This window comes from Nostoc sp. (genome assembly GCF_036919495.1).
Classification (GTDB): domain Bacteria; phylum Cyanobacteriota; class Cyanobacteriia; order Cyanobacteriales; family Nostocaceae; genus Nostoc.
Window position 1 is genome coordinate 57672 of sequence record NZ_JBALBZ010000067.1, and the last position, 57671, is coordinate 115342.

A 57671-nucleotide genomic window follows, 5' to 3' on the forward strand; every position below is an offset into this window, starting at 1 on the left:
TCAAACTTCGCAAGGATTTACAACTGACAACACCAATTGCCGAAACTCCAACTCATATCATCACAATGGGCTTTGCTCAAACCTTAGATGAAGCTTTAGAACTGGCTTTAAAAAATATGATTGATTTTCTGGAACGCTTTGTAAATTTGTCGCCAGAAGATGCTTATGTATTGTGTAGTTTAGCTGTGAATTTTCATATCACTCAAGTTGTCAACAGTCCCCACAAAGGTGTGCATGGAATGCTACCAAAATCAATTTTGTCTAAGAATATTAATTTATAATTTGTGAGAATTGAAATGCCCAGATTTCCGATTGATTTAATAAGTCGGAAATCTTGTTGATCGGGAAGCTTGTAAAGACGTAAGATCCTGATATAGAAACTGCTACTATCACTAGGTCGAGGTTGAAGGTAACAGGAGGTAGTAGTCACGCTTTCATACCCCAAAATCTGTATTTAATGATAGGTGTTCGCTATTTACTGAACACCTGAAAAATTTAGTTGAGCTTCAGCAATATCTTTGTTAAACCAGCGCCTAACTGCTGAACAGATTCTTGCTGTTTAGCATCTTTTAATGTGCCATCACCATTAAAAGCTTCGTAAGCTTTGGTTACTGCTATTTGGTCGGGAAGTACCAAAACTTTGATGTTTCCCAAAATAGAGCGCAAGTGAACCAAACCCCGCAAACCACCAAGAGCGCCTGGAGAAGCGCTCATAATAGTAGCAACCTTACCTGCAAAAGCAGCCAACGGCGCTTCATTTGGGGCTGGACGGGATGCCCAGTCAATGGCATTCTTCAAAACTGCTGTAAGTGAACTGTTATATTCCGGCGAAGCAATCAGCAATCCTTGATGAGAAATCAGCAAATCTTTGAAAGTGCGGGCGTTGGCTGGTAGTCCTTCTTGAGCTTCCAAATCTTCATCATACAGAGGTAGAGGCAAATCGCGGAGGTCTATATAAGTTACTTCTGCGCCTGCTGCTTGAGCGCCAGCCGCCGCGATTTTTACCAATTTTTTGTTGTAAGACTCAATCCGGGTACTGCCTGCAAAGGCAAGGATTTTAGGTGTAGATGCCATAATTGTAGGTTGAATGGGAATAATTAACCTGTTCAGCTGCATTATCCTGTTTTCAGGCGATCGCTATTTGCTACCTTTAGATTTTCTTTACAAACTTTCTCGTTATGGCGAATTGGTCAGATTCTTATCTCGGTAAGTTACGACAACTTGTAGGCGATCGCCTACTTCTATTATTTAGCGTATACGTGATTATCGAGGATAATTTGGGGCGCGTTCTGTTGCAAAAACGAAGTGATTTTAAACTTTGGGGGCTACCTGGTGGCTATCCAGAAGTAGGTGAATCTGCCGAAGAATGTTCAGCACGAGAGGTTTTTGAAGAAACTGGTTTAACGGTTAAGCATTTTATAGCTGTGGGGTTTTCTTCTAACCCAGCCTTTGAAACTGTAACTTATCCTAACGGCGATCGCGTCCAAACCTTCAATTTGATTTTGCGAGCTGTTGAATGGGAAGGCAGTCTTGCTTGCCTAGATGGAGAATCGTTAGCACTGGAATTTTTCGATTTGGCAGATTTACCTGCGTTAACGTCAAACGATCGCCCTGTTTTAGAAAAGTTTCAAGAATACAAAAAAAGCGGCGAATTTCAGTTGTTTTAAAGCATTTTCTCCAAAAACTGCTTGGCGCGATCGCACTGAGGATTTTGAAAAAACTCGTCAGGAGTAGCATCTTCTGCTAAAATGCCCTGGTCGAGGAACATAATCCGATTGGCAACTTCTCTGGCAAACCCCATTTCATGAGTAACGATCGCCATTGTCATTCCAGATAGCGCTAAAGCTTTCATCACTTCCAGCACATCCTTAACCATTTCTGGATCTAATGCAGAGGTGGGTTCATCAAACAAAATCATCTCTGGTTCCATTGCTAATGCCCGAGCGATCGCTACTCGCTGTTTTTGTCCCCCCGATAGTTTAGATGGGTACACAGACACTTTTGACTCTAAACCTACCTTAGCAAGCAATTCTAAGCCATGTTCTTGTGCTTTTTGCTTGTTAATTCCTTTCACTTTTATGGGTGCATAGGTGACATTTTGCAGCACATTCATGTGGGGAAACAAATTAAAATGCTGAAATACCATCACCAACTGCTGGCGCACCTTAGCAATGTTTGTTTTAGGCTTGGTAATTTCTTGCTCGTGAAAGTAGATTCTGCCTCTGGTGGGTTGTTCTAGTAAGTTTATGCATCGCAGAAAGGTAGACTTACCTGAACCAGAAGGGCCTAATATAGCAACTACTTCGCCCTGATAAAACTCAGTAGAAATATCTTTAAGTACGTCGAGTTTACCAAAGGATTTACATAAGAATTCTGTGCGTATTACTACATTATTCACTTTCCCGTAACCTCCTTTCTAAAGCAGATGCACCCAAGGTCATACCCATTACTAAAACATAGTAGATTAACCCTGCAAATAGCAGTGGTTCAAAATAAATATACTTATTTGCACCAACGATTTGGGCGCTGCGTAATATTTCCACTACCCCAATTGTTGACACTAGTGCGGAATCTTTGAGCAATCCGATAGTTTCATTTACCAATGCGGGGAGGATATTCTTCAATGCTTGCGGTAAAATCACATCCCACATCATCAACCAATAGGGAACACCCATAGACATCGCCGCTTCACTTTGCCCTTTATCCACCGCCTGAATTCCACCCCTGATGGTTTCCGACATATAAGCGCCAGAATTCAGGGTAAAAGTTAGCACCCCTGCCTGCAATGCAGAAATGTCATAGCCTGTAAGTTGGGGTGTTGCATAGTAAACCAATGCCAACTGTAATAACAAAGGTGTGCCTCGAAAAACAGAGGTGTAGGCGTTAGCAACCCAGGTAAGCGGCTTGATGCCGATAATTTTTAATAGAGACAGGATTGTTCCCCAAATTAACCCCAAGGATACAGATAATAGGGTAAACAACAAAGTTAAAGGGATTCCCCGAAGAATAAAGGGAATGTCTGGAATAATTCTGGTAAAGTCGAGATTTAATCCGCCTTTGGCAGGAGTTGAAGATTCAGAATTAGCGGTGATGTTTTGTGAAAACCACTTGGCGACAAGTTTATTCAATGTGCCATCGTCCTTCATTTGTTGAAGAACTTTGTTAAACGGTTCTACAAAAGAAGAACCCTTGGGAAAAGCGATCGCCGATCCACTTGCCTGCTCTGAAGGAATAGTATTAAATTCTAAATCTGGGTTAGCTTGGGCAAATCCCTTAGCAACAGTATCCTCAACAATTGCTGCATCAATTCGTCCAGATTTGATTTCCTGAACTACTTCCGGCACTCTGTTGAGTTGCTTTAGCTGAATACCCACAACTTTTTGAGCAATTTTCTGGGCATTTTGTTCTTGTATCGTTCCTAGTTGTACCCCAACCTTTTTTCCTGATAAATCTTGGGGCTGCTTCAGGTTGCTACCTTTAGGAGCGACAATAGTATCTTTGGCTTTGTAATAAATAATTGAAAAGCCAATATTTTTCTGACGTTCTGGAGTCGGAGTCATCCCAGCCATTACAAAGTCAGCCCGATTTGCTTGGAGTGCAGGAATTAATCCATTAAAATCGGATTCCATTATTTGAAGTTTAAACCCTAGTTTTTCAGCAAGGGTCTTGGCAATATCTATATCAAAGCCAACGATTTGGCGATCGCCTCCTTTCGTATCATAAAACTCATAAGGAGGATAATCTGGGGAAGTAATCATTGTCAGCGTGTCTTTCCCTAAAGATGAAGCAGCTTTTAGAGAATTACTATGTCCGATAATGCTGATTACTACTGCTACAACTAGTATCGTTGATAGCCATAATTTCTTTTTCTTCATAATTGATAATTATATAATTTAAATTCTGCACCTTAAACGCGTAAAATCGTGGGGAATTGAGGGTTGAAATTTAAACGCAAAGGGGCGCGGAGGTAGGCGCAGAGGTACGCAGAGAATAATTAAATGTTGTAATTAGCGACTGTTAAATTCTTACTTTGGTCGCCTCCAACAACTTGACGCTGGCATAAATAGCATCAATATAAGGTGTGGGAATTTGAGTAAGTTTTCCCAATTCTGCGACTGCACAAACAATAGCATCTATCTCGGTGGGGCGTCCGGCTTCAATATCTTGTAGCATTGAGGTTTTATGGGCACCGACATTTTCTGCTCCATTAATTCGCTGTTCTAAAGTGATGCCAAACTTTATACCTAAATTTTCTGCGATCGCTTGAGTTTCTGTCATCATTTGCCGCGCTAGTTCACGGGTGAGGGGATAGCGGCAAATATCCTCTAGAGTAGCACCAGTTAAGGCACTGATTGGATTAAATGCCACATTTCCCCACAACTTGATCCAAATTTCCGTGCGAATTTGATTGCGGATTGGTGCTTTGAATCCTGCCTGTTTTAAAGTCTGTGCTAATAATTGAATGCGTTCTGTTTTAGTGCCGTCGATTTCACCAAGAGTAAAGCGATCGCCTTCAATATGTTTAATCACACCTGGTTCAATTATCTCAGTTGCCGGGTAAACAACACAACCGATAGCGCGGTCAGCACCAATACTAGCTTCAATAATCCCATCTGGATCAACAGATTGAATTCGCGTACCTTCATACTCACCACCATACTTGCGAAAGTACCACCAAGGAACGCCATTTTGGGCTGTGACCACCATTGTATCAGGGTTGTAGAGTGCAGGGAGAAAAGGTGCGATCGCGGGTACACTGTGAGCCTTCACAGTTAAAATTACTACATCTTGTGGCCCCGCTTCTTGAATATCACTAGTTGCCAAAGCCGGAGTAGCAATTTGGCCAGAACCATCTGCCATAAGCAACTTCAGCCCATTTTTTTTAATTGCCTCCAAATGAGAACCACGAGCGATTAGCGTCACCTCTTCACCTGCTAGTGCCAATTTCGCCCCTAAATATCCACCAATCGCACCCGCGCCAACAATACAGATTTTCATTTTGTCAAATTACTCATTATTTCTTACTCAGCACTTTTGAAGCTTTGCATCGCTTTCAGTAAGTCTTGATGAACAGATTTTGAGGCAGCTATTATCAATCCAGGCATACTATAGTTTTCACAAGTATGCAATGGTGGTAAAGTCGAACCATCCAGAGTAGTTACAATCCAGTCAGCCTCTTTCGCAATAAAAGCGAGTCCAGCACTATCAAGAAATTTACCCGATTTGATGACTGCTCCACTTAAATCGCCACTGAGAATACCATTGAGACTGGGAATTTCAATATCACTAGAGTAATCAGTCGCTATATCGATGACTTTATATCGATCTTTTAGTAAATCTGCGATCGCATTCATTCCCCATCCCAACAAAATAGCAGGTTTGGCGGATGTTATGTGTAACGGCGCACAGGCTTCTAAACTCATCTCTAGCGTCCCTTTAAAAGCACCTTCACCTCGGAGAGCATAAAAATAAACATTTTGGGCAGGGGAAATAGCAATTACTGCTTCAAAGTCATCCGAATTTAGAATACTGAGAATAATTTGGTAATTAGAATGTCCATCCATGTAAAACTTCGTACCATCGATTGGGTCGAGTGTGACTAAATAATCACCTTCTGAACCGAGGTCGTTAGCGCGAAAATACTTAGTGTTGTTAGAACTTTCATACTCTTCACCATAAAAGCGAATATCTGGAAAAGTGCCCAGTAGTACTACTTCTACCAGATTTTGAATAGCCACATCTGCATCAGTAAGTGCAGCACTAAAAAAGTTATTTCCTTGTTCTTTGGCGGGAAGTGCAGCAATTTTTGGTTGCAGAAAACGGGCATAGGCTGCTGCTACTTTCAGATGGGGGAGTAAAGTCTCTAAAATCAGTCGAGTAGTAGGTGTTGTGGACATTGCAGCAAACTCCTTTCAGAAATCATCTACCGTTGACAGGGCGATAGAATTCTATATCTAGACAAAATTACGGTATCATTTTGATGTAATGATACCACCGTTGCTATATTACTCTAATCTGTGTGTCTGGTTAACTGCACAATCCTTAAAGGTTTAGTTTTCAGATTGAAAGACTTTGGCTGTTGTTGATTTCGGGTTAGCGATCGCCTAAAAAAGCGTAACCGTTCAGCAATACATAACCAAAAGTACTTATACGTACATTGAACGGTGAATAATGTGAAGAATATGCAAAGATGTGCCTTTAAGTAAAGATATTTAAATAAATTCGGTAGTATAGGACTATGATTTGATTTCTGAAAAAATCTAAGTAGTAAGTAGGGTGTGTTATGGCGTAGCCTAACGCACCTAACCTTTGGGCGGTGCGTTAGCCTTTGGCGTAACGCACCCTACGTATATTTCAATAATCAAATATGAGTCCTATATATAGTTAGTACAAAGTGATTTAGATGTTCTCTATTTTCAGGCTAGATAGTCACGGGCAATAGCCCACAACGAGGGTATAAAATTATTTTTGCCTATCAAGAGTGAACTCTTCCCTATTTTCACAGTAGTAGTAATTACCCATTGACAAAAAACAAATTGTAAAGTGTGAATTTTAGACATCCATCTTGGTTTTTCGAGATTTTTTCAGCTTTCATGGTTGATTAAATATGAGTGAAAAAAGTCTGAAACTATGTGTTTAACTAAATGCACGCGCTCATGAATTTGTATAGCGATTAAAAGTGTTGTTGTCCTTTGATAGTTAGATAAATGCGACCGAAAAGCCTTTTCATAAGGTGAGTCTTTGAGGAATATTACTATATTACTGTTCCTCACTCTTGAAATATAAAATATGCCGAAAACGTCAAATTTCGGCGAATTTTTATGCCCGAAAACAGCACTAGGCTCAAGATTGACAACTGAAGTTACTGAAAAAATTGATTCAAGTAGTAAAAGATTATGGCAAATATCATTGGAACCAAGGGTAATGACACGCTCATTGGCGGTGCTGGAGATAACTCCCTGGTTGGTGGTGCTGGGGATGATAATTTGAATGTTAACAATTCACAAGGCGATAACCTACTTTGTGGTGGCGATGGAAACGATTTTCTACTTGCTTTTGGTGACTACAGCGTTTACCGAGGCTCAATTTCATTTGGTAATCCAATCATAGGCAATAACACCCTCAACGGTGGCGCTGGTAATGATAACTTGAATGCTAGTTATTCAACAGGCAATAACAGACTCATTGGTGATGCTGGTGATGATAACTTGTCTGTTGGATTTTCAACAGGAAATAATTTCCTCTCTGGTGGCGCTGGTAACGATGGACTCTCCGTTTCTGGGTTATTCGATTACAGTGGAAGTTTTGACAGATATTATGGCTCTGGCAATAACACGCTCAACGGTGGCGCTGGTAATGATGGATTGGATGCTAGTTATACAATAGGCAATAACACTCTCAACGGTGGTACTGGTGATGATCGCTTGTATGTTAACAATGCAGAAGGCAATAATCTGCTCTCTGGGGGCGATGGCAATGACTCTTTCTATCTAGGCAACAACTATGAATATGTTGCCCCCTCTTCTTTAGTGACTCAAACAGTAGATGGAGGTATTGGTGATGATTTGTTGTCTGGCGATTACATCTCTGCTAACGGAGGAATCACAACAACATTCAATCCTACTACTAACATTGGATCAATTACCAGGGCTACGAATCGAGTTATTTACAAGAATATCGAACGATTAAATATCTCAGGTACAAACTACGATGACTTGATTGTGGGGAGCAATGGCAACGATACGCTCTCCACAGGCAGTGGTGGCAACGATACGATAGATGGGGGTAAGGGTGACGATTTCTTGTCCGTCGATTACAGCTATGCTACCAAAGGAATCACTTCGACATTCAATGCCACTACTAACATTGGCTCAATTACGGCCGGCACCAGTGGAGTTAGTTACAAGAATATCGAACGATTAAATATCTCAGGTACAGAATACGATGACTTCATTGTGGGAAGCAATGGCAATGATACGCTCTCCCCAGGGGAGTTCCATGATAGCCGTGGCAACGATACCATAGATGGGGGTAAGGGTGACGATTTCTTGTCCGTCGATTACAGGAATGCTACCAAAGGAATCACTTCGACATTCAACGCCACTAGTAACATTGGCTCAATTACGAGCGGCACGGATGGAGCTAGTTACAAGAATATCGAACGATTAAATATCTTTGGTACACAATACGATGACTTGATTGTGGGCAGCAATGGCAATGATACGCTCTCCCCAGGTGTTGGCAATGATACGATAGATGGGGGTAAGGGTGACGATTTGTTATTACTCTATGCAAATTCCAGTAGTACCAAAGGAATCACTTCGACATTCAATGCCACTACTAACATTGGCTCAATTACGGCGGACACGAATGGAGTTAGTTACAAGAATATCGAACGATTAAATATCTTTGGTACACAATACGATGACTTGATTGTAGGCAGCAATGGCAACGATACCTTGAACGGCGGCAATGGTGGCAATGATACGATAAATGGGGGTAAAGGTGACGATGTGTTATCCGTCAGTTACACGGATTATACCGAAGGAGTCACAACGACATTCAATGCCACTACTAACATTGGATCAATTACGAGCGGTACGAATCGAGTTAGTTACAAGAATATCGAACGATTAGATATCTCAGGTACATTTTACGATGACTTGATTGTAGGGAACAATGGTAACGATACATTGAACGGTGGCAGTGGTGGCAATAATACGATTATTGGCGGTGCGGGGAACGATACCTTGATTGCTAGCTTTTCAGGTAATAGCATCCTTTACGGTGGCGAAGGTAATGATAGCCTCAGCGTCAGCGTCTATGGAGGATCTGGTACTACTACCTGTGCTTTCAATAGTTTCAATGAAGGTGTTGATAGTATTAATGGCTTGTACCTCAACGCACCTAATGAATTTATTCAGGTATCGGCTGCTGGCTTTGGTGGCGGGTTATCATCAGGTTCACTTAAAGCAAATCAGTTTACCATCGGAACATCTGCAACCACTAACACTCAGCGATTTATCTACAACAGTGCTACAGGTGGATTGTTCTTTGACCAAGATGGTAGTGCCTCTGGGTTTACTCAGGTAAAATTTGCACAATTATCTGCTGGATTGTCAGTAAGCAAAAACAATTTTGTGGTTGTTTAATCTTTATTAGCGCTTTGATATCCAAGCGGTACGGTTTGCGAGGTGTTATTTTTAGCATCTCGCATTCGATTACTCAATGCAAGTAATTTTGGCGAGCGATCGCAATTCTTGTAGAGATCAGGTTTGATGGAACAACTAAGCTGTTACACATTTAAATTGCATAAGCTGGGCGGGCTTTTCGACCCACCCCACAAGAGTTATGTTTAATTACGCCTACCTACTTATTTTTTGGATCTTACTTAGCGATTAACAGTACTCATATCAGGATAGCGATCGCCTGCGGTAATCCCCTTTACTGCTATTGTTTCAATCCGACTGAGGTCATCTGTAGTTAGAACAATCTCAGTTGCTGCAATGTTTTCTTCTAAATAAGTGCGCCGCTTTGTACCAGGAATCGGTACAATATCTTCACCTTGAGCCAGTAGCCATGCCAAAGCAAGTTGGCTAGGTGTAACTTGCTTTTCATCAGCGATTTCCTTGACTTTTGCAACTAATTGCAGGTTTTTATCGAAATTATCGCCCTGAAACCGGGGATGATTTCTCCGGAAATCATCTGCTGCAAGGTCTTCAGGACGGGTGATGGCTCCCGATAAAAACCCACGACCAAGAGGGCTGTAAGCAACAAAACCAATTCCTAGTTCTCGTACAGTAGGTAAAATTTCATCTTCTGGATCGCGGCTCCACAAGGAATACTCTGTTTGTAGCGCGGTAATTGGATGAACTGCCGCAGCCCGTCGAATTGTCGCCGGGGCAGCTTCCGACAGCCCTAAATAGCGCACTTTACCAGCCTGTACTAACTGAGCCATTGCCCCTACAGTATCTTCGATTGGCACGTTTGGATCAACTCGATGTTGATAGTACAGGTCAATAACCTCTACTCCCAAACGTTTAAGTGAAGCATCACAAGCTGTCTGGACATATTCAGGGCTGCCATTAACTCCTTTCCAACCACCTTCTTCAGTACGAACATTGCCAAACTTGGTTGCTAATACTACTTGCTCTCGACGATCCTTAATTGCTCTACCGACTAATTGCTCATTAGTGAAGGGCCCATACATATCAGCAGTATCGAGAAAATTCACTCCCAGATCCAAAGCCCGATGGATAGTGGCGATCGCTTCAGATTCATCACGACCACTGTAAAACTCTGACATTCCCATGCAACCAAGTCCCAGTTGTGAAACTTCCAGTCCTTGTTTGCCTAACTTTCTAGTTTTCATTGAAAATCTCCCAGCTATTAAGTCTTATATGAACATCAGTATTAAAACAAATAACGACATGTTACCTAAATTACAGGAATTTGTCTTAGCTCTTTAGTAGGATTTTGACCAATTTAGTTATTTTTGGTTTTCTTTATAATTTCATTTGTATCTAAAAATGCAGTACTTCTTCACAGAGATTCAAACCATTAGATAGAAATAATTGCATAAAGACTATTTCTTTTTTAGTACGCAGAAACCAGGTTTTTAAGATTGAATCAAATTAAGTAAATTGAGGAAAGCAAAATGCCTTTAATTCGTTGGCAACCCTTTAGAGAAGCAGAAATTATGCAGCGCCAAATAAATCGATTATTCGATCAAATGCTGTCACCTCAAGAGAGCGATCGCGTACTGAACTAGAACAACGAGGTGGAGAGGTTCTGGCTGTACCTTATGATGTGACTGACAAAACTCAGATCGAGCAGATGATACAACAGGTAGGCGATCGCTTTTGTGAAAGCGATTAGGCTTGTTGAGCAGTTCAAACTTAGACAGACTTTAGTATTTTCAGAAATACTATTTTTGATTAATGACTAATGACTTTGCGAAGCGGTTTGATTTTCACTTGAAGCATTAGCCCTTAAAAGCTTTTCACCCAAATTAAATTACTGATTTCGGTACAATACCATCTGTCTGTAGAATGAAGCACATCATCAAGAATACAGCTTATCCTCTAGTGTAATTAAATAAAAACCTATCTGCTTACAAACAAAACTACTCAGTAGAATTTAGGTTTAACTTTTTACCAATTCAATCAAGAGGTACAAAATGGACGTATCACAAATTAAAGAACATTTGCCAGTTTATGCAGAAGGCCCTGGCGGTTTATCAGGGGCATCTGACACACATATTGGGAATATCGACTCCGTGGAGGGAGGCAAGTACATCAAATTGATAAAGAATAATGCTCCTGATAGACAACACCACTGGTTTCCTATTGACTGGGTAAGGGCAGTAGATGAACGAGCCGTTTATCTGAAAAAGACGGTGGATGAAGTGATACAAGAATTGCTCAATGAGCAGCCTGCTGGGGTTTAAAATTGTTAGTTGTTGAGTGGATAGCGCTGCACATCTTTTACCAAGGCAGCGCTTGCATATCTAGCATCCAGAATCAGTATCTTCTGTCCCCTATTTCACCAGCGAAACCAAATGGCTAATAAAGAGCTAGAAACGCTCAAAAAACTAGCTTTTAAACAATCTGAGCGCAGTTCAGAACAGCCCTTGTCACCACTAGACTCCAACGCTAGCTTACCCAAAGAAAAGCCTAAGCGAAATATGAACTGGTGGTTTCTAAAAATAGCATCTATCACAGGATTATTGTATTTACTCTTTATCGTACTTACTCCTACTCCGCCTCCTCAAGAAAACCGTAGAATTGGAAATACGGAAGTTATTATATTTAGTTTGATTTTGCTGTTTAACTCAGGTTTGCTAGATAATATAGATGATATCTCAATTTCAGGTACGGGAATTGCGCTAAGGAGACTCAAGCAAGAAGTTAGGGATGATATTAATAAGTTGCAAGATGAGCAAATCGCCGAACTGAATGAACAACAAAAGCGGATTGACTTGCTTCAGGAGCAACAATCAGCAACATTGCAATTTTTAGTTAGATATCTGATTGATGGCAATGAACTTAAGCATCTAATTAAGCTTAATTCTCAAGAAGAATTTAACTTTAAATTTGATAATGATTTAGCAATGGAACTGAAGCATCTTCGAGCTATGGGATTTATTAATAATTTTGTGGGCAAAGGAATTGAAAAAGTTCAACAAGATGGAGAAGGCGATTTAAAAAACTATTTTCACATTACGGAAGAAGGTAAATCGTATTTAGCTTTGAGAAAAACCTTAGGTATCAACGAAATTCCCGGACTGGGTGAAGACGGACGATGGCATCGAGACATTAGGGATTCAGCAAAAATATTGAACTAGAGAACTTTTAAAAAATAGCAAATAAAATATAACGCTTCTCGTTTATGTGAGGTATATCGGTAAGGATACCGCAGTGTCGTGCCTCTACACCTGGCGATATGTTGTATGAGAACCGCTATATCTGCCTTAAAATGGCGTTGTTGCATGAATGTGGAAAAATGGGTAGGGTGAGGAGGAAGTAATTGAACAGTAGCGCTTCATAATTACCAATTACAAGAACCAACTAAGCTAGCCACTATCTCAATTAGTTCTTCAGGATCAATGGGTTTAGATACATGAGTATTAAAGCCACCTTCCAAGGCACGGATACGATCCTCACTATCAGCAAAGGCTGTTAAAGCAATAGCCGGAACTCGTCCACCATTCATTGGTTTGAGCGCACGGATTTTGCGGATAAGAGTGTAGCCATCCTCCCCAGGTAAACCAATATCAGAAATTAAAACATCGGGTTGCAATTCAGATAAAACTTTGCGTGCCGCATCTGCTGATATCACTGCTATAACTTTTGCTCCATCCATTTCCAACACAGTAGTGATGAAGAAGCGAGTATCATCATCATCCTCAACTACCAGAATATCTAAACCAGCAAGAGTTCCAGAAGGTTCCATAAATGTCATTTTATTATAACTTTCTGTGACTTTTACCTGCTAATGATAAAATCAGCGCTTGAGAAACTCTCAAAATGACCTTTTTCAGATGCGGTGAAAAGTCAGAAGTATATAATCAACGGTAAAAAAAGGCAAGGGAGTAGGGGGAAAAACTGAATATGGTTGAATTAGTAAAAGATTTATTAAGTATATAAATTAAAGCTTTCCTTTGTAAAGCATTCTCTATCTATGGATTACTTGCCAAAGAAAAAATTTAAATAAAATTCGTTTTATAATTGCTGATAAAACTATTAGTGATGATTTGAATATAGTACTTCCCATTCATATCTTCTACAACATTATATCACGAGGTGTAGAGTGTACCTCACGTCAACGAGAACTGTTATAAATGCGATCGCAGTGCTTTGCGATCTACAAGTTCATAAACGCACGGCTTTCGATATTCTTGAGAGGTTCGATGGTTGGGCCATTGACTACGGAATTGGGCAAGAGGGCGCGATCACTCTCTAACTTCAAAACGCAAATAATGCTTCATTCTCGAAGAAATCTGCAAGTCCTATGTAGTTTTTATGTCATTTCTAGCCAGTTGTAGAGCGGGAACTGAACTCTTTTGAGTACTGTATCACTAATGTAGAGGCGTTCAACAGCACTCACACAACAACAGGCATAGAGCGGGAGAAGTGATGCAGGGTTAAAGCTGTGTTTCAAACCACAACTTCTTCACTGTCTAACGCTGTTGATATCTCTATTGAAGCTCCAACAGCACAACATCAGTTGCCAATTTGCCGAAATCTGTGACTTTTATAGACAATGGAGCCAGGAGCAATAAGCAGGGTGAAAAGGGGAAACTTTCTCCTCAGCAAAACGCAACTTGCCCCAATTCCTCTTTTCCTTCCCCCTGGAATAACTACCTCTTGCTGACAAGTCTTGTCTAGCATCAAGCTCATTGAAACTTTTATTCCTTCTCTTGGTTAGCTTTCCTTTTCTTTAAGGTTTTTTACTCTTCATTTTCAGTTAAAAGAGAGCGAATTAATTCCCGAATTACATCGGTTGCTGGTCTGCCAGTGTTTGAGCAATATTTTTCCAACTTCTCAGCCTCACCTGATGTAAGATTTATTGTAAGTCGTTTAACAGCCCATTTCTTATTCATAATCTTAGACAAGTTCGATTTCTCAACTACTTCTCTAATATCAATCACTTAATCTGTTACTACATGGGTATTATCAAGGAATTTTAATTCAAGAAATGATGAAGCAAACGAATATGTTTTTCCAAATAATAATCAAGATGTAAAGTCTATTTTAGAATATAAAGTTTAACTCCCTTAAAAGTAGCAAATATAAAGTCAGTACCAAGATAGTATAAAAATAATATAAAGAATAAGTAAATTGCTGAAAGATACGCTAGTTCACATCAGAAGCCCAATCTACAGTACTACATTGGAGATTATTAGGGCAATTGAGGCAGCGATGCCTACGGCGGGCTGCGCCTACGCAGTTAAACTAGACAACTGCATTTTGGCTCATTTACTCACCCTTTTGTCCTTGAGTAAAGAACAGTAGCATTGTCATAACGGGTTATTTGCTGTAGCGTGACGTTCTTTTAAAAAACTTTCTGGTAATGACAGACGTAAACACAGATATACTGATGACCCAAATAAGGTAAAAAGAGCAACTACCCAAAAAACACGTATATCCTTGACCCTTCGGCGTGCCATATCATCATCAAATAATGAACTAATCGGAAATATCAAGCACATCAGACAGAAATCGAGACTAATGAGGTGAATAAAAGGTTTATAGAATAAACTGCTGAATATAATCTTCCCAATTTCCAGCAATTACTGCATAAGCCAACAAATATTTTGGCAGATATAGTGTGAGTATGCCTCTTAACATAGTCAGATAGGAATATACTTTACCGCTCTAATCTCAGCAATTAGATAGTTTAAAAGACCGTTTTAAATGATTTAATATCATTACTGGATTTGCATTTAATTGCAAATCTATTCTCACGAGGGTACTTAGTCGTTTTTGTAAGTCTAACCAGTAATTAATTAAAAATGATGCAAAATACATTGGTTGATAAAACTTTCCGCGACAACGAAGGTAACATTGTTATAGCTCAGATGCCAAATCTACCGCTTATTGTTTGGATAGTAACTAGTTTACTAACTCTAGTTTTTACAAGCGGCAAAATCAATACGTTGTTAGACCTAGTAGCTTATGGCTCTTTATTTACTTGGGCGTGGCTGGAATTATTTCAAGGCGTTAATTATTTTCGGAGAGCGCTAGGTCTTGTGGTACTTGTTGGTCTTATCGTTTTCAAACTTCAGTATTAATTAAGACTAAATAATTTCGCTTAATTATTTAGACATTTTTGAGGAGAAGTTCCATGCTTGATTTGCATTGAGCGGAAGCGGTAGATAACATTGAAACGCAGCTAAAGTCTGTCGATTTTTCTGATGTATAGGTTTGCTAGATAGCTACCCTGAAGGCTCCTAGCCAACAGAATCAATTTTATCTAAAATAAGCTTGACGTAGAAATGTAAACAAGATCCACCTATGTCAACATGATTTATAATTCATAATTTCAAGAGCGTCTGATATGCTGAATCCCCGCTCTTTAAGATCACGTTTATTAAAAATGGGCTTATGAACTGCTGTACCAATTATTTAGTCATACAGCTTACCAGACGGTGGTTTTAGCTATTATAGCCAGTACGCGATCGCTTGATAAATAATTGATTATAGCAACTTGCATAAAAATTCTGATTAGAAGCGACATCATTACATCCTCTTAGCATGAAAAGGCAGCTAATAATTGGGGAATAAAGTTATTAAAATGATAGGCATAGCTAAAAAATCGGATCTTCAAGAGTACTGTAACCCTTACTAAGGTTGTGCTGGATAGATTTATTGGTAAGCTGAGATGGTAACGATCTCCAAAAACAGACATGAACTGCGTAGGCGTAGCCCGTCGTAGACATCGCTACTTGAGCAGTTCAGCAAGCAGAATCTAGCATAGGGCGACAATGCAAAAACTCCTTTTTAATGATAGAGATAGATTTAGAGCGCAGGCCCTATTCCTTGGTAAAAATATTAACTTACAGAACTTGGAGAATTACCTTTGCTTGGCGACTATGCCAGTAATAGTTTCAGTTGGTGAACACGGCTGTGCGGTACTGCTGAACTATGGTGCAGTTGTCCTGTTTAACCTTGAGCCAGTGGAAAAGGTAGCCTTCTTGACCAAACTATCCTCTCAAGTTAGTGGCTCTTTTGCCAACCCAGAAACAGAAGAGGTGGAAATTCATCTCAACGTAGCAGAGAGTGAGCGAGTTAAAGAAGGAAAAATTTCGTTGCATGAATTTAGTGTAGAACGCTTGCAGATAGTGGCTGATATTCTCGCCAAGAGTGTTGTGCTGTCTCACTATGAAACCAGCCTAGCGGGTGTATTTGATCAAATTGAACCCTTTGCAGCTAGTCTCCAGCGTGAAAACAGGAGTAGACGCCAGAGCCGAGAATTACTGCGTCAACTTGGGACTACTTTATTAGTTCAACATAAAATTGTTGGTCAAGTAGAAATTATCGATAAGCCTGAGTTACTCTGGGAATCCCCACAGCTAGAAAACTTATATCTGCGCTTGGAGGATGAATACGAAATCCGTGAGCGTCACCATGCTCTAGAACGCAAACTAGATTTAATTTCCCAAACTGCACAAACGGTGCTGGAGTTCATGCAGCATAGCAGTAGCCAGCGAGTAGAGTGGTATGTGGTGATTCTGATTGTAGTAGAGATTCTTTTGTCACTATACGACATCATTTTCAAAGGCTAACGCTAAATTTGGAAAGCGTAAACCTATTAGACTAACTGAAAACTGCTATATTCTATCAGACGATTTATAATCATCTGGGCTAGGTGCAAAATGTTAATTAAAAACATTCTTCCCTACGAACGTGATAGAAAATACTTGTATGATTTATGATTTTTGACTCATAGTATAAGGATTACAGATAATGCACGTTCTCAAAAGATCCATCAAACCAGCCACTTATATATCGTTCCTCCACATTTACCAAACTACTTGGGGGACTGCTGGTGATATTTGTTTAATCCGTGAATCTGTAGCTAATGAAAGTACAGCAAAGTTTATCGGTCACAAAATCCAACTAGCAATTCCAAGAGGGTTGGAGCGCGATCGCATCGCCAACTGTCCGATAATCAAAGTTGCAGGTAATGTCGGCGACGGACATCCTAAAGAGCATCCGTTGGAATGGGAGACTTATGAAGGTGTAGATCCCGAAATCGCTCTAGCGGCTCTTAAACCTTGGGGCTTTAAGTTAATTGAACTCTAATGTGGCAATCTGATAAGTTCAACTCGCTTTCGTTCTTCTGAAACTATTTTTTCCCTAGCGCCATTAGACATTGGCTCAAATGGAAAAATTCATCTAATAGACATAGGAGTGAAATTAATTATGCGTTGCCCGAAATGCTTGGTAGACATAATTTATAAATTGTACCTACGTCATTTTCACTCCTACGTCTAATGTACTAAACCAGGTTTCTAAATCCGCGTAGTTTACCGCCGTAGGCATCGCCTGAAAATCCAACAATGCTTCACCGAGATTTTCTAATTGTTCTAAAGAGAGAGTTTCAATACGGTCTAGAACTTTCTCGGCGAGAAGGATGAAGCTAAAAATCGGCTGATTGACCACATAGGCGACCCCCGTTTTCGCGGTGTCTACTTTTTGCTAGTAAACTTACTGCCTTTAGATGCTGCCAAAGAACTGAAGGAAAAATTAATTCAATACGCCGCCGATACCAAAGACCATACTGTGAGTGATACCTTCGTGCAATTATTGCGGCCAAGATCGTGATATTAATTCGTAATTTGTAATTGAGAAAGAGACTTCTAAACTGAGGGCAAATTCTTGATTTAATTAAAATCTGACTTTTCACATTGTGTAGAAAAACTAACGCTAAACCTAATCCCTGAGCAAGCTTCCCTACTAGGGAATGGAAGCGAGGTTTTCTAGATAAGAGTGAAAAGTCAGATATTGGAATGAGTGAAAAAAGAGATTGTGTCTGTCCTACCGCCAAGTAGAATCAATGCTCAGTTCACCTAGAACCAAGCTTAATAAATGAAGGCGGAGGGATTAACCACGGCCCCAGTCGCGATCGCGTTCTTCATAGCGACGGTTATTATTACGAATGTTGCGAAGGTTATTATCGCGTTCATAGCGGTGATTACGATCGCGCTCATAGCGATAGTTATTATCGCGTTCATAGCGGTGATTACGATCGCGCTCATAGCGATAGTTATTGTCGCGCTCATAGCGGTGATTACGATCGCGCTCATAGCGATCGTTATTGTCACGAATGTTGCGAAGGTCGTTCTGGCGCTCATAATCACCATTTCTGTGGTGACGACTATGACGTTCGTAGTTCCGATCATCGTTGCGTTGATAGCCGTAGTTATTTAACTCAGCAAGATAAGACGCTGGTGTATTAGCATCAGCTTTTGGAGAAATAGCCAAAGCTGATGCAGATGCTATCAAGCCTGCGAGCAAAATAGAGGTAAAGCGGTTCATGATGTGAGTCAAAAATTGTTGATAGTAATTTATGCAAGTCTAGTCTGTTTAGGAAAAGCAGATTCCCCAAATCTTTGAATCAATGCTATCAGTGTTGAGTAACTAGAAAAGTTTTCTTGGGTGCGGTGATCGAGAACAGTTTTGTTGTCTGTGATACTTTTTGACCTTCCAGATTCCGTGAAAAGTTAAAATTAAAACGAGTCTTTGAACTGGATGAATCCACTTTTGAACTCCGTTAACGAGTCTTTGAACTGGATGAATCCACCTTTTATCTCCGTTGACGAGTCTTTGAACTGGATGAATCCACCTTTTATCTCCGTTGACGAATCTTTGAACCGGATGAATCCACCTTTTATCTCCGTTAACGAGTCTTTGATACTCATTAATGAGCCTTTGAACTCCGTTAATGAGCCTTTGAACTCCGTTAATGAGCCTTTGATATTAAATACGCTGCGTAAGCGTACCCTTCGGGAAGCAAGCTACGCGTAGCGTCTCGTAGAAAAGCTCGTCGTAGACATCGCACCTTTGCTAAAACCTACCAGCTAGGCGATAGTCTGATCTACTAGAAAAAACGCACACCAATTATAATTAGTGTGCGTCTTCGGTTAGATTTTAGAAATTCTCGAACTTAGCGATCGCATCCTTCATCTTATCCACCACCTCATCTACAGGGATAACTCCCAATTCTCCAGAAGCGCGGGTACGGATACTTAAGGTGTTTGTTTCCACTTCCTTAGCTCCCACCACAGCCATCACGGGTATTTTTTCTTTCTCTGCATTGCGAATTTGTTTACCCAAGCGATCGCCACTGGTATCAACTTCTGCACGGATGCCCAATGCACGCATCTTCGCCACCACATCTTTAGCAAAGTCTAGCTGTGTATCACCCACTGGCAGTAATCTAGCTTGCACTGGCGCTAACCACAAAGGTAAATCACCCGCATATTCTTCAATTAAGATCCCAATTAGTCGTTCCAGTGAACCAAAAGGCGCCCGGTGAATCATCACTGGACGTTTGCGAACACCATCTTCGGCAACGTATTCCAAATCAAAGCGTTCTGGCAAGTTGTAATCTACCTGCACAGTTCCTAATTGCCATTCCCGTTCTAAGGCATCACTAAAGATAAAGTCGAGTTTGGGCCCATAAAATGCCGCTTCTCCAATACCTTCAAAGTGATCCATCCCCAAGGTTTCAACTGCACGGCGAATTGCACCTTCGGCTTTGTCCCAAACTTCATCGGAACCGATGTACTTATCACTAGCAGGATCTCGGAAACTCAGTCTAGCTTTAAAGTTCTTCAGTTGCAGACTATTGAACACCGACAAAATCAAATCCACCACACTGAGGAATTCACTATCTAGCTGTTCTGGGGTGACGAATAAATGAGAATCATCTACTGTAAAACCGCGCACCCGTGTTAAACCGCCCAATTCCCCTGATTGTTCGTAGCGGTAAACAGTGCCAAATTCCGCCAAGCGCATCGGTAGTTCTCGATAAGAGCGTAACTCACTCTTATATATTTGGATGTGGAAGGGGCAGTTCATTGGCTTCATAACGAAGCCCTGTTCCTGTGCAGCAGCTTCGGAGTTATCTGCCATTAAAGGGAACATATCTTCTTTATATTTCTGCCAATGTCCAGAGGTTTTAAATAAATCTACTCTGGCAATGTGAGGCGTTACTACGGATAAATAACCCCGTTTTAACTGTTCTTGCTTAAGGAAGTCTTCTAAAGTACTCCTTAACAAAGTGCCTTTGGGTGTCCATAAAGGTAAACCCGGTCCTACTAAATCAGAAAATACAAATAATCCCAGTTCCTTACCCAGTTTCCGGTGATCTCGCCGCAGCGCTTCTTCTTTCCGTCGCTTATATTCAGCGAGTTGTTCTGGACTTTCCCAAGCGGTAGCGTAGATGCGTTGCAATTGGGCTTTAGTTTCATCCCCACGCCAATAAGCACCAGCAACGCTTTCTAGTTCAACTGCCTTGGGGTTTAATTCACTAGTATTTTCCAGATGAGGCCCCGCACACAAATCCCACCATTCATTCCCCAGGTGGTAAATCGTGATTGGTTCGTTTTTGATATCTGCCAGGATTTCTAGCTTGTAAGGTTCGTTAATTCCCTGAATCCGGCGTTCGGCTTCTTCACGGCTGACTTCTTCTCGAGTAACCGCCAACTTGCGATTAATAATCTTCACCATCTCTTTCTTGATGGCTTTGAGATCATTTTCGCTAAATGGTTCTGGATTGTCGAAGTCGTAGTAAAAACCGTTTTCAATCCAAGGGCCGATTGTAACTTGCGCCTTGGGAAACAGCTTTTGTACTGCCATTGCCATAACATGGGAAGCAGTGTGGCGAATCTTCTTTAAGTTCTCCGATTCGCTGGTACGCGGTAAATAAATTTTTTCAACTTGTTCTGACTGTTCGGACTGATTTGATGAATTTGGCGACATTGGCTGCTGAACCATTGGCGAAGTGATTACAAAAGGTGATTTGTCTGAATCTGTAGGCTTATTCAACTATAACGACTTTGATTTTTGCTTTTTTCACCTTTATCTTCTAACTACTGGCTTAATTTGTGATAGGGGATAAAGATAAATTTTTCATTGGTTCGCTGAGTATCAAATTCAGGATTCCACGCGTAGGCGTAGACATCGCTAAATTATCTTATGAATTGCAACTAGGTGTCAGCTATACCTCTAGACGCCTTTCCAAAGGAACTGTACAAACCCATTAGCAAGACTATATAATGATTTATGTATTCCTTGTTACAAATTTTTACATCCTCAAATTATGAGAAAATTAAAAAAAATATTAAGAAACGTAAATAACGTTAATATTAGTAAGAAAGTTTGAAATATACTTCTCATTTATGTCAGACTCAAATTTACCAGGGACTGATTTGCTAGAAACGGTTTTAGAACCCCTGCTGGAAGATTTTCAGCATTGGTTTACGCGATCGCGCCATTTACTCGAAACCGAGCAACTATCATTTATGAGTCACCAAGAGCAATCTGACTTGCTTGTACGGGTTAAGCAAGCGCAGGATGAACTAAATACGGCGAAGATGCTGTTTACAGCAACTGATAAACAAGTCGGAATTGATATGGCAACATTAATGCCTTGGCATCAATTAGTAACAGAATGCTGGAATGTCGCAATGCGCTTTCGCCAAGCGCGTGAAGCATAAGCAACAGATGGAGCATCTGCTAAATTTTGGCTACCTACTTAGCTATGTCTCAAGACTAGCCCTTTCGTGTCTACACAAGACTGTAAATTAGCGGTTAAAGAAATAGTAAATAGCTCTTAACACTTTCTTAACTTTTTTTGGATTAACAAAGTAATGTATCCTATGCTACCGTAAGTGGAATAACGGTTGACAAATAGCTTCATATAAATGTAACCGCACAAAAAGTGTGTCAAATACTCGTCTTAACTGTGAGTTACAGTGTCGGCGAAACAAAGCGTTACAAAATCAAAATAAACTTTTAAAAATTGTTGTTCTGGAGGAAAATCTAATGTTACACCTGCTTTACATTCTTGCTTTTACAATCCTTGCATTTATAGCTGTTGGCAACTTAATTCGTAACCTGATCATGTTCAGTTTTGATCGGGAGCGAACTTACCCGACGAATTCCTCGCCAATGAATAATCAAGGCAACTATGGTTATTATTCATCAAAAAAACAGTTTGTACCCCATCCAGAGTTATTAGATAGCGCTGGCAAGTTAATTAAAGAGCCACTTTTGGTAATGCGTTCGATTAACGTTGAAGATGCGCGTCAACATCTTGATGCACTTTACGAAGCATCCCCAGGACATAAAAGAGATAATTCTGAAGAAGCATAACGTAGAGACGCGATTAATCGCGTCTGTTAGCAGTTTGGGTGTGAATTATTGTTGTTTTTACATCCTTCGCCAGTTAATCCTAAAGCCGTATCGCATTATTTATCGGGTTGAGGAAGACAAAAAACAGGTGAGCATTGCAAGGTTCTGGCACGCATCAAGATTCAGCCCTGAATTGTAATTGTAAGCTTTTACAAAAAATCGTATTGACAACGTAAATACATCTTGCCTAGACTATGGGGTATGGATGTGTTTTTCGTGCTTAATGGTGTCACCTTCCTTTGGAACGAGGAGAAAGCTTGGATTAATCCTAGCAATCATGACGGCATAACATTTCAACAAGCCGTAGAAGCTTTCTTCGATCCGTTTCTAGTGGTGGTTGATGCAAGCCGCAATGATGAGGAGCGGGATGCTGTGATTGGCTTAGACAGACGATGGAATCTTCTCTACGTTGTCTACATTGAGCGTGAAAACGACATGATTCGGATCATCTCGGCTCGGAAAGCGACGCGCAAGGAACGTGAATACTATGAAAGCTGAAGTCTTAAAAAAGCGACTCGATAAAAATCGTCCAATGACAACAATTACAATTCGCATTCCCGAAGATGTGATTGAGGATTTGAAGCGGGTAGCACCATTGTTAGGGTTTTCTGGTTATCAACCATTAGTTCGTGCTTACATCGGACAAGGACTTAGAGCAGATATTGAGCGACTTGAGGGTGATACTGTTTCTACATTAATTGCGAGCTTGAAACGGCATGGTGTAAGTGATGAGATAATTCGTGAAGCACTTAGCGAAGCTACTGAGCGCCGCAGCAACAGTTAGTAACGGTAGTATTCCTCTTTCATGAGTAAGCGGGAATTATCCGCTTGTGTTCGAGGTTACTAGCATAAAATAACTTGCGATCTATTATTTAAAAGTGCATTGACCAGATTTGAGTTCATAGTAGATGGGCCACCAGTATCACAACAGGCTCGTAAGCGCGGTAAGGGCAATCGGCTTCAAGATTGGAAAAAGACAGTGCGACAAGAAGCTGAAAAATATTGGTCTTCGGAACAAAAAACAGCTACTGGATTGGTTATGCTCCAGATAACCTATTTCTATGATTCCGATCAAATGGAAGTCCCCAATACAGCACTTCCGGCAGATATGATGTACATCATCAAAGCTGAAAGCTATGTATGCTAAGAAAGGCGCAAGGAAAAAACTGTACTGCATAATAGCGGGAAGCGCTGTATAGTGAAGCCTATTCAAGATGCAATTAAAGGATTAGCCTACGTCGATGATAATCAAGTAAGCGATCTCTTAGTTAGAAAGAGGGATTTGTCAGTTAACTTTAGAATAGAAAATATGATCTCGACGACATTGGCGGAAGGTTTTGCCCGTGGCAATAAGTTATTACATATTGTCGTAATTGATGCTCCTAATCAGGAGGTAATTATTTGATGGAAACTTCAACCGCAAACTTAGAAAGAGAGCGATTGCTGGTGCTGAATTTCAGGTCATATTACCAAGCATAAAATAGGGAGTAGTAAATTCCCTACTCCCTAATCCCTTTCTAAGCTTCAATAACTACTCGCAAATTACCCCGTTTTTTCGCAACCCGACAAGCAGTCGTAGTCCCAGAACGCTCGAATTCTAAATCGAGGATAGTAGGGCCGACTCGCAAATTATGAAATGATAGGCGATTAATCGATTCTGGCAAAGCGGGGTCGATTATTCGTAAGCAGTTATTTTGAGCATCAGGCACCAAGTTAACCATCATTTGCAGTAGTTGGAAAACACTGCCAGTAGCCCAAGCTTGGGGAGTGCAGGCAACTGGATACTGTACAGGGGCATTATCACCGTTCCGTTCGTAGCCGCAGAAGAGTTCTGGAGGACGTTGATAAGGCTGCTGACTAGTCATGTCGAATAAACCTTGGAAAATTTCTAAAGCTTGATCGATAAGACCGAGCGATCGCAATCCCATTGCAATCAGAGCGTTATCATGAGGCCAAACAGAACCAGTATGATAACCCATTGGATTGTAAGCGGGTGACAAACTACTCAGAGTCCGAATGCCCCAACCATTAAACATATCTGGTGCCCGCAACCGTTCTGCAACACTATAGGCTCTTTCGTGGTTGAAGAGGCCTAATTGCAGACACTGACCAGGATTTGAGGTAATACTGTCTACTGGCTTGCCATCTCCATCCAAAGCCAAAGCGCAGAAATCTAAATCTTCTACCCAAAAATCTCGATTAAAACGAACCTTAAGATTTTTGGCCTCTTCTTGCCAACGATCTGCCAAATCAAGCCGCTTTTTCATCCTAGCGATTTCTGCTAGACGCATTTTTGCAGCATAGACATAAGCTTGCACTTCACACAAGGCAATTGGGCCGTTAGCTAATTCTCCCTTATGATTTACGATACAGTCATCAGAATCTTTCCAACCTTGGTTAGGAAGACCACGTTTGGATTTACGGAAGTAACTGAGGTAGCTGGTTTCTTTCGTATTGCGATCGATCCAGTCCATTGCTGCTAGCGCATTTGGCCAAAGTTGCTCTAGAAGTTCGTGATCGTGAGTCCAAGCATAATGTTCGGCATACAGCATTAGCCACAAGGGAGTCGCATCAACTGTACCGTAGTAAGGTGTATGGGGAATTTCTTGACAACGAGCCATTTCTCCTAAACGTAACTCGTGCAAAATCTTACCCGGTTCTTCTTCGCGCCATTCGTCCTCAATTTTACCTTGGTATGCCGCAAGCAATATCAGGGTTTCTTTGGCGATTTGCGAGTTTAACATCAGGGCTTGAGAAGCTGTAATCAACGAATCCCGCCCAAATAGTGTCGAAAACCACGGCACTCCAGCCGAAACTGTCTTATGCTTACCAAAAGACTGACGCAACAAATACATATCTTGCTCGGCCCGCTCAATCACTCGATTGAAGGTGCTTTTATCTGAGCTAATACGTGTAATTTGCTGTACCCAGTTTTGCTCCTCCATCAACTCAGCAGCTTTCGCCTGTCCTAAAGTGAAGGCAGCACTCACGGTTGAACTAGACTGGTTGTTTTTCAACATGCTCACCCGGTAGCCCAACTTTTGAGTTTCGTGAGAAGCCAACTCTAGCTGCCAAACCGCAGTGTAACCCTTGAAATAGTCTGGTTGGCGATGCTGGAATAAAATACGGGATTCCATTACTGAGCCATCCAAACCTTGATAGGCGAGTGTTAAGGATTCTTCCCTAAAAGTTGGTGGCTCTTTGGGTATAGGCGAAACACCATCGCCTAGAGAAATTCCTTCTTCAGCCGTCGGTTCTACTAGACGTAAAAGCCTACCTCGTTTTTCTCTGTCATAGCCCCGGACTTCAAATAAATCAACAAAATCCGCATCAAAGCTGATGGTTAGTTCAAAATTGACAGTTGTGGTACTGTAGTTAGATACTTCTATTTCTTCAAATAGTGCCCCATTCAGCACCATTTCCCGGCGAATTCCCACAGTTTCGGCTCTAAGGCGTTCATCGATTTTGGGGTTGGTACACAAAGCTGAGAGTGAAAACCCTTTTTCGGCAGTGCTACTGAGAAGTACAGGCGATCGCCCTTCAATTTGCAACTCCAAACGATTAAGAAATCTCGTATCACAGCAAAACAATCCCATGCTGGGATTGCCATCATTAAGGGAACAGCCAGAAATGTTCCCAACAGTATCCGTCACAAAAAATAAATCATCATCTTTAACCGTCAGTGTCGGTTGTGGTCTTTCACTCACAACACAAGGCCACTCCGGGATAGGTAATTGTTCAGCAAGAATAAAAGTTTTTCCATCCAGGAAAATTTTTTCCGGGGTCATTAGCGTATCCGGTGTCATTAGCCAAAGTTCCGTGTACAGGTCTATATTTTTGTGGTCTTCTGAGTAGAGGTTGCTGACCCTCGCAACGTTCAAAAAAAAGACACTTTCTAAAACTTGCTTGAGCCATTGGAGCCAAAATAACACTTAACTACTGCTGATAACATAGCAGCGCTCAAACCCGTATAAGCAGATATTTATAAACTTATTTATAACTCTAAATTGACACTCTCCGCACTTATAGGGCGGAAATTATTTATTTTTTACTATTATACGATTTTGTTTTAAAAATCTATAGTATTTGATTAGACTAATTTATGATAATTCATTAATTGATTAATTTTAATCAATAATTATTGATTAAATTATGTGAATGTAGCAGTAATGATTTTTAGATAAGAAAATTTATTTAGTAGGCATAAATCAACGTAGGCAAAGTAGGCGATGTCTACAACGGGCTACTTTGCCTATATGTGGACTATCAATCAAGAATCAGTGGTTATCAATGAATAAAAGATTTAAAACTATACAATGAGTAGTAACTATGTACTTAGCACGTAAAATTTTGGTTATGCAAGTATATTTCAAACTTGGTCGAGAATGTATATTGGGCGTAGTAGGTTGCCAATCAACAAATCAAGTTGTATGTACTCCTTCTAATTGGTAACAAAGTGTTACGCCTGCTTTGGCAGAAAGTGCTTAAGCGCGTTCTTTACATATTGCAACTCTCTATTTAACTTGAGAGTCCCTTGGAATTTGTACAATGCAGCTGTGACTTTTGATCTTGTCGAGGTTGAGCGTTTAACAATAATTCATGAGCATTTCTACTTCCGTGCTGAGTGATTTGCTAAAGTCCCTAGCATACTTGCGGCCCCAGCTATATTTTAAGGCTTCACTAACGGCGCTCTCCCATGCGATGGAAGATCAAGTTTTGGCTGCGACTTTAGCACAACCCCTTGTAATTGCTAGTTTCCAGCGAGAGCGATTCTACCGCCAAGAAGCTCATCGCTACCAGCGACTTGCCTTGCGGAGTAACCAAATATATGTATTAGCTGCTCCGGAAACGGATTTCGTCAACAGTTCAGAATACTACGAAAAGATCGCTTTTGAGCCAACGGATGGCTTAAGCCATGAGTGGCATTTGGTAGTGATTGCTGACAATTATGCTACTTGTCTGGTTTGCCGGGAAAGCCTTGGTTCTATTGCTAAAAACAAGCAAATACCAGAACTAAGCCCTAATTTGGATATAGACGCAGCGCGAAGATTTGAGGGAGTTTGGACATCGGAAAGGGGAGTTAGTCTCAAAGCAGCTGAATTGCTGTTAGACAGGATTTTGGTTTACAGACCAGAACTGGCAAGTAAAATTGAGGAGGCACGTCAAAGGTTTGGTATAGGAGAGCCGAGAAGCCACTTTGGAGCCGAACAGATCAATGAATATGCTTGTGACATCGATACAGATCCGTTTGTGCAACGCTTAGTAACTTACTTGCAAGCTAGTCAGTACAAATTGCACAAAGCGTACCGTTCCATTGCTGCCCAAGCACGAAAAGAACGATTAGTCAACTCAATTAGCACAGCCATTCGGCGATCGCTCGATCCTCACGAAGTTCTCCAGGTGGCGGCACAAGAATTAGGACAACACCTAGAAGCTTGTCGCTGTCTAATTTACCGCGCTCAAGCCACAGATAGCCAGGCCATAATTGAACACGAGTTTTTGAATCCCGGCATTTTATCGCTTCGTGGGCAAACCTGGGAGTTAGAGAAAAATTCTCTATTTCGGGACATAGTGCAACAAGGCGAAGGGGTTTGTATTAGCGATACATTGAATGATCCTCGCGTTAACAATTCGCCAGCCCTTTCCTTGATCGCCAAAAAGTTTGCCATTCGTTCTTGGCTGATGGAACCAGTATTCTATCAGGGGCGATTATTGGGCATTGTGGAGTTACACTATTGCCGAATGCCACCGCACGAGTGCCAACCTGGGGAATTGGATTTGGTAGAAGCGATCGCCACCCAAGTAGGAGCAGCTCTCATCCAAGCAGAAGCTTACGCCAACCTGGAAGAACTTAACCAGCAGCTAGAAGCCTTAGACCGCACCCGCAGCAATCTCATAGCCATCACCGGACATGAACTGCGTACCCCCCTATCCACCATTCAAGTGTGCCTAGAAAGCCTTGCGAGTGAGCCTGATATGCCTTTGGAGTTGCAGCAAATCATGCTCAACACTGCTCTTTCCGACTCAGAACGGATGCGAAAACTGGTACAAGATTTCCTCACACTTTCCAACTTGGAAAGCGGCCGGGTGGAATGGCATCCAGAATCCCTGACTTTACAAGAGTGTATAGATTTATCACTCAGCCGAAATCGCTCGCGTTCTTCAACGGAAAAGCCGCCGAAAATCAAGACTGAAATTGCCGAAAACCTACCTTTGGTTAGGGCTGACGGTGATTGGCTGGTAGAGGTACTGGCAAAACTCATAGATAACGCTTGTAAATTTACGCCACCCCAAGGAGAAATCACGATTAAAGCGATTTACAACAGCCATCAAAAGGTGGAGGTGACTGTGGCTGACACTGGACGCGGCATTGAACCAAATCGTTTAGAAGTAGTTTTTGACCGCTTCTATCAAGAAGAGGGAGCGCTGCGCCGCACCACTGGCGGTACTGGACTTGGTTTAGCTATTTGCCGTCAAATTGTTAATGGCTGGGGTGGGGAAATTTGGGCAGAGTCAACAGGCAAAGACCAGGGTAGTCAGTTTCACTTCACCATACCAATTGTTCAGATTAACAAAGAGGAAAAGCGGACAAAAGTCAAGAGTAAGTAGGCAGGGGGCAGGGGAGAGTGACAAATGACAACGGACAAAGGACAAATGACTAAAAACTGTTACAGTCTATGACGCGATCGCAATATGATCCTGGTTGCGGTGTTAGGATTCCCTAAAAACGTTGAGAGAATCACTTATGGCAGAAACACTCTCTGGACAAACCCCGCTATACGGTGGCAGCACCGGTGGCTTGCTCACAAAAGCAGACCTAGAAGAAAAGTACGCTATTACTTGGACTAGCCCGAAAGAGCAAGTTTTTGAATTGCCTACAGGTGGTGCTGCTGTTATGCGGAAAGGTGAAAACCTGCTGTATATAGCTCGTAAAGAATATGGAATCTTTTTGGGCGGTCAGCAACTCCGGAAACTCAAAATTACAGATTACAAAATTTACCGGATTTTACCCAACGGAGAAACCACTTTACTTCACCCAGCTGATGGTGTATTCCCTGAAAAGGTTAACCCAGGTCGTGACAAAGTGCGTTATGTAGACCGTCGTATCGGACAAAACCCCAGTCCCTCTAAAGTTAAGTTTAGCGGTGTTACTACCTACGACGCTCCGTAACTAGCTTTTAGTAGCTAATGGGTAATTAGTAATGGGTAATTGGTAAATAAAAACCCATTACCCATTACCAATTACCAATTACTTTTAAAAAATAATGATGTTTCCGGATTTCTCCCAGTTTTGCACCCTAGCCCAACAAGGCAACTTCGTCCCGGTATATCAAGAATGGGTAGCAGACCTAGATACGCCCGTATCTGCTTGGTATAAAGTCTGTGCAGGTCAACCCTATAGCTTTTTGTTGGAATCGATCGAAGGTGGGGAAAAACTGGGACGCTATAGTTTAGTGGGTTGCGATCCTTTGTGGGTTTTGGAAGCAAGGGGCGATCGCACAACCCAGAAAAACCGTGATGGTTCACAGGTCGTTTTTGCAGGCGACCCTTTTACAGCTTTAGCCGAATGTTTAGCACCTTTTCACCCAGTTAAGTTACCACAGCTCCCGCCAGGAATTGGCGGTTTGTTTGGGTTTTGGGGCTATGAATTAATTCGCTGGATTGAGCCGCGTGTGCCAATTCACCCACCAGATGAGCGAAATATCCCTGATGGGTTGTGGATGCAGGTAGACCATCTATTGATTTTTGACCAAGTGAAGCGGAAAATTTGGGCGATCGCTTATGCTGATTTACGTGACCCGAAAGTAGATTTCAAAGCAGCATATCAACAAGCGTGCGATCGCGTTACCCAAATGCTTGAAAAGCTATCTCTGCCTCTATCGCCAGAAAAAACTCGATTGGAATGGAAACCGCCAGGGAGCAGGGGAGCAGAGGAGCAAGGGAGCAAAGCAGCAGAGGAGTACAATAGTAATTTCACGCGCCCTGATTTTTGTGCCAGCGTCCAAAAGGCCAAAGACCACATCAAAGCAGGCGATATCTTCCAAGTAGTAATTTCCCAGCGACTATCAACAGCATACACAGGCGACCCTTTTGCCCTTTATCGCTCCCTACGTCAGATAAATCCTTCGCCTTACATGGCTTACTTTAACTTCCAGAATTGGCAAATCATTGGTTCGAGTCCCGAAGTAATGGTGAAGGCCGAAACCGATTCAGATGGTGGAGTCATAGCAACAGTACGCCCAATTGCCGGGACACGTCCACGGGGTAAAACCACCCAGGAAGATGCAGCTTTTGCAAAGGATTTACTCGAAGATCCTAAAGAAGTTGCCGAACATGTGATGCTTGTAGATTTAGGGCGGAATGATTTGGGGCGCGTTTGTCAAAATGGTAGCGTCAAAGTTGATGAATTAATGGTAGTTGAGCGCTACTCCCATGTGATGCACATAGTCAGTAATGTTGTAGGGAAATTAGCACTAGGTAAAACAGCATGGGATTTATTGAAAGCTTGTTTCCCAGCAGGTACGGTAAGCGGCGCACCCAAGATTCGGGCAATGGAAATTATCCACGAATTAGAGTCTAGCCGTCGGGGTGTTTATTCCGGTGTGTATGGATATTACGATTTTGAAGGACAATTAAATACTGCGATCGCAATTCGCACAATGGTAGTGCATGATAATACGGTAAGTGTGCAAGCCGGTGCAGGTTTGGTAGCTGATTCTGAGCCAGAAAAAGAATACGAAGAGACGCTGAATAAAGCTAGAGGTCTATTAGAAGCGATTCGTTGTTTGTCTTGAACTGGGGCTTGGGGACTAGTATTGCAAGGCAGGAGTCAAAAGTCACGCATAATTGTATTCCGAGCTTCTTGCGCCATTTGAAATGGTATGTTTATTTCCGCGCCCACTGTACTAGTACCCCAATTCAGTAATTCTGGAAGAACCTCTTCCCCAGCCCTACAACAGTTGGGGACTAGTTTAAACTATGGAAAAATCCAAAATCCAAAATCTAAAATTGATTGACTCTGTGCTTACTCAGTTACCAACTATCAACGCCCTGAAACAACCCACTAGCTCTGCTTGGGTTGAACAAGCGATCGCTAATTTAGACATCATCTTACTCGACCATTCGCACTGTGAACGCAAAGCAGCAGGCGTAGCCTTGAACATGATGTTTCGCTACCCTTCTAATACTAAAATGGTTCGGGAACTAACCGCGATCGCTCGCGAAGAACTAGAACACTTTGAGCTAGTTAATCAATGGTTAGAACGCCGGAATATTCCCCTAGCTCCCCTACCACCCCCTCCCTACGGCGCTGGCTTAAAAGCTGTTGTTCGCACCAAAGAACCTGAGCGATTTCTGGATTCCTTACTAGTCACTGGTTTAATAGAAGCTCGCTCTCACGAACGCCTGGGATTATTAGCTGCTCACTGTCCAGAGCCAGAGTTAGCAAAATTTTATCGTGGGCTAATGGCATCCGAAGCGCGTCACTACGGTATATATTGGGTATTAGCTGCTACTTACTTCGATAAAGAAATTGTCATGCAACGGCTTGATGAATTAGCAATTGTCGAAAGTGAGTTGCTGGCGACATTGCACCCAGAACCTAGAATTCACAGTTAGTAGACTAAGGCAACAGATATGAAGCTTCAGCTAACACACCTGAGACTGCTTGTCTCCAACTACAAAGATTCTTTTCTGTTCTACCGGGATCTGCTGAAATTTGATGTCGATTGGGGCGATGAAAATAGCGGATATGCTGAGTTTAATACCGGATATCTCAAGCTAGGTTTGTTCAAACAAGAATTAATGGCTCAAGTAGTTCCAAGAGTCGAACAGCCTTCTTATATTGCTAATCGAGATAAAATTGCCTTGATTTTCGCAGTCGATAACGTGGATGAGGTCTATGAGCAAGTAAAAAATCAGAATGCGATCGTTGTAACTCAACCACAAGATCGCCCCGATTGGGGAATCCGCACAGCTCATTTTCGCGATCCTGATGGCAATCTCATTGAAATCTACAACAATCTGGGAATTGTCAGTTAACTGAACCTTAGTGATTTCCAAGTAATAGAGGTTAATATCAAGTCGTAACATTAATGTCAGCGTAGATGTAGCCCGCCGCATCGCTACTATATCGTTGAATTATCGTTGGTAAGAAGACAAGGGGAGGGGAAGACAATTCCTCTCCCTTTGTCTGTTTATTGACGCCTTGAGAGTACCGCCTGAAATGGACTCTGCAAGAATTGCTATTTGCTGAGTAAATTGGGATATAGATGCGGAAAATTTTTCTGTGTAAACTTGACCAGCAAATGGTAATGAAAAACTATTATCAAGATTTTTTAATTCGCAATTGGGTGCAAAGCGATCGCACCAGAGCTGCCGAAGTCATCAGTTATGTATTATCAGAATATGGTCTGGGTTGGGAACCAAAAGGCGCTGACCAAGATGTGCTGCGAGTAGAGGAATATTATTTAGCTACTGGGGGAGAGTTTTGGGTAATTGAACACCAAAGCCAGCTAGTGGGTACTGGAGCATACTACCCTATACACCGTGGCAAAAAAGCTGTAGAAATCCGCAAAATGTATCTTTTGCCCAGCATTAGGGGTTTAGGATTAGGGAAATATTTGTTACAACAGCTAGAAGTAGCGATCGCAGAACGTGGTTTTGAGCAAATTTGGATTGAAACCGCCAGCGTTTTAGTGGAAGCAGTCAAGCTGTATGAAAGCAACGGCTACACTCCAGCAACGGGTGTAGAAACAACAAGATGCGATCGCGTGTACGTTAAATCACTCCACAACGGTTATAAGTTATGAAGTTTGAATTTTTAACTCCTAACTCCTGTACAGACGCGATTAATCGCGTCTCTAACTACTAACTCCTAACTTTTAAAATGCACACTTGGATTAAAAATCTTACAGGCTTACTCAATCTTTTTCTCCAATCCCATTGTCCTCTGTGCCAACGTGCAACCTCGCAAGAATTCTGTCACAATTGCACCAGACAACTGCAAAAATGTCAACGTCAAGACCCGATTTCTTTGTGGCAAGAGCCAATACCAGTATTTGGCTGGGGCGAGTATGGTGGCCCGGTGAAACGAGCGATCGCAGCGATGAAATACGAAAATCAACCCCAAATAGCTCGTCCCTTGGGCCACTGGTTAGGAGAAGCATGGTTGTTAAATTCACCGAGGCAAGATAAGCAGCCTGTGGTAGTTCCCATCCCACTCCACCCTAGTAAGCAAAAACAACGTAAATACAATCAAGCCGCACTTATAGCTCAAAGCTTCTGCGAAATAACTGGATTAAAATTGAAACTAAACGGTTTAGCAAGAGTGCGAGAAACTGAAGCGCAATTTGGTTTATCAGTATCTAAACGAGAAAAAAACTTGGTTAACGCTTTTGCTGTTGGCCAAGAATTTCGCCATCGTCCCCCAAATGTCCCAGTGCTGTTAGTAGACGATATTTATACTACTGGTGCTACTGCTAGGTCTGCTGTGGAAACACTTCGTCAGTATGGAATTGTGGTCTTAGGATTAGTAGCAGTAGCCACTGCCGTCAAAGACGGATAAATCAATAAGTAATGGGCAGGCTTTAGCAGATAAGTGCATAAATTGACCGAATTACCCTATTTTTGTAGAAAAAATTGCTTGAAATGTATGAATAAAGTTTTTGCGGCAGGTTTAAAACAACTCATCATTATTCCTGCCACATTGCTGGCAATAGGTATAAGTACAAGTGTAGCTTTCGCTCAAAATAAGTTGTATAGTCCAATACCTTTATCTAACAGTACTGAATTTTCCGATACCCTCTCAAACAAAGACATTCCCACAGGTCAAGGTGGGTTTGCCCGTGATTACACTGTGAAGTTACAGAAGGGCGATAATTTAGCAGTTGACCTGTCATCCGAAAACTTTGATAGCATCATCACCCTGCTAGCACCTGATGGATCGACTTTGGCAGAAAATGATGATGGCCCTGATGGTAGTAGCAATTCCCTACTATTTACTCGCATCGTAGAGACAGGGAATTATGTGATTCGTGTCCGCTCTTTTGGGGAAACTGGAGTTGGGGCTTTTAAACTCAAGGTGACAAAGCTGCAACCGATTAAATGAAGGGAGTGGGGAATGGGGCAAAACAAATTCCGAGTTTCGAGTCCTGATAAAGAAGTGAGATTCCCCACTCAGCACGGGCTAAACGTCCCGCTAGCGCTAACAGCACAGGGCAATCAAAACTCCTGAGGGTTATGAGGTACGGGTTATTCTCCTCATCCCCACTCCCCCACATCTCAAAAAACAGTCAAGACACAGAGAAATAAGGCTTCAGTCCACTCAACGACTGCGCCGTAGGTATCTCCTGTGTGCCCGCCTAATTTGTGGTTGAACCACGCACCAGTTAAAGTAGCGATCGCACTTCCAGCAATTATCATTGTCAATGCGAGAAATAGTTGTTGTTTATCTATCAACCAAAGTAAACCACTCAAACCCAGCAGCAACAACAATCCTGGTAACAAATCTTTGTAAGAACGAATGGCTTGTTTGTGAAGCGCACCTTTACCAGTTGGTTTAAGGTAAGGATATCGCGCGATCGCTACCTGTTGTCCCCAACGTCCCCAGCCACAAGCAGCCATCAGCAATAAGCAACGGTTTTCTGGCATATCTGTCAAAGCTGCTATTTTTAGTAGCACCAAGGCGATGGCAGCCATTGCCCCAAATGCACCTGTAGCACTATCTGTCATCACTTCCAACCGCCGATTTGGATCGCCCACTGCCAAACCATCGGCAGTATCCATTGCCCCATCTAAGTGCAATCCTCCAGTTATGGCAATCCAAACACTTACGACTAAAGCACTACGAGTTAACACTGGCATACCCAGATAAAGCATTCCCGTATCCAGTAACCCTAAAATTCCCCCAATCATTAACCCTACAACCGGAGCAAGACGTACCACTCCCCGAAAGTCTAATCCCTCCAAATACGGTACTGGAATAATAGTGTAAAATATAATACTAGCTGCCAGCCTTAACAGCAACTTTTTCCACCACTGTTGCTGTTTCGTCATCTTAGTAACATTAATATATGGTTAATTGCTGGATAATAGACTTGGGTTAATTGACATCCCCTCACGGCTAATCAGGAGTACCTGATATAGCGGGGGATTCCAAAGATCGCTCCTTGGGTTTCCTCTTTCCACGAGTTGGGAGATTTGCAACTGTCTCCCCGTTACTATCAGTGTAGAAGTGGTTCAATCCCACATCAATACCAATAGTTTTACCCGTTGGTTCTCGTCTTTCTACTCGCTCTTGGTCAATGCAAAATTGGCAATAATAGCCATCTGCACGACGCACAACCCGCACCCTTTTAAACTGTTTAAGTTGGTAGAAATGCAGGTCACGAGTTCCCCAAAGCTTGAAAGTTCCTGCTTTAAATCCATCCGAAAAAGTGATATACCTACGGTCATCAGAAAGTCGCCACCCACAGGTTTTGTACTCTACAGAACCATGTGTCTGCTCTTTCTTAAACCTTGGGAATCCTTTCTTCCCTGGCTTAGATTTTTTGCAGTTATCAAAAAATCTAGCGATTGCAGACCACGCTCTTTCAGCACTAGCTTGTCTTGCCATCGAGTTGAGTTTGGATACCCAAGGGAACTCTGTATTAGCAGCCAGCACAGCGCAGAACTTACTAAGGTCGTATCGCCCAATGCCCTTATTGTCCATCCAGTATCTAAGGCTTGCATTGCGAACAAAACGAGCAGTTCTAATCGCTTCATCAAGCGCTTGATACTGCTCATTCTCTCCCTCAAGTTTGGCCTCAAATACCAGCATATTTACCTCACTTACATTAACGTAATTCAGAGCATAGATTTGCGAAAAACTCAACTGTTCCCTCTCCCTTACTGGCTTGCAGCCAGTCATGGTCGGGGAACATCTAGTTTTTCGCCCTGTCTACGACACGCTGCGCGAACGATTCATCTCTTTGCCAAATCAAAGATTATGGCGGGAGCCTTCTCTCCGAATAAGGTAAAACCGATATGAGCATACTTTAAAACTTTAGATAAGATTTACTTCTATTAGAGATTATTCTTGAAAATTTTGTTATGCTGGTCTAAGTGGTAAATAGATAATCAAAGTGTTTTTTATACAAAAAACGAATGATTAAGGAAATTAAAATTCCATCAAGAATCAAAATTTGTGTTTTGTATTCGTTAATTAAAAACTTACTCTAAATTATTTAGACGATTGCTCCACAAAATTGATATTTTTTTAAATGTAGGAAGTAAACAAGCTATTCAGTTATGACAGTTTAGCTATGTTGTCGCTCTCCTTAGCTCAATCGATATTTTCCTATGAGTCACCATCTACCCGACATCAGGATACCAGCTCCGTGCATTATTAACACGGGCATCATTGTGAATAAGCTCGACATCCGGCGATTGCTGACAGACTTAGGTCGAGTCCACTACATCTACACCCAAGAAGATAAGGTACTGAGCGAGGGTGAAGGGGATGTGATGGAAGTTTTCGCCAATCCGCAAAGGTCTACCTTAGTGGCTAACCACGCGCTATATCTGAATGTTTGTAGTTTTGATTACTTGGAACTTAAACAGTCGGCGCAACAAGAAACCTATTTTGATTTGATGCAAGAAGGAGTGTGTCTGCGGTTGATTCCCCGCTCAACCCCCCTCCAAGAGCGACGAGAGCGAACCTTCAATGTCAGCGCCATAGAAGCGATGATGGAGCAAGTCCTCTCAGCTAGGTGGGATGCAGAAATTGACGATGACTGTTCTGATTCTTTCTAAATAACAATTAGTACAGTATATACTCGTAAAGTTGGTAACGAGGTTAGTAGCGAACGCTTAAGTGTTCACAAAAACTCGATTGCCAGTTTTTATGTTTGTCCATAATTTAGCCAAATAATATTAATCTTGCCCTAATACCATTTGGTTTTATGGCTGCTAGTTATGGATTTCTGAAACTCTTTACCAATTAGCGTTTCACAATCCAAAATCTAAAATCTAAAATCCAAAATGGCATGAGTGCGAATTTTTCCTTTGAATGTCTTGCAAGCTGTAGCCAAACCAAAGCTAGAGCAGGAGTCTTTTTCACTCCTCACGGTGTTGTAGAAACCCCCAGATTTATGCCAGTGGGAACACTGGCAAATGTCAAAACTATCACCCCATCTCAGCTACGAGAGACTGGGGCGCAAATGATCTTATCTAATACTTATCATCTTCATCTACAACCAGGGGAAGCGATCGTGGCTGGGGGTGGTGGGTTGCACAAATTTATGGGTTGGAATGGCCCAATGCTCACAGATTCGGGTGGGTTTCAGGTGTTCAGCTTAAGCGAGATGCGGAAAATTACTGAAGAAGGCGTCACTTTCCGCTCACCCCATGATGGACGAATTATTAACTTGACACCAGAGCTATCCATTAAGATTCAAAATACTTTGGGGGCCGATGTGATTATGGCCTTTGATGAGTGTCCGCCTTACCCAGCGACTCGCCAAGAGGTTGAAACTGCAACTGAGCGCACTTATCGCTGGTTAGAGCGCTGCATAACGGCTCATCAACGCAGTGAACAGGCTTTGTTTGGGATTGTGCAAGGGGGCGTATATTTGGATTTGCGTTGTCGTGCGGCGTCAGCTTTGGCTAAGTTGGATTTGCCGGGATATGCCATTGGTGGCGTGAGTGTGGGAGAACCGCCAGAAATGATGGCTGAGATTGTAAAAGTGACAGCACCGCTTCTACCGCCTGAAAAGCCGCGTTATTTGATGGGTGTCGGTACTTATCGAGAAATGGCGATCGCGATCGCATCTGGTGTAGATTTATTTGATTGCGTCATTCCCACCCGTTGGGCGAGACATGGGACGGCAATAGTTCAGGGCGGACGCTGGAATTTAAAAAATGCTAAGTTTCGTGAAGATTTTACGCCATTAGATGAAACTTGTCCTTGCTATACCTGCCAAAATTTTAGCCGGGCTTACATATCTCATTTAGTGCGATCGCAAGAAATTTTAGCTTATACATTGTTAAGCATTCACAATATTACCGAACTAATTCGCTTTACCCAGCATATTAGAGAAGCAATATTAAGCGATCGCTTTGTCACAGAATTTGGTCACTGGCTAAACTCATCTGAATCACTATCAGATGAAGAGGAAATTACAAATGACAAATAACTATTGACCAATGACCAATACCCAAACCATGTTAAGATATTTCTCAATTATGAACGCTGTGTTGGATAGTTGGATTTAAACAAACATGGAAGCAGCACTTTTATTAGCAAAACTGCCTGAAGCATACCAAATCTTTGATCCTTTGGTGGACGTTCTCCCAGTCATCCCCGTATTCTTCTTGTTGCTTGCTTTCGTTTGGCAAGCAGCCGTGGGATTTAGATAAGTTAATCTATTTTTCAATTTATAGGACAGGTACTATACCTGTTCTATTTTTTTGTGGCGCTATCTTTGATAAAGTTAATATTTATTAATATTTTGTAATGATTTAATATAATAAATAAGATGTGAATCAAGCCATGTCAATATGAAGCCTTGAAAGCCAAGCTTAGAGTCGAGGAGGAATCGGTTATGGGTAATATCAAATTCGTTAAAGAGAATAAAGAAGTAGTGGCGGCAGATGGTGCAAATCTCCGGCTCAAAGCGATGCAAAATGACATTGATATATATAAATTCATTGGCAAGATGACCAATTGTGGTGGTAATGGGCAGTGTGGTACTTGCATTGTGGAGATAGTCGAAGGGCTAGAAAATCTTTCCCCCCGCACAGATGTAGAAAATCGCAAATTCAAAAAAAAGCCGGAAAATTACCGCCTTGCCTGTCAAACTTTAGTGAATGGCTCAGTCAGTATAGTCACCAAGCCTTAAGTTTTTAAATCTGCCATTGCTTCAATTTGTATCCAGTCAGTAGTCAAAATACTTACCAAAATTGAGTTTCCTGATTTTGAATTTGGAATTGGTATAACTGTGTCGTCGATGATGCTATCCTAATCTTGTTGACTGGAAATTTAAGAGAGGTTTTCTTGCCATGCAAGTTAATGACCTGGGGTTCGTAGCGAGCATTTTGTTCGTACTAGTCCCCACTGTGTTTTTACTAATTCTTTACATCCAAACTGCTAGCCGCGAAGGTGGAAAAGATAATTAAGAGTTTGTGTATCAAATAAAGAACCCCTGCACCAGCGTGTAGGGGTTTTTATTTATCAACCACTAACTCTATTTTGACTTTAAGCGATCGTCCGCGCCAGCAATACCGGACAAGTGGCATTAACTCGCACATAGTCAGACAAGGAAGATCCGATGAGTCGGTCTATATCAACAAAACTCTTAGCGATGGATGGACGACGATCTGGAGAACCGAGCAATAATAAGTCGATATTCAACTTCTCTGCCAACCGACAAATTTCTTCACCAGGTTTGCCACTGCTGATATAACAACGAGATTGGATGCCCTGGTTTTTAGCTTCTGCAACTGCGGCTGCCAAAACTGGATTTTTATCTGAACTAACTTCAGTTATTTCCGATTTTTTCCCGCCTAAATCTGTGGCAACATTTGCCAAAATTAACTCGCCGCCCTGAATATCTCGCAGTAAAAACAGTGCCAATTTCAAGCAGTTTTTTCCAGAATCAGAGTTGTCTATTGCCACCATAATGCGCTTAATTCTTTTGACATAAATATCGTCTTTTACCAGCAACATGGGTCGAGAAGATAGCTGGAAAACATACTGACTGACTGAGTTCGATAAAATGGATTGCAGTCGCTTAAGTCCGCGTGAACCCATAATAATCAAGTCAGCATCGATTTCATCAGCTACTTGGCAAACAACATCTTTCGGGTCGCCTTCGCGTAAAATTGAAGAAACCTGGCTAGGATCTAAATTCAAAGTTTGAATGGCATTAGCTAAAATTTTACCGCCATTTTCCCATTTAGCTGTCATGGTAGCGGCAGTATTTTGTGCCTGAACAACATGCAAAATCGTCACTTTTGCAGATTGAATTGAAGGAATTTCTCTCAGGGTTTTGAGCATTTCTTCTGCGTGTCCCAATCCCGATACAGCCAGCAAAATTTTTTCTATCATTTTACGTGATTGTTGTTAAGTTCACTTTAGTTGTCGCTGTTATTACTTGGCTAAGGTCAGATTTTTACTGCCTTGCTCAACAACCTAGTCAGTAACTTGGCACAAATAAACTTTCTTTTTTAGTATTTAACACTCAAACAAATGACAAAGTACAAAAAGCTCAACAAATGTTTAAGTTCATTTGCACCTATTTACTTAAGATGATCAACTAGACTGCAATTATTAAGCATAGTCTTAATTTAGCTTCGATAACTTAATCAATTATGATGTTAGTTATCATTTTTTATCTATATTCACTTTTTTTAATTAGAAGTTAGTTAAGTATTGCAAAGAAATGCCAAAAGAACTCTTCAGAAAAATTTATTTACTGTAAGCCGATACGCTTGGGTTAAGGAAATTTATTTATTGAAGTACTATAAAGACCTCTCCCTGGTTTTACTACGTAAAACCGTCCCTCTCCGAGTCGGAGAGGGGGAGACTTGAACTTTAGTTGAAGCCAGGGAGGGTTTATCGAACTCACGTTAACTTAAATGCGCTCCTGGTTGTCCGTAAATACACTTGTACCTGGACTACTATTAAAATTGTACTGGCCAAGCATGGTCTGTTGAGCAATCACATTCCAGCGCGATCGCGGCTGATCTAACCCTTTTCTAATTACGAGTTACGAATTATTTAAAACCTGCCATTTCCCTGAACAATGTGCTTAACGGTAGTCAAGGTTTCCAGGCTGATAAATCCCCGGCGATGACCTTTTTGGTTAGACATCCCAAGAAACACTGAATCTCCCCGCGAGGGGTTGCGGGAAAAGCGCGGGGAAGTGTTGATATAAGTAGAAGCACTGTTAACTCCTAAAGCAAACTGCCGACTTTCCTGATAGGATTCAGTAACGATAGAGTCGGCATGACCACTGCTATATTCATTAATCCAGGCGATCGCAGCCTCTAAGTTATCCACCAATTTAAAAGCTACTGTTCTAGTTAAATAAGGGTTTCCCCATTCGCCTTCTTTCACCAATTGCAACTGGGGAAAGGCTTTTACTAGTTCTGCATCCCCTTTAATTTTAAAGCCTTTTTCCATCAAGCTGTTCCACAGAACGGCTATTGATGATGGTAAGGCTTGCCGATGAATTAGCACCTTTTCAATGGCATTAACTTGGTCTGGTTCGCTCTGATGGCTATTAAGAATCATTAAGCGCACCATTTCTAAACTGGAATTTAGCGACCAGTAGAGATAACAGTTACCCATCGCTGACTTTAAGACTGGGCAAGTTGACTGTCGGACTACCTGCTGTACTAAACTAGAACGTCCGTAGGGAATCACTAAATTTACGTACTGGTCTTGGGTGACTAAATCCCGAACCGAAGCACCATGTTCTGCTGCGATCAGTTCTATACAGCCCGGAGGTAGACCAACTTGAGCGATGGCACTTTGCAGTACCTCAGCGATGACGGCGTTGGAATGGCTAGCTTCAGTACTGCCTTTGAGAATTATACTATTGCCAGTTTTGATACAAAAACCTGCTGCGATCGCTCCTAAATCGGGAAACGCCTCATAAATAAATCCAATCACTCCCAAGGGCATTAACTGGGTATAACTCTGGGAATCTTCCAGTTGATAATCAGCCGTTCTGACGCGCCGCAGTGGATCTGATAATTCCCCCAACCGTTGCAAAATGTCCACGGTCATCTCTAACCGTGTGGGAGTCAGCTTCAGCCAGTCTAGTATCAACTCAGGCACTGCCATTTCCCGACTGGCTTCTAAATCCAAGGTATTGGCTTCTAGAATGTCGTCAAATGAGCGCTCAAGGGCTTGTGCCATTGCCAGTACTGCACGACTTCGGTCTGCTCCCTTTGTGATCCCCAACTTTAGGGAAGCATGATAGGCGCGTTGGGCACTAGTAATTGGTTCGGGGTAATCATCCAAAACTTCAACAGTCATTGAGTTAACGTCTGTAGGTAAGCCAGACCATTAGCGCTGGCAGAATAGCCAATAGCACCGCCACCATTGCCCAAGCAACAATGCTGGAACTATTTGCCAATCGCAGTGCTAATGGCAGCCATATAATCACTAGCACGAAAATAATGCCAAGTGCTATAGGCAGATAGCTTTCTCCCAAGCGTGGATGGACAACATGCCAACTATTTCCCATCCAACGCCAAGCCCGCTTGTAGGGATAGGTGGTAGAAAGCTGTTCTAGGACATGACCATTATCTTCTACTACAAAGATTTGCTGACAGCGATCGCAACCAAATGCTTCTGTCAGCGTAATCGGAATTAACTGACCCCGGCGACGACAGGGACAGGGGTATTCGGTATTGAAGTCTATTTTTTCGGGTTTTTGAGATTGCACAAGCGTTCTAGTAACTTGAGCGTGTTTTACACGAACTGTGAGAATATGATTCCTTGGTAAATGCCTGATAAGGCTTCTCTTTTTCTGAAAATAACCAGGCGATTCAAATATCGCCATCATTGCAAACAGTAGATGCAGCAGACTCTAAATATCCTAATTGCCATATCAGTACAAAGTTCTCTGTTTGTAATCTTTCCCCATAGCTGGCAATCTTATCTAAAAATTTTCTTCTCTTCATTTGTCGCTTGAAAGATAATGTGGTTGCGTTTTTGGGCATTTATTGCGATGACACACAAAGATTGTAGCCAAGCTAATCTATATCTACACCAGTCTAAAGCTGGGTTTTATATTTCTTAGCAAGTTGGGTAACGCAATTTGAGTGGGTGATATTCAAATTGAGACAGTAGACGATTTATTTGCTCGATTTGTCCACATTGGGAGTGATTCACAAGAGTTTAGTGCGAATCGCCAAAGACTTCAACAGTTATCAGTTATCAGTTAATTTGTCCGTTGGAAGTCACAGCCCCGCATAAATATAAGTGGCGTGTTTCAGTCGGGGTCAAATCTCAGACTGCTTCCAATGATTAACTGTTCACTGAATTTAATGCACCTTAAGAAAACTAAACCTCTTGGAGTTAAAAACTGCAAGAGGTTTTAGTTGGAAGCGGGTAACGCGATTCGAACGCGCGACATTCACCTTGGCAAGGTGACGCTCTACCACTGAGCTATACCCGCAATCAATTACCATATATTAATATCTCAGATTTATTCCTAATTGTCAACCCCTTAATTTAGTTATAAGTGCCAAGTCTTTTAACTAATAACTCAGCACTTATAACTCAGCACTCATTTAGCTGAGTTCTTCTGACTCCGCAGTTAAATTGCCGATGCTGGCACTTTGGAAAGAGGCTGGTAAAGACTGGCTATTATGAGAATATGGCTCTGCCAGGTTAGAACGCAGTTGCCGCATCAGGCTTGCCATTTCTAGGGCATTCAGGGCATAATCCCAGCCATGATTACCTTTGATGCCTGCCCGTTCTAAGGCTTGCTGCATAGTATCTACTGTCAAAATGCCAAAAATTACTGGCACACCAGTTTGAAAGCTAGCGGCGGCAATACCTTTAGAAACTTCGGCGGATACATAATCAAAATGGGGTGTTTGCCCTCGAATGACTGCACCTAGACAAATTACAGCATCATAACGATGGGAAAGTGCTAGTTGGCGAGCTACTAAAGGTACCTCAAAACTTCCCGGAACCCAAACATAGTCTACCTGATTCCCTTGGGGGTTAGGATCTACACCGTGGCGTTTCAAGCAATCTTGACATCCCTCTAGCAGCTTTCCGGTAACTAGGTCATTAAATCGACCAATCACCACTGCAAACCGCAAAGGCTCCGTTTGGGTAAAAGTTCCCTCGAAAACTGCCATGACTGCCTCTTAATCAACTATAGTTCTGGCCAATATACATTTCTTATTTAAATGTAGAGGAGCAGGAAAGCACGGTTAAAAAAAGGAAATCGGAAAAAATTTCTCCTTTTCTCCTTTGGTCTTTGACCTTGGCTTTTCTGCTCCTCTAGTTCTTATATTATGTGCCTGCGCCAGAGTGAAGCCGTCGCCTACACGACAAAAAAGTTTAACAAACCAACTAAAAATACCAAACCAATCCAGACGGCGGAACCAACCCAGAGTAACCTTTTAGATTCAACCCAATTTTGGGGAGTGGCGTAAGCAACGGGGACGCCAACAACCAGTACAAAAGACAATAGAACTAGGCTTATCAAAGCGAATTGGAATATTATGGTCATTTTTGCATCTCCCAATACAGCGAAATAGTGATATGTCTTACACTAACAGTAAGGTGTACAGTGTAGGCAAGGAGCGTGACTCCTGCTATTGCATAGGACATTTCCAGGAGCTTCTGGCCAGAGGCTCTGATTTTATGTCCTCGCGATCCCCCACGGTCAAAAATTTGATTTTTTCTTCCTTTCGTACCCCACAAATTTTACGACACAGGATGAATTGCTTATGACTTTTGCACTGATGTGTCAACCAATGGTAAATTTGCATTCTTTGAAAGGATGCCCACTCGTTTCCCGTTGTCCAATGTTTCACGTAGGTTTCCCAGAGGGCAGTAAGCGAGGTATATCAATGGCCGTGGTGGCGAGTAACTACTTAAATCATACAACGCCGCGATCGCGTATTTCAGAATATTTGACAATTAAGGCGCTGACCCTGAGGGTTAAAGGGTGAGGCTTCTATCCATTTTAGCTAAAGGGCAACACTGACACTTTTTTCTTATTTTTCAGTTACCAAAAATTACAATATTTTAGTCGTTCGTCCTTTGTCTAAGCACCAATGACCAATGACTTTTAATACTATGGATTTAATTCTTTGCCACACAACAGCAGATTTTGACGCACTAGGGGCTGCGGTAGGGTTAACACGCCTATTACCGGGAAGTAAAATTGTGCTGAGTGGCGGTTCTCACCCTCCTGTAAGGGATTTTTTAGCATTGCATCGGGATGAATATCCGCTAATTGAACGCCGTTCTGTAAATCCAGAAAAAATTCGTTCTCTGACTGTGGTGGATACGCAACAGCGCGATCGCTTGGGTAAAGCTGCTGAGTGGTTAGATTTACCCTATGTTAAAGAGATTATAATTTATGACCATCACTTAGGACAAGAATCAAATATTCCGGCTACCGAATCATATATTTATTCAGTAGGAGCAACCACAACTTTAATCGTTGAGCAATTGCAAGAACAGGAAATTACCCTAACTCCTGCCGAAGCAACTGTGATGGCTTTGGGTATCCACGTTGACACAGGCTCTTTGACTTATGACCAGTCCACACCACGGGATGCGCTAGCTTTGGCTTGGTTGATGCAACAAGGTGCGAGTTTATCGGTAATTTCCACCTACCGTGACCCTGGTTTGTCTGTGCAATTGCAGCAGTTATTAACTGAATCGCTGGAAAATTTAGAATATTTTTGTCTACATGGATATACGGTTGCTTGGGTAACTCTAAGAACTAAAAATTTTGTGCCTGGGTTATCGAGTTTGGCATCGGAACTCGTGGAATTAACCGAAATTGATGCCCTACTGTTGGCTAATGAGTATCGTTTAGGTGAAGAGGATTCACGGTTAACTGTAATTGGGCGATCGCAAATTCCCAAAACGAATCTTAACGTATTATTTCAACTTCTTGGTGGCGGCGGTCATTCACAAGCGGCATCTTTAAATCTAAGGGGAGTTAATTCACAGGCAATATTAAAACAACTCCTTGACGGCGTAAAAGCGCAAATTCCCCAGCCTCTCACCGCTAGAGACTTGATGTCCTCTCCTGTTCGCACAATTCTACCTGAAACCACAATTGCCGAAGCCCAGCGCATTTTATTACGCTATGGACACTCTGGTTTATCTGTAGTCGATGCCCAAGGGCAACTAGTAGGTATTATTTCGCGCCGGGATCTTGATGTTGCTCTGCACCACGGATTTAGTCATGCGCCAGTTAAAGGCTATATGACCACAAATCTTAAAACGATCGCACCAGATACCACATTGCCACAAATTGAGTCGCTGATGGTGACTTATGATATCGGACGCTTGCCAGTATTGGAGAATGAACAGTTAGTTGGTCTGGTAACTCGTACTGATGTGTTGCGGGAATTACATCAAGAAAGGGATGAAGACGAAGAGGGACAAAAATTCAAAATTCAAAATGACGCTAACGCTGCGGTAACAAAATTCAAAATACCTCTCAGCACTGAGTTACAAAATCGTCTTGTACCGCAATTGTGGCAATTACTCACCACAGCATCGCAAGAAGCAGAAAAACGAGGTTGGCATCTTTATCTTGTCGGGGGTGCGGTGCGGGATTTACTGTTAGCTGAAGCAACATCAGGCACTTTGATGATTAAAGATATTGATCTTGTGGTTGATGGCTTTCACAAATCAGCAGATGTTGGTGCTGGTGTAGAATTAGCAAAGGCACTCCAACAACTTTACCCTGCGGCCCGCTTAGAAATCCACGGGGCTTTTCAAACTGCGGCTTTGTTGTGGCACAAAGACCCAGAATTAGGTTCTCTATGGGTAGATATTGCCACCGCTAGAACAGAATTTTATCCTTATCCAGCAGCAAATCCAGAAGTTGAGGCGAGTTCTATTCGTCAAGACTTGTATCGTCGAGATTTTACCATCAATGCCCTTGCTTTGCGCCTTACTACTCCCCGTGCTGGTGAATTACTCGATTTCTTTGGCGGATTACTAGATTTACAAGCCAAGCAAATTCGGGTTTTACACCCCAATAGCTTTATCGAAGACCCCACCCGGATTTATCGTGGCGTGCGCTTTGCTGTGCGCTTCGGATTTCAGATAGAACCGCAAACTGAAGAATTTATCCGCTATGCCATCAACAGTGGCGTTTACGATCGCACTGCTCAAGAGAATAGCAGAACTCCAGCCCTACAAACTCGCCTGAAAACAGAATTAAAGCACATCCTAGAAGCCCCCTACTGGAAATCGGCTTTGCAGTTACTCGATAATTTAGGGGCATTGCAATGTATTCATCCTACCCTGAAGCTAGACGCAGAACTCCTGCGACAATTACGCTTGCTAGAACGCTGCTTGCGGCGATTTGATGCTGAACAAACTCTCATTCATTGGGAAATGCGCTTAGAAGCCTTAATCGCCTATCTAGCACCACAATATCGGGCGAAAGTAGCAAAAAATCTGCAACTGCAAGAGGATAGCATTAAACGCTTGCAAAACTTGGCTTCTGCCCAAACTGAGGTGATGGAATCTTTGCCTAAGTGTCAAAGTCCCAGTCAAGTAGTGCAGTTGTTGCGAAAATACGATTTACCAATGCTGATTTTAATTGCTTTGCAAAGTCCGCGATCGCTTAGACATCAGATTTGGGAATATTTAACTGTTTGGGCGAATGTGCAGCCCCTATTGAATGGCAATGATTTAAAGAAACTTGGTTACACGCCAGGGCCGCAATATCGGCAAATATTAGATGATATGCTTGCTGCTACCTTGGATGGAGTGATTAAAGATAGGACTGAAGCTGAGGAGTTTTTAGTACAACACTATCCTAAATGAATTAGTGAAGCGATCGCTCATATATTTGTGGAGTATTGAGCAATAGATTATAAATTTAGGTTTCATCATCAGGGGGATAATTTTCATCAGGTTTGATAGCTTGTATAACCTGTTGAACTATCTTTGGGTGTAATACTTTTCCCGAATGAAAAGGAATGACAACCCTGATATTTTCTAGACGATAGACTCTGTGACTACCTTTACTTCTAATTTAGATAAAGCCAGCATCTAATAATAGTTCTTCCGCTTCCTTGGCATTTAGTCACGGTAGTTTAGGCAACCTAAACCTCCAAAGTCATAGTCAGAATTTCCTTCTTTAAAAGTTCCTGTTTCTCTGACTCTGATAGAGTTTCTAGGTAAACTTCAACAGCTTCTTTGATATTTGAGCTTACTTCTTCCAAAGAATCACCTTGACTTTGAAAGCCTGGAAGTTTTGGAGAATAAGCGTAATAGCCATCTTCATCTTTTTCGATAATAATGTTTACTTTGTCCATAAAATGATCAACTATTATGATTGAGATTTAATCTTAACATTATTATTAAAATATAACTCGTACTATATTTATTGACGCTTTATCAAAACAGGCGATCGCCTACGGGACGCTATGCGATCGCAGTAATCTAAATTGTATCTGGATCGATATTCAACTCTCGCAATTTTGCTGCCAAACGTTCTGCCTTTTTTTCTGCTTGTTCTGCCGTTTCTTCAGGTGTCGGTACTAGTTGTCCATCTCGTGCAAAAAACCGTAATAAACCTTCATTAACTCCCAAATATAACCCTAGTTGTTGACTCCACAAATATCCTTGTTCACTTGCTTGTAGAGGTTGATATTCTCCATCTACTAAATGAAATCCCGCAAATTCTTGTGTGTAAGGGTCGAACCAAAAATAATCCAATGTGCGGAAAGTATCTTGATAAATTTCTTTTTTTAAACCTTTATCAGTATTAGCTGTTGAGTCAGACAATATTTCTAGAATTACATTCGGATATTTGCCATCTTCTTCCCAGACTACCCAACTTTTGCGGGTTTTACGTTCAGTTCCCAACACTACAAAAAAGTCTGGCCCTCGGAAGTATTCTGATTTGCGTTGATGTGGACTGTAATAGATAGTCAGATTTCCCGCCGCATAGAAATCATTCCTATCTCGCCACAACCATTCCAGACATGTTAAAAGTAGGATTATTTGCCGTAAATGCAGTTCGCTTTCCAAGGGAGGTTCGTCACTATATAAGTCACCAGGGGGAAATATAACATCTTGGCAGATGCCTTGTTGAGAATCTAATTCTTGAGCTATGGTCATAGAATGGATACGGCATCAAGTAGTTATTAATTTATTTTAGCAGTGTTGTAGTTAGCGATCGCTTAGTTATAGGTAAGAGGTATCCTTATCAAAATTCCTTCTGAATCTCTGCATTCTCTGCGCTTCTGCGGTGAAAAATTTTTATTAACCACAGAGGCGCAGAGGGCACAGAGAAGAAAAAGCGATCGCTAGCCTTCCGAAATACCTTCATGCTAGACTGTACTCAATATCAAACCTCATCACAACTCCAATGAGATAGCACAAATGAAGTAGTACCAAACACCTGTTGCGCCAAAGCAACAAATGTCAACAAAGAATAAACGCAACTAGTTTGACAGGGTTACTTCACATAGTCATGTACTAAAAATATTGGCATCACTCGTATCTAGATTAAACTGCTTGGCAAGTGTCTGCGGCTAGGTTTTTTTGTGTCTAATCTACCCGTAATTGTTGTGAACACGCGGGTGGAAGTTTGCGAATTGAGGTTTGAGAATAATGCAGAAAAAATCAATATTGTTAGCTGAGAATTTAGCCTACGAACTCAGCTTGGATAGAACTTTGTTTCAAAAAATTCAGGTGAGTATCGAAGCAGGCGATCGTATCGCTTTAGTAGGTCGCAACGGTGTAGGAAAATCAACCCTACTCAAGATACTTGCAGGTCAAATTAGCCCCAGCGCTGGTTCAGTTTTACGTAATGGTGTTGTCTACTATTTGCCACAAATCAGCACTATTAGGCAAGAAATTACAGCAGATACAGTACTGAATTTTTTGATTTATACTTCTGATCAATGGTGGAAAATTGAGGATATTTTGCAAACACAATTTGATACAAAGATTGATTTTTCTCTACCAATTACTAACTTGAGTGGAGGAGAACTCACAAAACTATTTCTAGCGATTGGTTTAGCTCAAGAACCAAATTTACTGTTGCTGGATGAGCCAACCAACCACATGGATTTGCAAGCCTTAGAAAGTTTAAGACAATTTCTTCAAAATTTCACTGGCGCGTTTGTGATTGTCTCGCACAAGCCTTTTTTCTTAGACCAAGTAACACAAGTTACCTGGGAACTTACACCTGTTGGAATAAAGGTATATGGAGGCAATTTTTCTCAGTATCGAGAACAAAAAGAAATAGAATTAGAGGTAGCTATACGATCGCACGAAGTCGCCAGAAAGGAACTCAAACGTACCCAGTCCAAAGCTATCCAAGAACAGCAACGCGCAGCCCAATCTAGCCGCAACGGTCGCGCCAAGTTTCTTAATGGCAGTATTGATAAAATGGCAGCAGGGCTGATTAAAATCAAAGCTGAGGTGTCTACTGGAACTGCGAAAAAGAAACATGAAGCAGCAGTAGCAAAGGCTAATCAAAAGGTTGCAGAGACGAAGGTCAAAACTACCAAAGTAACGAGTATTCAGCTAGAAGAAAAAAATCAAAAGTGCCGAAATCTCATTAATATCCAGGGTGCAAATCTTAGGGTATCAGAACGTCTATTGATTCAAAATATTCAACTGCATGTATCATCTGGCGATCGCATAGCCATTATCGGCGCAAACGGTTCTGGTAAATCGAGTCTGGTAAAAGCAATTTTAGGAATGGAAAACCAAACAGCAGTTTTGGACTCAGGTGAGGTTTTACTTGCACCAGCGATGAAAGCTGTATATCTCGATCAAACCTACGAATTGGTAAATCGCCGATACACACTTTTGGAAAATATGCAAGCTGCCAATTCTCATCTCAGCTATCAGCTTTTGCGTCAACAACTAGGACACTTTCTATTTAAATATGATGACGTTCACAAAAGCGCCTCTGTATTGAGTGGAGGTGAATTGGCAAGATTAACAATCGCTATGATCAGTATCTCAGAAATCGATCTGCTGATTCTTGATGAGCCAACTAATAACCTGGATATTGAAACTGTTGAACAAATGGTGGTAGGTATCAATGACTATCAAGGGGCACTTTGGGTAATTTCCCACGATCTAGACTTCCTCAGCCGAACTAACATTACTCAAAGTTTTAAGTTAAGAGAGCAAGCCTTGCAAATGACAACCTATTTACCCAATACACCAGAGCAATATTATCGAGAATTACTTGAAATCTCTGACCCAAGATAGTTGTAGCTTTTGCTTGCGTATCCATAAACTTTGCAAATTCTATTCACTAAGGCTGAAAGTCGCCCATCCTGCCACGTAAATTTCTAACTCTACAACAGAAGCCGTAAAGCATACGGGCAAGTTATAATTCTCTTGCGGTGCAACGTAACAAAAATTTATGAGTAACCCCCTTGTGCAAGCCTTTTTCGTAGGCAGAGCAGTAGCTGAAGTAGTTAATGAGCGTTTAGAGGTCGCCTTGACCGATGCTTTGAGCGATCTGGGCAAATTTGATGCAGAAGCTAGAGAGCAGCTGCGCCAGTTTACAGACGAAGTTCTAGAGCGGGCAAATCGGGCAGCAGAAGCTGCTAATGGTGGCCAAGGTACCACAGGTACTAGACAAGGCAGTTCTGATTCCGGTGACTTACAAGCAGATATTGATGAATTACGAGCAGAAATTGCCCTGTTACGAACAGAATTGCAACATTATCGTAGAACTTCTGCATAAATTTTAGTCATTGGTCATTAGTCATTAGTCACTTGTACTCAGCTTTGCCGTTGGCGCAGCCTAAGAAGAGAAGTATTGGTCAAAAATTATTATGTACAAATGACAAAGGACAAAGGACACTTAAAAAAGTTTAGGAATCAGGTGTCTTTTCTTTCAAGGCATTCGCTTGCAAACCAACGGTAAACAAAGTATATGGAACAAGGTTATTCAGATAAAGCATACCGTTGGAATCGGGAAAAATACTCTAGCAGACGGCGTTTTGTGGACATTTGGTCTTTTGTCTTGACCTTATTGTTCAAACTTTGGCGATACAACAAATCTTGGAGTTATCCGGGTGGTGTGACTGAGGCAAAGCAAGCCACAAGACGCAAAACCCAAGCGGTGTGGATTCGCAATACCCTGCTGGATTTAGGCCCAACCTTCATCAAAGTAGGGCAATTGTTTTCTACCCGTGCTGATATATTTCCAGTTGAATATGTAGAAGAACTAGCCAAGTTACAAGACAAAGTACCGGCATTTAGCTATGAGCAAGTAGAAGCGACTATTGAGAGAGAACTAGGCAAGAAAATTCCTGAACTCTTCCATAATTTTGAACCGATTCCTTTGGCTGCTGCTAGCTTGGGGCAAGTACACAAAGCTGTGCTGCATAGTGGAGAATCGGTTGTTGTCAAGGTGCAACGTCCTGGACTAAAGAAGTTATTTGAAATAGATTTACAAATTCTTAAGGGAATTACCCGCTATTTTCAAAACCATCCCAAATGGGGACGGGGACGAGATTGGTTAGGTATTTATGAAGAATGTTGTCGCATTCTTTGGGAAGAAATTGATTATCTCAACGAAGGTCGTAACGCTGATACTTTTCGCCGGAACTTTCGCGGCTACGATTGGGTGAACGTCCCAAAAGTATACTGGCGTTACGCCTCGTCTAGAGTGTTGACTTTAGAATATCTCCCTGGAATTAAAATTAGCCAATACGAAGCTTTAGAAGCAGCAGGTTTAGATCGAAAGGCGATCGCTCGTCAAGGCGCTCAAGCCTATTTACTACAATTGCTCAACAGTGGCTTTTTCCACGCCGATCCTCATCCAGGCAATATTGCCATTAGTGCAACTGGTGCTTTGATATTCTACGATTTCGGCATGATGGGGCGGATTAAGTCAAATGTCCGTGAAGGACTAATGCAAACACTGTTTGGCATTGCCCAAAAAGATGGCGATCGCGTTGTACAATCTCTGATCGATTTAGGCGCGATCGCCCCAACCGATGACATGGGCCCAGTCCGGCGTTCCGTCCAGTACATGCTGGATCATTTCATGGATAAGCCTTTTGAAAACCAATCGGTGGCAGCAATCAGTGACGATCTTTACGAAATCGCTTATAATCAGCCATTTAGATTTCCAGCAACCTTCACTTTTGTGATGCGAGCCTTTTCTACCTTAGAAGGGGTAGGCAAAGGTTTAGATCCAGAGTTTAACTTTATGGAAGTTGCCAAACCGTATGCAATGCAGCTTATGACCGATATGAATGGTTCTGAGGGGAATAGCTTTATTAACGAATTAAGTCGTCAAGCAGCTCAAGTAAGTAGTACCGCGTTTGGTCTACCACGTAGATTAGAGGATACCCTAGAGAAGCTAGAACGGGGAGACATGCGCTTGCGCGTTCGGTCTATCGAAACTGAACGCCTATTGCGCCGACAGAGCAGTATTCAGCTCTCAATAAGTTATGCTCTGTTAATCAGTGGTTTCACACTTTCGGCCACGATCTTAGTCGTTACCAATTATGTATGGTGGGCACTAGCGCCTGGTTTAATTGCAGCAGTGCTTTCAGTGATCCTGATCAGACTACTTTTACGACTTGACCGTTACGATCGTATGTATTAATTGTTGGTTGCAAAAATAATTTATGAAACTTAATTTCACGGGTTTTAGCGATCCGGGACTTATTCGTTCTAATAATCAGGATGCTTACTATATCGACCCAGAAGGGCGATTTTTCGTTGTCGCCGATGGAATGGGTGGTCATGCAGGAGGTGAGGAAGCAAGTCGCATTGCCACTGGAGAAATTCAGGCGTATTTGCTGGCAAATTGGGAATCTTCTAAATCTTCTCAAGAATTACTAGAGCAAGCTTTGTGGGGTGCCAATGAAGCGATTTTGCACGATCAGCAAAATCATCCCGAACGCGGCGACATGGGTACAACGGTTGTAGCGGTAATTTTTCGCGCCCCAGAGTCGCCCTGGTGCGGTCATGTTGGCGATTCGCGGCTGTATCGCTTTCGGGAGTCGCACTTAGAACAAGTAACAGAAGACCACACTTGGGTAGCACGGGCAATCAAAATCGGTGACATCACCTTAGATGAAGCACGATCGCATCCTTTTCGTCATGTATTATCGCGCTGTTTAGGGCGTGAAGACTTGCATCAAATTGATGTGCAACCACTAGATGTCAAAGCTGGCGATCGCTTGCTGTTATGTAGTGATGGTCTAACAGAAGAACTTGTCGAACAAAAGATTGCTAGCTGCCTCCAAGACACTCCTTGGCTTGATAAAGCCGCCATCTCTCTAGTTGAGGCTGCCAAAGACCACGGAGGGCACGATAACATCACAGTTATCATCGTCTCACTGGACTAAATAATCATTGATCATTGGTCAAGAGGTACTAGCTATTGGACAAATGACAAAGGACAAAGGACAAAGGACAAATGATGAATCTGGTAGATATACTCAGCAATTTGTTCAGCATGAGCATTTTTACTTTTTACAATTTGATACAAATATTTTTAGCCTCTAAAGTGACCTAAAAGAGGCTAAAGTTGCATAAATTGGTAGATTTACATCTTGCACCTAATAAGGTAAAGCAACTATAATTCACGCTTATTACCATCCATTCTCAAACCTCCTGAAAGTCTCAACTCCTCCGAAGCTTCTTCCATATTGGCAGGAGACAGGATCTTAGTTTTTCTCAAACAGGGATAACTATGTAGGATTTAGGACAAAATTTGCTTATCTCCTCAAAGGAGAGTTATGCAAAGCAAAAAGGAGTCAAGAGGTAGTTATATTTATCCCAGACCAACAGAGAATATTTTCCGGAATATGGCTTGGCTGACTTGGGTAGTATATCACTAGGATTAGGTGCAAGATATCAGAGCAGAAAAAGTCCACACTTGTGGGTGTGGGCAATATGTCAAACAATTGTTATCTTTCGTAATACGGATGAACAAATGTTGGACAGATATTAGCCCAATTATTATCCCATTTGGACTTCTGCAAGCGATATCACCTTTATTCGTTGTTTTTTCGGAGTTAATTATGAACCAACCAATGAAATTATCCTTGGAACAGCAATTCAGCATTTGCTCATTTGCTACTCAGGTGCAAAATATGAGCCACGATCAAGCTAAAGACTTTTTAGTAAAGCTCTATGAGCAAATGGTCGTGCGCGAGGCAACTTATCAAGAGCTTCTTAAGCACCAGTGGGGCTTAGATTCCGGTTCCACTATGGCATAGAGTCGTTCTACTGTCGCAGTGGGCGACCTCCTTCTCTTGCTTGGTTCCAAGGAGGAAAAGAGCTGGGGATGTCGGGGCGTCAACTTCGATAAACAATCCTGTAAAGGTTGAACAAAAATTAAATTCCAAAAAGTAACAAAGAGTAAACTTTTCGAGGATACATCTGCTAGAGTCTAAACTTACTTTAATTTTGTAGTACAAATTTACTTTTGGCTTTAGACAGACTTCCTTTTGGTTCGTCTATTGTGAGAATTAACCTGCGTAAATTTACAATCTCCCGAAATTATATACATCGAAGATTGAGAGAGAGTTTAAAAAGCCGTGACTTGGCAGCTAGTTTTTTCACTCTTTATACATATAACTAGAACTTACATCTTTATATATATTTTGTTTATAAAAGTTTACATTCTTCAAAAAACCATACCTTAGTTACATATAAGACATGTAACATAAAGAAATTATTCCTAACTGCAAAGATCGTATGGAGAATCTGTATCAATACTTTCCAGTTTTGCGAGAATTTGAGGCTTAATCTTTTCATACTCACTTTTGAGTAAGCTTTTACTAATTTGCGAGTCGGCAGACGAGATTAATGTGTTACTCATTGCGACCCACTCTTGCAGTCGTTGGCGCTGGGCAGAAGCGATGCTGGAATGTAAGATATGGGTACAGCGATTTGGTGTTTCTCGTGCAAAGAACAACAAACGATAGTAACCTGTGTGCTGTAGTAACCGGGCAATTTCTTGACCAAGACTGGTTTTGAGATCAAGGTAGTAAGGTAACCATTTAGCGCCATGTTTGCGGTTGTAGATGACAGTAATCCATAGCAGCATGGGATGGGGAATAGAGATAAAAAGAAATTGGTTATAGCGGGTACAGAGTAAGCGCTTTTGAATTTCCTCTTGCGGTAGCATCACCCATAGAGCGGGTAAAAGCTCCCCATTGTTATTAATGGGCTGGGGGAAAACAATATCGGCAACTGGTTTATTTTGGGGCCAGGAAATGGCACGAGCGATTTCATCGTTTGACAAGGATACCCGCGAATCGCCTTTTGCCTTTTGTTCAAGCTCATTGCTTACTCTAGTCGCAGGAACTAGCGCCTGGATGTCTTGCTTAATTTTGCGTGTATGCTCAGGCTTTTCTAGAGATGCTAAAACCTTAAGGATTTCAGTGATATTTTGGGGGCGATCGCGTGGTACTTTAGCTAGACAACTCATTACCAAATCTTCGATTTCTTTTGGTAATTCTAATCCGGGCACAACCTCAGCAAAAGAACGTGGTTTTTGATATTGATGTATTTTATACCACGCTCCAAAAGAGTGAGTTGATGGCGTCAGTGGCATTTTGCCTGTGAGCATCTCAAACATCATGACGCCCAAACTATAAATATCAGAACGATTGTCTAATTCTTTACCCTCCATCTGTTCGGGAGAAGAATAAGCCAATGTCCCCAAATAGAATTTTGTATGGTCGCCATCTGACTGTAATAATTTAGCAATACCAAAATCTAGAACCTTGACCAATTCTCCAAAACTTGCATCTTGAATCACCAGCATATTGCTTGGCTTGATATCGCGGTGGATAATTGGGCAAATATGACCCTCAACTGGGATGCCATCATGAGCGCACTGTAACCCCAAGCTGAGTTGACGCGCCATACTCAAAAATCTTGGTAAAGGCAGTCCTTGTTTGCGAATAATATTGTTCAGGCTTTGTCCTTGTAGGTATTCCATAACGTAGAACGGGGTGTTATTGTCATCTACGCCATAGTCCATGACTCGGACAATGTGAATGCTTTTTTGCCCTAGTAAAGCACAGGTTTTTGCTTCTCGCTCAAAGCGGTCTTGCAATCGCATCTTTTCATTTTGGATTGATAGCGCCAGAAACTTAACCGCAACCGGTACACCTCCCAACAAAGTATCTTTAGCACGATAAACCCGACCCATTGCTCCAGTACCGATTAACTCCTGGAGTTGGTAGCGTTTGCTGAGTAAGCGACCAATGTTGGGGTCTGACATAGAGAATTTGAATCCAAAAGCAGGTTGTAAGTGTTTAGAAGGAAAAGTGCATTCAAACTGATATTTGATTATTGCGCCTATAAATCACTTTCTAGGCTCATACCGCAAGGCGGAAATTGCGCCCTTGCGGTGCCGCCCTTGCGGTGCCGACTTAATATATACCCCTACGGGGAAGCAAGCTACGCTCTTAGCGTTAAGGCAGGGTAGCAACTGGCTCTCAAAAGTCAAATAAATTGTATTTTAAGCTCTTGCGCCATTTTAAATGGTATATTTATTTCCG

At 41.8% G+C, this 57671-nt stretch carries 57 protein-coding genes, 1 tRNA gene and 3 pseudogenes (1 of these 61 only partly in view); 37 read left to right on the top strand and 24 right to left on the bottom strand.

Annotated elements, in window-relative coordinates; genetic code table 11:
* Positions 1-281 carry the 3' portion of an acetamidase/formamidase family protein gene (locus tag V7K25_RS08720; RefSeq protein ID WP_335156983.1) on the top strand. Its footprint begins 685 nt before the window's first position, so 281 of the gene's 966 nt are visible here — the last part of the coding sequence; the start codon falls outside the window, past its left edge; its stop codon occupies positions 279-281.
* 214 nt (positions 282-495) lie between these two features.
* Here the strand turns inward: V7K25_RS08720 and V7K25_RS08725 are convergent, their stop codons facing one another.
* Positions 496-1116 (bottom strand): NADPH-dependent FMN reductase, encoded by a 621-nt coding sequence (locus tag V7K25_RS08725; protein ID WP_335156985.1) that lies wholly within the window; start codon positions 1114-1116, stop codon positions 496-498.
* Positions 1117-1178: 62 nt separating this feature from the next.
* Here V7K25_RS08725 and V7K25_RS08730 point away from each other — a divergent pair, with 62 nt between their 5' ends.
* The gene (locus tag V7K25_RS08730) at positions 1179-1667 is read left to right on the top strand and encodes an NUDIX domain-containing protein (protein ID WP_335156987.1); all 489 of its coding nucleotides are present in this window, start codon (positions 1179-1181) and stop codon (positions 1665-1667) included.
* Here V7K25_RS08730 and V7K25_RS08735 read toward each other — a convergent pair.
* From V7K25_RS08735 to V7K25_RS08750, 4 genes are all read right to left on the bottom strand, one after another.
* Positions 1664-2398: an amino acid ABC transporter ATP-binding protein gene (locus tag V7K25_RS08735; protein WP_335156989.1), complete on the bottom strand. Its 735-nt coding sequence runs from the start codon at positions 2396-2398 to the stop codon at positions 1664-1666. The genes V7K25_RS08730 and V7K25_RS08735 overlap by 4 nt on opposite strands.
* The gene (locus V7K25_RS08740; protein WP_335156991.1) at positions 2391-3875 is read right to left on the bottom strand and encodes an ABC transporter permease subunit; all 1485 of its coding nucleotides are present in this window, start codon (positions 3873-3875) and stop codon (positions 2391-2393) included. The genes V7K25_RS08735 and V7K25_RS08740 overlap by 8 nt, the downstream gene beginning before the upstream one ends.
* A gap of 142 nt (positions 3876-4017) precedes the next feature.
* Complete coding sequence (locus tag V7K25_RS08745) at positions 4018-4998, bottom strand: 2-dehydropantoate 2-reductase (RefSeq protein ID WP_335156993.1); 981 nt, start codon at positions 4996-4998, stop codon at positions 4018-4020.
* Between the two features lie 23 nt (positions 4999-5021).
* Entirely contained in the window at positions 5022-5897 is an 876-nt protein-coding gene (locus V7K25_RS08750; RefSeq protein WP_335156995.1) for an inositol monophosphatase family protein, read from the bottom strand.
* A 999-nt stretch (positions 5898-6896) separates the two neighbouring features.
* Here V7K25_RS08750 and V7K25_RS08755 point away from each other — a divergent pair.
* Positions 6897-9152 (top strand): beta strand repeat-containing protein, encoded by a 2256-nt coding sequence (locus tag V7K25_RS08755; protein ID WP_335156996.1) that lies wholly within the window; start codon positions 6897-6899, stop codon positions 9150-9152.
* 239 nt (positions 9153-9391) lie between these two features.
* Here the strand turns inward: V7K25_RS08755 and V7K25_RS08760 are convergent, their stop codons facing one another.
* Positions 9392-10372 (bottom strand): aldo/keto reductase, encoded by a 981-nt coding sequence (locus tag V7K25_RS08760; protein ID WP_335156998.1) that lies wholly within the window; start codon positions 10370-10372, stop codon positions 9392-9394.
* Between the two features lie 807 nt (positions 10373-11179).
* On the opposite strand from V7K25_RS08760, the gene V7K25_RS08765 reads away from it, so the two are divergent.
* Positions 11180-11449, top strand: coding sequence for a DUF2171 domain-containing protein (locus tag V7K25_RS08765; RefSeq protein ID WP_335157000.1), 270 nt, complete (start codon positions 11180-11182; stop codon positions 11447-11449).
* 111 nt (positions 11450-11560) lie between these two features.
* Complete coding sequence (locus V7K25_RS08770; RefSeq protein ID WP_335157002.1) at positions 11561-12346, top strand: hypothetical protein; 786 nt, start codon at positions 11561-11563, stop codon at positions 12344-12346.
* A 203-nt stretch (positions 12347-12549) separates the two neighbouring features.
* Here the strand turns inward: V7K25_RS08770 and V7K25_RS08775 are convergent, their stop codons facing one another.
* On the bottom strand, positions 12550-12954 hold the full coding sequence (locus V7K25_RS08775) for a response regulator (protein WP_335157189.1): 405 nt from the start codon (positions 12952-12954) through the stop codon (positions 12550-12552).
* A gap of 357 nt (positions 12955-13311) precedes the next feature.
* On the opposite strand from V7K25_RS08775, the gene V7K25_RS08780 reads away from it, so the two are divergent.
* Positions 13312-13464: a hypothetical protein gene (locus V7K25_RS08780; RefSeq protein ID WP_335157003.1), complete on the top strand. Its 153-nt coding sequence runs from the start codon at positions 13312-13314 to the stop codon at positions 13462-13464.
* A gap of 487 nt (positions 13465-13951) precedes the next feature.
* Here V7K25_RS08780 and V7K25_RS08785 read toward each other — a convergent pair whose 3' ends face one another.
* Positions 13952-14104 (bottom strand): CopG family transcriptional regulator, encoded by a 153-nt coding sequence (locus V7K25_RS08785; protein WP_335157005.1) that lies wholly within the window; start codon positions 14102-14104, stop codon positions 13952-13954.
* Positions 14105-15019: 915 nt separating this feature from the next.
* On the opposite strand from V7K25_RS08785, the gene V7K25_RS08790 reads away from it, so the two are divergent.
* The 3 genes from V7K25_RS08790 to V7K25_RS08800 all read left to right on the top strand — a co-directional run bounded on the left by V7K25_RS08790 (position 15020) and on the right by V7K25_RS08800 (position 17309).
* Positions 15020-15295, top strand: a complete 276-nt coding sequence (locus V7K25_RS08790) for a hypothetical protein (protein ID WP_335157191.1) — start codon at positions 15020-15022, stop codon at positions 15293-15295.
* A 693-nt stretch (positions 15296-15988) separates the two neighbouring features.
* Positions 15989-16789 (top strand): RMD1 family protein, encoded by an 801-nt coding sequence (locus V7K25_RS08795; protein ID WP_335157007.1) that lies wholly within the window; start codon positions 15989-15991, stop codon positions 16787-16789.
* A 181-nt stretch (positions 16790-16970) separates the two neighbouring features.
* Complete coding sequence (locus V7K25_RS08800; RefSeq protein ID WP_324971434.1) at positions 16971-17309, top strand: hypothetical protein; 339 nt, start codon at positions 16971-16973, stop codon at positions 17307-17309.
* Positions 17310-17474: 165 nt separating this feature from the next.
* On the opposite strand, the pseudogene V7K25_RS08805 reads toward V7K25_RS08800, so the two are convergent.
* Positions 17475-17636: pseudogene (locus V7K25_RS08805) on the bottom strand (DUF4351 domain-containing protein); the annotation flags it as partial.
* Here V7K25_RS08805 and V7K25_RS08810 point away from each other — a divergent pair.
* Positions 17622-17831 (top strand): annotated as a pseudogene (locus V7K25_RS08810) (hypothetical protein); the annotation flags it as partial. The pseudogenes V7K25_RS08805 and V7K25_RS08810 sit on opposite strands and share 15 nt — an antisense overlap.
* Before the next feature lie 279 nt (positions 17832-18110).
* Here the strand turns inward: V7K25_RS08810 and V7K25_RS08815 are convergent.
* A complete protein-coding gene (locus tag V7K25_RS08815; RefSeq protein ID WP_335157011.1) occupies positions 18111-18545 on the bottom strand; it encodes a hypothetical protein in 435 nt (144 codons plus the stop codon).
* A gap of 225 nt (positions 18546-18770) precedes the next feature.
* On the opposite strand from V7K25_RS08815, the gene V7K25_RS08820 reads away from it, so the two are divergent.
* On the top strand, positions 18771-19034 hold the full coding sequence (locus V7K25_RS08820; protein ID WP_335157013.1) for a hypothetical protein: 264 nt from the start codon (positions 18771-18773) through the stop codon (positions 19032-19034).
* A gap of 123 nt (positions 19035-19157) precedes the next feature.
* Here V7K25_RS08820 and thrS read toward each other — a convergent pair whose 3' ends face one another.
* Positions 19158-21008 (bottom strand): threonine--tRNA ligase, encoded by a 1851-nt coding sequence (thrS, locus tag V7K25_RS08825; RefSeq protein ID WP_335157015.1) that lies wholly within the window; start codon positions 21006-21008, stop codon positions 19158-19160.
* A gap of 404 nt (positions 21009-21412) precedes the next feature.
* Between thrS and V7K25_RS08830 the strand changes: the two genes are divergently transcribed.
* The 6 genes from V7K25_RS08830 (at position 21413) to V7K25_RS08855 (ending at position 23574) form a co-directional block, all read left to right on the top strand.
* Positions 21413-21730, top strand: a complete 318-nt coding sequence (locus tag V7K25_RS08830) for a DUF2605 domain-containing protein (protein ID WP_335157017.1) — start codon at positions 21413-21415, stop codon at positions 21728-21730.
* Between the two features lie 328 nt (positions 21731-22058).
* Complete coding sequence (locus tag V7K25_RS08835; protein WP_229469394.1) at positions 22059-22388, top strand: DUF2973 domain-containing protein; 330 nt, start codon at positions 22059-22061, stop codon at positions 22386-22388.
* Positions 22333-22566: a type II toxin-antitoxin system RelE/ParE family toxin gene (locus tag V7K25_RS08840; protein ID WP_335157018.1), complete on the top strand. Its 234-nt coding sequence runs from the start codon at positions 22333-22335 to the stop codon at positions 22564-22566. The genes V7K25_RS08835 and V7K25_RS08840 overlap by 56 nt, the downstream gene beginning before the upstream one ends.
* A gap of 44 nt (positions 22567-22610) precedes the next feature.
* Positions 22611-22925, top strand: coding sequence for a BrnT family toxin (locus V7K25_RS08845; protein WP_335157019.1), 315 nt, complete (start codon positions 22611-22613; stop codon positions 22923-22925).
* On the top strand, positions 22915-23211 hold the full coding sequence (locus tag V7K25_RS08850; protein WP_335157020.1) for a hypothetical protein: 297 nt from the start codon (positions 22915-22917) through the stop codon (positions 23209-23211). Before V7K25_RS08845 ends, V7K25_RS08850 begins: the two co-directional genes overlap by 11 nt.
* A 99-nt stretch (positions 23212-23310) precedes the next feature.
* Positions 23311-23574: a hypothetical protein gene (locus tag V7K25_RS08855; protein WP_335157022.1), complete on the top strand. Its 264-nt coding sequence runs from the start codon at positions 23311-23313 to the stop codon at positions 23572-23574.
* 370 nt (positions 23575-23944) lie between these two features.
* Here V7K25_RS08855 and V7K25_RS08865 read toward each other — a convergent pair whose 3' ends face one another.
* On the bottom strand, positions 23945-26233 hold the full coding sequence (locus tag V7K25_RS08865) for an amylo-alpha-1,6-glucosidase (RefSeq protein WP_335157024.1): 2289 nt from the start codon (positions 26231-26233) through the stop codon (positions 23945-23947).
* Positions 26234-27026: 793 nt separating this feature from the next.
* Here V7K25_RS08865 and V7K25_RS08870 point away from each other — a divergent pair.
* From V7K25_RS08870 to V7K25_RS08905, 8 genes are all read left to right on the top strand, one after another.
* Positions 27027-29036 carry a DICT sensory domain-containing protein gene (locus V7K25_RS08870; protein ID WP_335157026.1) on the top strand — a complete coding sequence of 670 codons (2010 nt, stop codon included), beginning with the start codon at positions 27027-27029 and terminating at the stop codon, positions 29034-29036.
* 136 nt (positions 29037-29172) lie between these two features.
* Positions 29173-29598 carry a photosystem I reaction center subunit II PsaD gene (locus tag V7K25_RS08875; RefSeq protein WP_322647227.1) on the top strand — a complete coding sequence of 142 codons (426 nt, stop codon included), beginning with the start codon at positions 29173-29175 and terminating at the stop codon, positions 29596-29598.
* Positions 29599-29692: 94 nt separating this feature from the next.
* A complete protein-coding gene (gene trpE, locus V7K25_RS08880; RefSeq protein WP_335157029.1) occupies positions 29693-31222 on the top strand; it encodes an anthranilate synthase component I in 1530 nt (509 codons plus the stop codon).
* Between the two features lie 184 nt (positions 31223-31406).
* Positions 31407-32045 (top strand): tRNA-(ms[2]io[6]A)-hydroxylase, encoded by a 639-nt coding sequence (locus tag V7K25_RS08885; protein ID WP_335157031.1) that lies wholly within the window; start codon positions 31407-31409, stop codon positions 32043-32045.
* A gap of 18 nt (positions 32046-32063) precedes the next feature.
* Positions 32064-32468 carry a VOC family protein gene (locus V7K25_RS08890; protein ID WP_335157033.1) on the top strand — a complete coding sequence of 135 codons (405 nt, stop codon included), beginning with the start codon at positions 32064-32066 and terminating at the stop codon, positions 32466-32468.
* A 272-nt stretch (positions 32469-32740) separates the two neighbouring features.
* Positions 32741-33238, top strand: coding sequence for a GNAT family N-acetyltransferase (locus V7K25_RS08895; protein WP_335157195.1), 498 nt, complete (start codon positions 32741-32743; stop codon positions 33236-33238).
* Between the two features lie 77 nt (positions 33239-33315).
* The gene (locus tag V7K25_RS08900) at positions 33316-33993 is read left to right on the top strand and encodes a ComF family protein (protein WP_335157035.1); all 678 of its coding nucleotides are present in this window, start codon (positions 33316-33318) and stop codon (positions 33991-33993) included.
* An 87-nt stretch (positions 33994-34080) separates the two neighbouring features.
* The gene (locus V7K25_RS08905) at positions 34081-34536 is read left to right on the top strand and encodes a PPC domain-containing protein (protein ID WP_335157037.1); all 456 of its coding nucleotides are present in this window, start codon (positions 34081-34083) and stop codon (positions 34534-34536) included.
* Between the two features lie 173 nt (positions 34537-34709).
* Here the strand turns inward: V7K25_RS08905 and cobS are convergent, their stop codons facing one another.
* Both cobS and V7K25_RS08915 read right to left on the bottom strand, forming a co-directional pair.
* Positions 34710-35483: an adenosylcobinamide-GDP ribazoletransferase gene (cobS, locus tag V7K25_RS08910; protein WP_335157039.1), complete on the bottom strand. Its 774-nt coding sequence runs from the start codon at positions 35481-35483 to the stop codon at positions 34710-34712.
* Between the two features lie 97 nt (positions 35484-35580).
* Positions 35581-36246, bottom strand: a pseudogene (locus V7K25_RS08915) (RNA-guided endonuclease InsQ/TnpB family protein); the annotation flags it as partial.
* Positions 36247-36767: 521 nt separating this feature from the next.
* Between V7K25_RS08915 and V7K25_RS08920 the strand changes: the two are divergent.
* From V7K25_RS08920 to psbM, 5 genes are all read left to right on the top strand, one after another.
* Positions 36768-37220 carry a hypothetical protein gene (locus V7K25_RS08920; protein WP_100901509.1) on the top strand — a complete coding sequence of 151 codons (453 nt, stop codon included), beginning with the start codon at positions 36768-36770 and terminating at the stop codon, positions 37218-37220.
* Between the two features lie 233 nt (positions 37221-37453).
* A complete protein-coding gene (gene tgt / locus V7K25_RS08925; protein WP_335157041.1) occupies positions 37454-38602 on the top strand; it encodes a tRNA guanosine(34) transglycosylase Tgt in 1149 nt (382 codons plus the stop codon).
* Positions 38603-38687: 85 nt separating this feature from the next.
* Positions 38688-38825, top strand: coding sequence for a photosystem II reaction center protein K (locus tag V7K25_RS08930; protein WP_006195022.1), 138 nt, complete (start codon positions 38688-38690; stop codon positions 38823-38825).
* Between the two features lie 185 nt (positions 38826-39010).
* The gene (locus V7K25_RS08935; protein WP_335157043.1) at positions 39011-39307 is read left to right on the top strand and encodes a 2Fe-2S iron-sulfur cluster-binding protein; all 297 of its coding nucleotides are present in this window, start codon (positions 39011-39013) and stop codon (positions 39305-39307) included.
* Between the two features lie 160 nt (positions 39308-39467).
* Positions 39468-39584 (top strand): photosystem II reaction center protein PsbM, encoded by a 117-nt coding sequence (gene psbM / locus V7K25_RS08940; protein WP_100901506.1) that lies wholly within the window; start codon positions 39468-39470, stop codon positions 39582-39584.
* Positions 39585-39663: 79 nt separating this feature from the next.
* Here the strand turns inward: psbM and V7K25_RS08945 are convergent, their stop codons facing one another.
* The 6 genes from V7K25_RS08945 to psbZ all read right to left on the bottom strand — a co-directional run bounded on the left by V7K25_RS08945 (position 39664) and on the right by psbZ (position 44671).
* Positions 39664-40515: a universal stress protein gene (locus tag V7K25_RS08945; RefSeq protein WP_335157045.1), complete on the bottom strand. Its 852-nt coding sequence runs from the start codon at positions 40513-40515 to the stop codon at positions 39664-39666.
* 672 nt (positions 40516-41187) lie between these two features.
* A complete protein-coding gene (locus V7K25_RS08950) occupies positions 41188-42453 on the bottom strand; it encodes a glutamate-5-semialdehyde dehydrogenase (RefSeq protein ID WP_335157047.1) in 1266 nt (421 codons plus the stop codon).
* Between the two features lie 4 nt (positions 42454-42457).
* Positions 42458-42865: a hypothetical protein gene (locus V7K25_RS08955; RefSeq protein WP_100901502.1), complete on the bottom strand. Its 408-nt coding sequence runs from the start codon at positions 42863-42865 to the stop codon at positions 42458-42460.
* A gap of 663 nt (positions 42866-43528) precedes the next feature.
* A tRNA-Gly gene (locus V7K25_RS08960) sits at positions 43529-43600 on the bottom strand.
* Between the two features lie 115 nt (positions 43601-43715).
* Positions 43716-44294: a 6,7-dimethyl-8-ribityllumazine synthase gene (ribH, locus tag V7K25_RS08965; protein WP_335157049.1), complete on the bottom strand. Its 579-nt coding sequence runs from the start codon at positions 44292-44294 to the stop codon at positions 43716-43718.
* A gap of 188 nt (positions 44295-44482) precedes the next feature.
* Positions 44483-44671, bottom strand: a complete 189-nt coding sequence (gene psbZ, locus V7K25_RS08970; RefSeq protein WP_229500909.1) for a photosystem II reaction center protein PsbZ — start codon at positions 44669-44671, stop codon at positions 44483-44485.
* A gap of 220 nt (positions 44672-44891) precedes the next feature.
* Between psbZ and V7K25_RS08975 the strand changes: the two genes are divergently transcribed.
* Positions 44892-45116, top strand: coding sequence for a hypothetical protein (locus V7K25_RS08975; protein WP_335157051.1), 225 nt, complete (start codon positions 44892-44894; stop codon positions 45114-45116).
* 127 nt (positions 45117-45243) lie between these two features.
* Entirely contained in the window at positions 45244-47970 is a 2727-nt protein-coding gene (locus tag V7K25_RS08980; RefSeq protein WP_335157197.1) for a CBS domain-containing protein, read from the top strand.
* 55 nt (positions 47971-48025) lie between these two features.
* Here the strand turns inward: V7K25_RS08980 and V7K25_RS08985 are convergent, their stop codons facing one another.
* The 3 genes from V7K25_RS08985 to V7K25_RS08995 form a co-directional block, all read right to left on the bottom strand.
* Entirely contained in the window at positions 48026-48181 is a 156-nt protein-coding gene (locus tag V7K25_RS08985) for a type II toxin-antitoxin system HicA family toxin (protein WP_335157199.1), read from the bottom strand.
* A gap of 70 nt (positions 48182-48251) precedes the next feature.
* Positions 48252-48464, bottom strand: a complete 213-nt coding sequence (locus tag V7K25_RS08990) for a type II toxin-antitoxin system HicB family antitoxin (RefSeq protein ID WP_335157053.1) — start codon at positions 48462-48464, stop codon at positions 48252-48254.
* 127 nt (positions 48465-48591) lie between these two features.
* Positions 48592-49272: a Uma2 family endonuclease gene (locus tag V7K25_RS08995; RefSeq protein WP_335157055.1), complete on the bottom strand. Its 681-nt coding sequence runs from the start codon at positions 49270-49272 to the stop codon at positions 48592-48594.
* Between the two features lie 495 nt (positions 49273-49767).
* Here V7K25_RS08995 and abc-f point away from each other — a divergent pair, with 495 nt between their 5' ends.
* The 5 genes from abc-f to V7K25_RS09020 all read left to right on the top strand — a co-directional run bounded on the left by abc-f (position 49768) and on the right by V7K25_RS09020 (position 55373).
* On the top strand, positions 49768-51387 hold the full coding sequence (gene abc-f, locus V7K25_RS09000) for a ribosomal protection-like ABC-F family protein (protein WP_335157057.1): 1620 nt from the start codon (positions 49768-49770) through the stop codon (positions 51385-51387).
* A 157-nt stretch (positions 51388-51544) separates the two neighbouring features.
* Complete coding sequence (locus tag V7K25_RS09005) at positions 51545-51871, top strand: DUF6825 family protein (RefSeq protein ID WP_335157059.1); 327 nt, start codon at positions 51545-51547, stop codon at positions 51869-51871.
* A 192-nt stretch (positions 51872-52063) separates the two neighbouring features.
* Positions 52064-53749: an ABC1 kinase family protein gene (locus tag V7K25_RS09010; RefSeq protein ID WP_335157061.1), complete on the top strand. Its 1686-nt coding sequence runs from the start codon at positions 52064-52066 to the stop codon at positions 53747-53749.
* A gap of 22 nt (positions 53750-53771) precedes the next feature.
* Positions 53772-54497 carry a PP2C family protein-serine/threonine phosphatase gene (locus V7K25_RS09015; RefSeq protein ID WP_335157063.1) on the top strand — a complete coding sequence of 242 codons (726 nt, stop codon included), beginning with the start codon at positions 53772-53774 and terminating at the stop codon, positions 54495-54497.
* 678 nt (positions 54498-55175) lie between these two features.
* Entirely contained in the window at positions 55176-55373 is a 198-nt protein-coding gene (locus tag V7K25_RS09020) for an NblA/ycf18 family protein (RefSeq protein ID WP_041565841.1), read from the top strand.
* A 464-nt stretch (positions 55374-55837) separates the two neighbouring features.
* Here the strand turns inward: V7K25_RS09020 and V7K25_RS09025 are convergent, their stop codons facing one another.
* Positions 55838-57391, bottom strand: a complete 1554-nt coding sequence (locus V7K25_RS09025) for a serine/threonine-protein kinase (protein WP_335157065.1) — start codon at positions 57389-57391, stop codon at positions 55838-55840.
* Positions 57392-57671 lie beyond the last annotated feature (280 nt).

What these genes read in the sequence shown, in the direction of transcription:
- V7K25_RS08995 (WP_335157055.1), bottom strand. Translation starts at nt 49,272, where the DNA reads ATGACCATAGCTCAAGAATTAGATTCTCAACAAGGCATCTGCCAAGAT.
- V7K25_RS08755 (WP_335156996.1), top strand. Translation starts at nt 6,897, where the DNA reads ATGGCAAATATCATTGGAACCAAGGGTAATGACACGCTCATTGGCGGT.
- V7K25_RS08770 (WP_335157002.1), top strand. Translation starts at nt 11,561, where the DNA reads ATGGCTAATAAAGAGCTAGAAACGCTCAAAAAACTAGCTTTTAAACAA.
- V7K25_RS08900 (WP_335157035.1), top strand. Translation starts at nt 33,316, where the DNA reads ATGCACACTTGGATTAAAAATCTTACAGGCTTACTCAATCTTTTTCTC.
- V7K25_RS08950 (WP_335157047.1), bottom strand. Translation starts at nt 42,453, where the DNA reads ATGACTGTTGAAGTTTTGGATGATTACCCCGAACCAATTACTAGTGCC.
- V7K25_RS08815 (WP_335157011.1), bottom strand. Translation starts at nt 18,545, where the DNA reads ATGAACCGCTTTACCTCTATTTTGCTCGCAGGCTTGATAGCATCTGCA.
- V7K25_RS08905 (WP_335157037.1), top strand. Translation starts at nt 34,081, where the DNA reads ATGAATAAAGTTTTTGCGGCAGGTTTAAAACAACTCATCATTATTCCT.
- V7K25_RS09025 (WP_335157065.1), bottom strand. Translation starts at nt 57,391, where the DNA reads ATGTCAGACCCCAACATTGGTCGCTTACTCAGCAAACGCTACCAACTC.
- V7K25_RS08980 (WP_335157197.1), top strand. Translation starts at nt 45,244, where the DNA reads ATGGATTTAATTCTTTGCCACACAACAGCAGATTTTGACGCACTAGGG.
- thrS (WP_335157015.1), bottom strand. Translation starts at nt 21,008, where the DNA reads ATGGTTCAGCAGCCAATGTCGCCAAATTCATCAAATCAGTCCGAACAG.
- V7K25_RS08830 (WP_335157017.1), top strand. Translation starts at nt 21,413, where the DNA reads ATGTCAGACTCAAATTTACCAGGGACTGATTTGCTAGAAACGGTTTTA.
- psbM (WP_100901506.1), top strand. Translation starts at nt 39,468, where the DNA reads ATGCAAGTTAATGACCTGGGGTTCGTAGCGAGCATTTTGTTCGTACTA.
- V7K25_RS09005 (WP_335157059.1), top strand. Translation starts at nt 51,545, where the DNA reads ATGAGTAACCCCCTTGTGCAAGCCTTTTTCGTAGGCAGAGCAGTAGCT.
- abc-f (WP_335157057.1), top strand. Translation starts at nt 49,768, where the DNA reads ATGCAGAAAAAATCAATATTGTTAGCTGAGAATTTAGCCTACGAACTC.
- V7K25_RS08875 (WP_322647227.1), top strand. Translation starts at nt 29,173, where the DNA reads ATGGCAGAAACACTCTCTGGACAAACCCCGCTATACGGTGGCAGCACC.
- V7K25_RS08760 (WP_335156998.1), bottom strand. Translation starts at nt 10,372, where the DNA reads ATGAAAACTAGAAAGTTAGGCAAACAAGGACTGGAAGTTTCACAACTG.
- ribH (WP_335157049.1), bottom strand. Translation starts at nt 44,294, where the DNA reads ATGGCAGTTTTCGAGGGAACTTTTACCCAAACGGAGCCTTTGCGGTTT.
- psbZ (WP_229500909.1), bottom strand. Translation starts at nt 44,671, where the DNA reads ATGACCATAATATTCCAATTCGCTTTGATAAGCCTAGTTCTATTGTCT.
- V7K25_RS08930 (WP_006195022.1), top strand. Translation starts at nt 38,688, where the DNA reads ATGGAAGCAGCACTTTTATTAGCAAAACTGCCTGAAGCATACCAAATC.
- V7K25_RS08730 (WP_335156987.1), top strand. Translation starts at nt 1,179, where the DNA reads ATGGCGAATTGGTCAGATTCTTATCTCGGTAAGTTACGACAACTTGTA.
- V7K25_RS08765 (WP_335157000.1), top strand. Translation starts at nt 11,180, where the DNA reads ATGGACGTATCACAAATTAAAGAACATTTGCCAGTTTATGCAGAAGGC.
- V7K25_RS09020 (WP_041565841.1), top strand. Translation starts at nt 55,176, where the DNA reads ATGAACCAACCAATGAAATTATCCTTGGAACAGCAATTCAGCATTTGC.
- V7K25_RS08920 (WP_100901509.1), top strand. Translation starts at nt 36,768, where the DNA reads ATGAGTCACCATCTACCCGACATCAGGATACCAGCTCCGTGCATTATT.
- V7K25_RS08785 (WP_335157005.1), bottom strand. Translation starts at nt 14,104, where the DNA reads ATGAATAAGAAATGGGCTGTTAAACGACTTACAATAAATCTTACATCA.
- V7K25_RS08725 (WP_335156985.1), bottom strand. Translation starts at nt 1,116, where the DNA reads ATGCAGCTGAACAGGTTAATTATTCCCATTCAACCTACAATTATGGCA.
- V7K25_RS08895 (WP_335157195.1), top strand. Translation starts at nt 32,741, where the DNA reads ATGAAAAACTATTATCAAGATTTTTTAATTCGCAATTGGGTGCAAAGC.
- trpE (WP_335157029.1), top strand. Translation starts at nt 29,693, where the DNA reads ATGATGTTTCCGGATTTCTCCCAGTTTTGCACCCTAGCCCAACAAGGC.
- V7K25_RS08865 (WP_335157024.1), bottom strand. Translation starts at nt 26,233, where the DNA reads ATGACACCGGATACGCTAATGACCCCGGAAAAAATTTTCCTGGATGGA.
- V7K25_RS08850 (WP_335157020.1), top strand. Translation starts at nt 22,915, where the DNA reads ATGAAAGCTGAAGTCTTAAAAAAGCGACTCGATAAAAATCGTCCAATG.
- V7K25_RS09010 (WP_335157061.1), top strand. Translation starts at nt 52,064, where the DNA reads ATGGAACAAGGTTATTCAGATAAAGCATACCGTTGGAATCGGGAAAAA.
- V7K25_RS08745 (WP_335156993.1), bottom strand. Translation starts at nt 4,998, where the DNA reads ATGAAAATCTGTATTGTTGGCGCGGGTGCGATTGGTGGATATTTAGGG.
- V7K25_RS08975 (WP_335157051.1), top strand. Translation starts at nt 44,892, where the DNA reads ATGACTTTTGCACTGATGTGTCAACCAATGGTAAATTTGCATTCTTTG.
- V7K25_RS08935 (WP_335157043.1), top strand. Translation starts at nt 39,011, where the DNA reads ATGGGTAATATCAAATTCGTTAAAGAGAATAAAGAAGTAGTGGCGGCA.
- V7K25_RS08795 (WP_335157007.1), top strand. Translation starts at nt 15,989, where the DNA reads ATGCAAAAACTCCTTTTTAATGATAGAGATAGATTTAGAGCGCAGGCC.
- V7K25_RS08800 (WP_324971434.1), top strand. Translation starts at nt 16,971, where the DNA reads ATGCACGTTCTCAAAAGATCCATCAAACCAGCCACTTATATATCGTTC.
- V7K25_RS08740 (WP_335156991.1), bottom strand. Translation starts at nt 3,875, where the DNA reads ATGAAGAAAAAGAAATTATGGCTATCAACGATACTAGTTGTAGCAGTA.
- V7K25_RS08835 (WP_229469394.1), top strand. Translation starts at nt 22,059, where the DNA reads ATGTTACACCTGCTTTACATTCTTGCTTTTACAATCCTTGCATTTATA.
- V7K25_RS08775 (WP_335157189.1), bottom strand. Translation starts at nt 12,954, where the DNA reads ATGGAACCTTCTGGAACTCTTGCTGGTTTAGATATTCTGGTAGTTGAG.
- V7K25_RS08890 (WP_335157033.1), top strand. Translation starts at nt 32,064, where the DNA reads ATGAAGCTTCAGCTAACACACCTGAGACTGCTTGTCTCCAACTACAAA.
- V7K25_RS08750 (WP_335156995.1), bottom strand. Translation starts at nt 5,897, where the DNA reads ATGTCCACAACACCTACTACTCGACTGATTTTAGAGACTTTACTCCCC.
- tgt (WP_335157041.1), top strand. Translation starts at nt 37,454, where the DNA reads ATGAGTGCGAATTTTTCCTTTGAATGTCTTGCAAGCTGTAGCCAAACC.
- V7K25_RS08945 (WP_335157045.1), bottom strand. Translation starts at nt 40,515, where the DNA reads ATGATAGAAAAAATTTTGCTGGCTGTATCGGGATTGGGACACGCAGAA.
- V7K25_RS08870 (WP_335157026.1), top strand. Translation starts at nt 27,027, where the DNA reads ATGAGCATTTCTACTTCCGTGCTGAGTGATTTGCTAAAGTCCCTAGCA.
- cobS (WP_335157039.1), bottom strand. Translation starts at nt 35,483, where the DNA reads ATGACGAAACAGCAACAGTGGTGGAAAAAGTTGCTGTTAAGGCTGGCA.
- V7K25_RS08790 (WP_335157191.1), top strand. Translation starts at nt 15,020, where the DNA reads ATGCAAAATACATTGGTTGATAAAACTTTCCGCGACAACGAAGGTAAC.
- V7K25_RS08840 (WP_335157018.1), top strand. Translation starts at nt 22,333, where the DNA reads ATGCACTTTACGAAGCATCCCCAGGACATAAAAGAGATAATTCTGAAG.
- V7K25_RS08885 (WP_335157031.1), top strand. Translation starts at nt 31,407, where the DNA reads ATGGAAAAATCCAAAATCCAAAATCTAAAATTGATTGACTCTGTGCTT.
- V7K25_RS08990 (WP_335157053.1), bottom strand. Translation starts at nt 48,464, where the DNA reads ATGGACAAAGTAAACATTATTATCGAAAAAGATGAAGATGGCTATTAC.
- V7K25_RS09015 (WP_335157063.1), top strand. Translation starts at nt 53,772, where the DNA reads ATGAAACTTAATTTCACGGGTTTTAGCGATCCGGGACTTATTCGTTCT.